The following is a 57671-nucleotide window of genomic DNA, read 5'->3' as shown; positions in this document are numbered from 1 at the left end:
CAAGCGGGCCTCGCGCCGTGAGCGCTCGTGATCGAAGCCGAGCAGATGCAGGAAGCCATGCACGAGCAGCATTCGTAGCCGCTCCGCCAGTGGAAGGTCCATCCGGCGTGCTTGGCGGGCGGCCGTCTCCAGCGAGATAACGATATCGCCCAAGGGCAACGGTGTACTGCCTTGCTTTGCGCGGCCGATGGTCAAGGGGTCATCGAACTGGGGAAAAGAAAGCACGTCGGTGGCACGATCGTGCTGGCGGAAGCGCTGATTGAGCGCGCGGATAGCCAAGTCGCCGGTCAGCACTAAAGACAATTCCGCCGCGCGCAGCCGATATTCGCGCAGCAGGCGGCGCGCATCGGCGCCCACCGCGCCAGCCAGGCCGCGCCCGGCGGCCAGTTCGCAGGTAACCTGGACCTTCACCTCAGGGATTGAAGCGGTTGCCGTTGAGAGGTACGGCCGACTCGCCGCTGGCCGACTCGTAAGCGGTGATAATCGCCTGCACCAAGCGATGGCGAACCACGTCGCGCTCGTCGAAGTAGACGAAACTGATGCCGTGGGTATCGCTCAGCACAGTGCGCGCTTCCTTAAGTCCCGATAATTTGCCGCTGGGCAAATCGATTTGGGTGATATCGCCGGTGATGACCGCTTTGGAATTGTAGCCCAAGCGGGTCAAGAACATTTTCATTTGCTCGGAGGTGGTGTTTTGGGCCTCGTCCAGGATGATGAAGGAATCGTTCAGGGTGCGCCCCCGCATGAAAGCCAGCGGCGCTACCTCGATCGTGCCGCGCTCCAGCATCCGGCGCGCACGATCGTAATCAACCATGTCATGCAGCGCATCGTAGAGCGGGCGCAGATAGGGGTTGACCTTCTCCGCCAGATCGCCGGGTAAAAAGCCCAGCCGCTCGCCTGCTTCCACCGCCGGCCGGCATAGAACCATCCGGGTGACTTGGTTTTTCATCAGCGCCGCCAGTGCCATCGCCATCGCTAGGTAAGTCTTGCCGGTGCCGGCGGGGCCGATGCCGAAGACCACATCGTGGGTCCGCATCGCGTCGATGTAGAGCTTCTGATGGATGCTCTTGGGGGTGATGATGCGCTTGTGGGCGGAGATGTAAACGGTGTCCAGGAAGATATCGCGCAAGGAGGCATTGCGGTCGCTGCGCAGGATGCGCAGCGAATAGTCAACGTCGCTGGGGTAAATCGGGTAGCCGCCCTTGAGCAATTCGTAAAGCTCGCTTAAGAGCTTGCTCGCCAAGGCTTGCTGAGCCGGCTGGCCGCCGACTTTCAGCGCGTTGCCGCCAACCCCGATGCTAACTTCCAGCCCCTGTTCGATGGTGCGAACGTGGGCGTCATTTTGCCCCAACAGATCGCTGAACAGGCGCTGATCGTCGAAGTGAAGCTCTAGGAAATCCTCGTTAACTGTTTGTGAAATGGCGGTAGTCGTCCTCCTTTAATATTGCCGGCAGTCGCGTCTGCGCGGCCGCCCCTTACTCCAACTTACTAACGCACCAGAACACAACTTGACTTTAACCCCTTCATAGGCAAAGCGATACTGGCTCAGCGCCGGCCCAGCCATGCGCCGGCCTCGTCTAGGGCCTGGTCGAGCTTGGCGGGCAGATGGCCACCGGCCTGGGCGAAATCCGCCCGGCCGCCACCCGAGCCGCCCACCATGGGGGCTAGATGCTTGATCAGATCGCCTGCCTTGACCCGACTGGTGAGGTCGGGCGTGACCGCCGCTAGCAGTGCCACCTTGTCCTCCATCACCGATCCCAGCACTACCACCGCCGAGCCCAATTGCTGGCGGAGTTGATCGGCGAGCGGACGCAAAGCAGCCGCTTCCACGCCGATCAGCTTGCGGGTTACCAGCTTGATGCCGTTAAGCTCGCGCACTTGCTCCTGAGCGGGCGCGGTGGCGGTGCCGGCGGCCAGCTTGGCTTCTAGCGAGCGCAGCTTGCGTTCCAGCTCCTTTTCGTGCGCGAGCAGCCGCTGCAAGCGTTCCAGAGCGGCCTCGTCGGGCGCGCGCAACTGCTCTCCAATCTCTCGTAGCAGTGCTTCGCGCCGGCGCACGGTTTCCAAGGCGCCGGCGCCGGTCTGGGCTTCGATGCGGCGCACGCCGGCGGCCACGCCGCTTTCCCCCGTCAGCTTGAATAGACCAATTTCACCGGTACGTGCGACGTGCGTGCCGCCGCACAGCTCCACCGAAAAGTCGCCCATCCGCACCACGCGAACTCGATCGCCGTACTTGTCGCCGAAAAAGGCCAGGGCGCCCGACGCCAGGGCGTCGGGGTACGCCATTTCTTCCACCGTCACGGGCGCATCGGCGCGAATGCGCTGGTTGACCTCCGCTTCTATTTCCTGCAAATCGACGGACGAGACCGCGCCAGTATGGCTAAAGTCAAAACGCATCCGCTCCGGTCCCACGTAGGAGCCGGCCTGATGGACCGAGGTTCCCAGCCGTTCGCGCAGCGCGGAATGCAGGATGTGAGTGGCCGAATGATTGAGCATCGCGGCCGTGCGCCAAGCCTTGTCAACCGCGAGCCTGATCGCTACACCAGGCGCGAACTCGCGTCCGTTGCCGGCGCGCAGCACGCCCACGTGGACGATCGCGCCGTCGGCCTTGCGAGTCTGCAGCACTTCGATTTGCGCGCCGCCGGGACCGCTGATCACGCCGCGATCGCCGACCTGACCGCCGCCCTCGGGATAAAAGGGGGTTTCTGCCGTCACCAGCTCAATCCGGCCCTGCTCGCCCTCGTGAACGGCCAGCACCTCGGATTCGCCGCTCAGATCGTGATAACCCACGAAGCGCGACCTGATCTCGCCCGTAAGACGCAACTCGGGGGCGTCGGTGTTTTCCTTGCGCGCGCCGCGGGCGCGGGCCCGCTGCTGTTCCATTAGCTGCTCGAAGCCCGCTAGGTCGACTGTCCCGCTATAGTCCCGGCACACCGCTTGGGTAAGGTCGATCGGAAAACCGTAGGTGTCGTGCAGTTCGAACGCGAGATTGCCAGGGAGTGTGCGGCCGCCGATGGAAAAAGCCGAGCCTGGAGGGGGCGGCGTGAAGAAATCACGGATCCTTTTAAGGCCGGCCTCGACAACAGTGCTGAACTGCTCTTCTTCTGCCGATACCACCTCACGGATAGTCGCCTGGTGGCTAACGAGCTCGGGATAAGCGCGCCCCATCGCATCAACCACGGTCTCACAGACCTCGCTTAAGAACGCCGTGTGTAGCCCCAAGCGGCGTCCATGCCATGATGCGCGACGAATCAGCCGCCGAAGAACGTATTCTTGCCCGTTCTTGCCGGGACGAAGACCCTCTGCTGCCAGAAACGCCACCGCGCGAGAGTGATCGGCGATCGCACGATACGAGATGTCCAGATCTGGCCCCTGTCCGTATGTCGCGCCGGAGCCCTGAGCGTCAACGAGTTGGGCAATGCGCCCGATGACGATTTGGAAGAGGTCGATATCGTAGTTGCCCAGCGTGTGGCCGACTTCCTCGCTTTGCAGTACTGCCGCGACCCGCTCCAGCCCGGTCCCCGTATCGACGTGGGTCATCGGCAGCGGGGTGAGCACGCCCTGGGCGTCGCGGTTGTACTGGATGAAGACCAGGTTGGCTAGTTCGATGAAGCGCGCGCAGCCCTCGACGTTGACCGCGCAGGGCTGGCCCTGATGGCCGCGGCCATCGCACGCGGCGCCGCCGCGGTCGATATGAATCTCCGAGCATGGGCCGCAGGGCCCGGTCTCGCCCATCTCCCAGAAGTTGTCGGCCTCGCCAAAGCGCAAGATGCGCTCGGCGGGCAACACCCGCAGCGCGCGCCAAGCCTCATAGGCCTCTTCATCGCTCGTGTAGACCGTAGCCCACAAGCGCTCCGGCTTAAGCCCCCAGACCTTGGTGACCAACTCCCAATGGAAGGCGATTGCCTCGGCCTTGTAGTAATCACCAAAGGACCAGTTGCCCAGCATCTCGAAGAAGGTGTGGTGGTAGGTATCGCGGCCTACCGCCTCGAGATCGTTGTGTTTACCGGAAATGCGTAGGCATTTCTGACAATCCGCCACTCGGCGCACCGGCGGCGTGCGCAGCCCCAGGAAATAGTCTTTGAAGGGCACCATCCCGGCGTTGGTGAACAGCAGGGTAGGATCGCCTTTGGGGATCAGCGGAGCCGAGGGCTCGATCCGATGGCCGTGGCGGGCGAAAAAATCCAGGAAGGACTGGCGGATAGCGTCTGTGGTCCAATGCATGGCAGCAATATTGTAGCCGATCGGCGCGGCGGAAGTTGATAGTAGGGGCCGGCGGCGCCGGGCTTAGTCGCCGGGCTTACGCTTGGGCGCGGCGACGCCGTCGGGCGGGTTGGATGAGTCTGTGTTGGCTTCGGCCTTGGGGGTCAATTTTTCGCGGACCTGGGCCTCGACTTGGGCCGCCAGCGCGGGATTGGCCTTAAGGAACTCGCGCGCGTTCTCGCGCCCCTGACCTATCCGCTCGCCGCCGTAGGAATACCAGGCGCCCAGCTTCTCGATAATGTTGTGTTCGGCCGCGATATCGACCAACTCGCCTTCCTTGGAGATGCCCGAGCCGTAGAGGATATCGAATTCGGCCTCGCGAAAAGGGGGCGCGACTTTGTTTTTGACCACCTTGACCTTGGTGCGCGACCCGATCACGTCATTACCATTTTTGATCGTGCCGATGCGCCGGATATCGATTCGCAGCGAGGCATAGAACTTAAGCGCGTTGCCGCCGGTGGTAGTCTCCGGATTGCCGAACATGACGCCGATCTTCATCCGGATCTGGTTGATGAAGACCACGATGGTGCGCGAGCGGGCGATAATCGAGGTCAGCTTGCGCAACGCTTGAGACATCAGACGAGCCTGCAGACCCATCTGCGGCTCGCCCATCTCGCCTTCGATTTCAGCCCGTGGCACCAGCGCCGCCACCGAATCAATCACCAGCACGTCAATCGCGCCCGACTGGACCAGGGTTTCGGCAATCTCCAGCGCCTGCTCGCCGTTGTCGGGCTGTGAGATCAGCAGGTCCTCGACCTTGACCCCAAGCTTGCGCGCATAGCTTACGTCCAAGGCGTGCTCGGCATCGATAAAGGCGCCAATCCCGCCTAGCTTCTGCGCCTCCGCGATACATTCCAAGGCCAGGGTGGTCTTGCCCGAGGACTCCGGGCCATAAATTTCCACCACTCGCCCGCGCGGCAGACCACCGACCCCCAGGGCCAAGTCAAGGCTGAGCGAGCCGGTAGAAATAACCGCAATATCGCGTTCGATTGCGTCTTCGCCCAGCTTCATGATCGAGCCCTTGCCGTACTGCTTTTCGATCTGACTCAGCGCCAGTTCCAGGGCCTTGCTTCGTATATCTTGAGCCACGGGGGCACTCCGCGCGTATCGGCCAGCACTGAAATTGCGGCCGGCCAGTTTAAGTTGCCACATCTTTGCACAAAATGGTGGCCAGGGCGCTAGTTGGCCGCGCAAAAAGTCTCCACCGCCTGCGTTCCCTCCCTTTATTTCTCGTGGTCCGGGGGGGTGAGCAATCAAACTCTTTCCGCGTCGCGTGCAAATGTCGCCCAGGCCCGGTCCTTTGGCACTCTGACATCGCGTGCATCAGGGTTTGTCCCCAGGTCCACCCTCCAGCGCAAATTCATGCAGTGGGAGGTAGGTCGCTCCCCCGGCCCCCAGCCGGCTCTGATATAGGACGAGCCGGTCGATAGCCGAAGTGCTCAAGCATCGATCCGCTGCCCGGCGCAGCGCCGGCCCCAGCTCGCCTCCCAGGCGAGAGCCGCCCCGCATCCGCCCCAGGGTTAGATGGGGCACCAAGGGAGCGGCCGGCGGAAATCCTGCGGCGCGGACCGAAGCCTCGACTTCGGCCGCCAAGGCCTTTAGGGGATCGCTGCGTATACCGACCCATAGGACACGCGGGCGGGTTGAGGGGAAGCTGCCGGTGCCGCGGATCTCGATCGTGAAGGGCGGGGTGCGAGCGGCAATCGCGGCCAAGCCCGGAGTGAGCGCGGCCAGCAGCGCGGGTGCAACCTGGTTGCCTAGAAAACGCACGGTGACATGGAAATTGGTCGCTCGGGTCCAAGCCACCTCAGCCGACAGCAGACGCAATTCGGTTTGGAAGGCTGCCACCGCGCTCGCCGCTGCCGGCTCCAGACGCAAGGCCACGAAGGCGCGGATTAGGGGGTGCGATTGGATCATTGCGCCGCCTAGGTTCCGTCCGGGCCGATCCCGGCCAGGTCGACGTAGAGCCGGCCCACGAAAGTGTCGGCCATGATACGCACCGGAATGTGGCGCGAATCGGCGGTCAGCCAAACCACCACCTGCTCGACCCGATAATGGTCGCGGCCCGCCGAGATGTATCGCAGGTTAGGTAAGACTTTCAAAGTGGCCAAGTTATCGCCTTGGTCGGTGGCCAAGGTTTCGCGCCCGCGCACGGCGAAATCGAACACGTAGCGATTGGTGCCGACAAAGACGTCGAAGGTAAGGTTGTCGCCTGCCGCCAAGGGCTGGGAGAGCGCCAGCAAGGCGCCGGCAATAGGTCCGACCGGATGGCGGGCCACAAAGCGCTTGGTTTCCGTGCCGTGCGAGGTATGGCGGCTGGCTTCCACCACTCCCTCCCGTGGCTCGAAATGCACCACGTACTCGCTGGTGCGGCGGTTCTCGCGTTGTTTAATCGTTAGCAGATGGGTGGTCAGCTCCTCTGCCTCCAGCACTTCGTGCAAATGGGCGCGAAACTGGTAAAACACTGCAATTACCGGATTGGTAGTGACCCAGACATCTCCCGCCCAGCTCCCCGCGCGCGCGGGTTCGTTGCTTAACGTCACTCGGGCCAACGCCACTGGCAAGCCCATCCAGCTAACCCGATAACGCAGCTCATCGCCGGGATGAAACTGCACCTTGCCCGGGTGGTAGGCGGGAATTATCAGGCCGGCAGGAAGATTGGGCGAGCTGGCCGCCCACAGTAGCGGTCCTGCCAGTAGTCCCAAAGCGAGCGCGCCCAGCCACGGTGAGCCGCGCCGTCTGCGGGCGTTAGCCCGAGGTTGCATTTCCTAAGCCTATCATCGATGATCTGTGCCACCTGCGATGAGTTTTTTGGGCCGGAGGTAGTGACGATGTTTAAACCGCGGCTGTTCGCAGCAGCAATCGGCGCATTCGGATTGATCGCCCTGCCCGTGATAGCCGCGGCGCAAGCCAATATGGCGGGGCAGGCGGCGGCCTTGCCCCAGATAGCCCCGATGGGCGGGGTGTTCGGCGGTGCCAATGGGGGCAGCACAGGCAGTCACGCCGATATCGAACAGCAGATGAGAGCCGCCCAGCGCGGCCTCAACGATGTCGATCCCAAAGTCCGAGTGGAAGCGCTGCGCAAGCTGCGCGACATTAAGGATCCGCAAGCCAACGTACTGCTGCTGCAAGCGCTCTCCGATCCAGACGCGCGGGTGAAGATAAAAGCTATTGATATGTTGGGGGCGCGGCAAGTCCACGACGCGGTGCCCTTGCTCAGCCAACTGCTGTTTTTGCGTTCAGTGGAGCCGGCGGTCAAACTGCACGTCGCCGCCGCCCTAGGTCGAATCGGTGACTCGCGCGGGGCCAAGCCAATTATCGAATACGTCAACGAGACCAACGACGAGCGGAGCCGAGGGACCGCGATTTATGCCCTGGGCGAAATCGGCGATCCCAGCGCGATCGACGTGCTCTCGACTGCCGCCACCGAGGATCCCTCGCCGATGGTGCGTCATCTGGCCCAGGAAGCGATCGAGAAGATCAACGGCGAGTTGCCCAGCAGCAATCCGATCAAGGCTGCCAAGGTATTGGTGCCAACCGATCAGAAGCTGGCCAAGCTGCGAGAAATGGACGCCAAGCTTAACGATTTCCGCTAAATCCCGGCGCAAATACAGATTAGTCGGCTCAGGCAGCCAACAATTGAGGGCCTCGGCCACGGTAAGCGGGGAAAATTTGCCCCAGCGCGTGGTCGGAAAGTTTCAGATGCGTGCTCAGGATCGACGATAGCGGTGCGCGAAAGTCGGTGGTGACTGCCAGATCGCGCCCCTGGTAGAGCTGTTCAGGGGCCAGCCCGGGCCAAGTGCCGTAAACTTTGCCGCCCCGCACCGGCCCGCCCATCACCCACATTACGTTAGCATGGCCGTGGTCTGTGCCGCCGTTGCCATTTTCATGCACGGTGCGGCCGAACTCCGAAATCACCACAATCACGGTTTCGTGGTAAGTTGAACCCATCGCGCCAATCAGTGAGAGCAGCCCTTCGCTCAGGGGACGCAGATGGTTGGCGAGCTGACCGCCGGCGGCGCCTTGGTTGACATGGGTGTCCCAGCCAGCCAAAGCGACAAAAGCCAGCCGGATACTCGGATCGCGCCGCATGAGCCGCCCCAACCGGGTGGCGTCCTGGGCAAAGCCCTGATTGGGCAAGGGCGCTCCGCCGGCCGCCACCGTCATGTCCTGCTGAAGTTCTGCCAGCAGGCGGCGGCGCGCCGCAACCCCTTCCTGAAAGGCCGCACTGAGGGGATCGCGTCCTGCGTACATGCGGGCGAAGGAGCTGTTGACCAGTGGTCGGTCCAGCGCGATTGGCTGCGCGGCAGCGCGGCCGGTAGCGAGGTTAGCGACCGGCTGCGGACCCGCCAGGATGCGTGGCGGAGTGGGCCCCAGATTGAGCGCCTGAGTAGGTGAGTGCGGCGCGGGCAATTCGGTTAGGACCCGGTTCATCCAGCCGGTGGAGGTAGTCTTGACTCCAGGTGTGCCGGTTTCCATGTAATCCTGGGCGTCGAAATGTGAGCGCGTGGGATCGGGTGACCCGCAGGCTTCGACAAAGGCCAGGCTGCGCTCGCGCCACAGCGGCATCAGCCCTGCCAGCGCCGGGGGAAGCCCGAAGTGGCCGTCGAGATCGAGCACTTGGCTGGCGGGGACCGCGATAGTGGGCCGCAGCTCGTAATAGATGCTCTCCCCGTGCGGCACCACCACGTTCAGGCCATCGACCGCGCCGCGCAGGAAGATTACCACCAGCCGCGGCGACTGGCCCGCCCCCGAGGTTGCCGCGCGCGCCGCCCAGGCCCCGGGTCCGAGCAAGAGCACGCCGCCTGCCCCTAGCATCAAGGCGTTACGTAGAAATTCCCGTCTTTCCATCGCCGAGGCCTCCAATGATTAGCGGCGCATAAACTCCGGACTGCCCAGGATAAGCGCGCTCTGTAATTGCGCTGGGGCGGCGAATACCGCCTGTGCGGTCGAATGGCTGAAGCGATTGCCCAGGGTGCGCGCCAAGTTATCGCGGTCCGGCGCCGGCATCGTCGGCGCTCGCGCAGGCCCCGAATCGGCCATCGCCAACTTGAGCGGCTGCGGACGCGTAAAGCCAGGTGCTTGGTCCAAGGGCAGATGGCCGGTGCCCAAGGCGGTGGCGAAGCTGAGCCGACGCATCAGGCCGTCGGGAGTGAGCCACGCCTCCTGCGTGTTCTTGTAGCCGTCAGGGGTTGGGCAGCCATAAAGCGGCATACCCAACAGGAACAGCGTACCGGCCAGCGGCTGCACATTGCGCGGGTCGATCCCCAGCGCGCGTACCGCCGAGACCACGTATTGGTAGGGAGTCTTGAATTTGGCGCCGTAGCAAGCCGGGTCCCGAAACTCACGACTGGCGAAGAGCGTTGCCAGGACGGTGCCAATGTGACCGTCGCTCTCCTGGTAACTCTCGGCTAGACGCGCGACCAGTGCTGGTGGCGGCTGGTCGGCGACGAAAAGCTGCGCGAGCTGAAAGCTCAGATGGCGGGCGGTGGCCGGATGGCGGGCTAGGATATCCAGGGCCTCCTCGCCTTCGCTGATTCCGCGGCCGCCAATGGTGTGTCCCAAGAACTGCTTGTCGCCGAAGTCGTGACGGCTGGCATCGAAGAAAAAGCCAGTGGGCGAGATCTCGTCGGTTACGGGCGGGGGCGGGGTGAAGGGTGCTCTGAAGAAGGGAAAGAAGGGACCATTCGCCCGCCGTGTCCGCCGGCGCTGGAAGCCCGCAGCGCCGCGCTTGACCAATCCCCAGCCAGTGAAGATCCGCGCGAGCTCGGTTACGTCGCGCTGGCTGTAGCCGCCATTGACCCCCAGCGTGTGCAGCTCCATTACTTCGCGGGCGTAGTTCTCGTTGAGCCCGTCGAAACGGCCGCGTGCCCCAGGTGTGCCGGGACCGGTGTTGAGCCAGTTATCCAGGAAAAAAAGCATCGCGGGATGCTTGGCGGTGGCGCCCAGAAGGTCGCGAAAGCGCCCCAGGGTGTGCGGCCGAATCGCTTCCTGCTCGTACGAAACGGTCCACAGGTAATCCAGCCCCTTGCCCGCAAAGACATTGAAGTGATTGAACCAGAAATCAGTCATCACTTCCTGGAGTTGGCGTGGTCCCCGGATGGCGCGATAAAGGCGTGCCTGCACGCCTTCTTGCATAATTACCCGAGCGCGCTGGCGCGCCGCTTTCATCGCGAGCGGATCCTTCGGCGCGCCCGGCGCTTTTCGCGGCGGGCCATACTGCGCGAACAACTCCACCGGGGTCAGATAGAGTGTGGGCCAGGAGCGCACGCGCTCGGAGAAAGCTTGGGGGACCGGGATGGTCTGGGGGCGGAGCTGCTGGCGAATATAGCCGTCGATCGACAGCTGCTGCACCCTGCTCAAGTCACCAGGCGCCGGACCGAAGGCCAGCCGATTGAGAACGTGAATCGCCTCTGCGCTCATAGGTAATGCGCGGTGGCCGCGACGATTGCGGGGCCACCTATCGCCCTCATAGACGTAGCGCGCAAGCCAAGCGCTTACATCGTAGCGAGCGGCGATCTGTCGGGGCGGGCGAGGCGCAATAAGGACGGCGTCGGTTGCCTGACCGCCCGCGTCTGAGGTGCCACGCTGTGAGATTTGTGTGGCCGCGTTCAGCGCCACGCGCGGGCGAAGTCAGCTTATCTATGCGACGCAGTGCTAGTTATTTTACCCAGGCGGCAGGTTTCAGCGCGGCTTGGCGATAAAGCGATGGTTGCGTAGCTGCGCGACTGTCCATGGGCAACCCTCACAATCGCGCGATTTGTCCGCTTAGCGGGGGGAGCGGCCCCAGGCTTCGATCAGGCTGTCGAAGGCCGCTCTCAGTTGCGGATCCTTGAGCTCGGGCAGCGCCACCGAGCGGCGCACCAGGCGAGGCGGACTTGGTTTGGGCGCGTGGCGGCGGCTGAGCGCGCCCTTGACGAAGCGTAGATCGCGCACCGAGTCATCGCCCAGCCGCGCTATTAGCTGGCGCAGGATTTGGCGGCTCATCATGCTGAGCTCCTGAATCCACATCGCGTTGCTGACCTTGACCACCACGGTGTGAAACTTGAGTCCGCTTATTTCGGTGTGGCGCGCGATGTCGTCGCCCACTACTTCGGGCCAGATTTTGACCAGTCGAAACAGGGCGAAATGGCCGTCGCGATCCAATTCGTCGAGCACGCTGGTGAGCGCGACCCCGATGCGCTGGGGTTGTTTTTTTCGCTGGGCAGCCATTTTCATCCGCAGCCACTCGACGCTAAAGCATTTTGCTCTTTGGCGGAAGGGGAAAAACCGCGCCGACCGCATGTGATAGACTAACAAGGGCTGGACCCACGCTCAGCAACCCGCTGCCAAGCCAGGCTACGCCGCAGAAATTGTCTAGAAAAATTTAAAAGATCCTAAAGAGAAGTTGACATCTCGTCGCCTTTTTGAAATACCAGTCACACCAAGGGCAAACCACAACATGTTGGGTCATTCACATACCTGTGGACACATTATGGACGGGCTGTTGACAACACTTCGCTTTAGTTTCGTGACGACGAATAGGTTCGGCAACGAAGCGCTTTTGGGTGCCGGGCGGGCGGCGAGGCTATCGGCGATGCTGTGGACGGGGCTGTGGAGAAGATAGGAGGAGGGGCGGGGATGGCTCAGATAACGGACAAGCGGCTGAGCGAGCGGAGCGAACCAGCCAATCGCCGCGGCGCCCGCCTGGGGCGGCTGTTCACCAAACCTGGGGTGGACCCGATGAGCGAAGTGGAGTGGGATCTGCGCTCGGCGGTGATCGTGGGCGAAGACGGACGGGTGGTCTTTGAGCAGCGCGAGGTCGAGGTGCCCAAGAACTGGTCGCAGACCGCGACCAACGTGGTGGTCTCCAAGTACTTCCGCGGTCCGCTGGGCAGCCCCAAGCGCGAGACCAGTGTCCGCCAACTGATCGGCCGAGTGGTTGATACGATCACCGGGTGGGGCGAGCAGCAGAACTATTTCGCCGACGCTGCCGAGCGCGACACTTTCGCCGCCGAGTTGACCCATCTGCTGGTGCGCCAGAAGGCCTCCTTCAACAGTCCGGTGTACTTCAACGTGGGGATCGAACCCAAGCCGCAATGCTCGGCCTGCTTCATTCTGCGGGTCGAGGACAACATGGAATCGATTCTGGCCTGGTATCGCAACGAGGGCATGATTTTCAAAGGCGGTTCGGGCGCAGGTGTCAACCTGTCGGCGCTGCGCTCGGCGCGCGAGAAATTGTCCTCGGGCGGCACGGCCTCGGGGCCGCTGTCGTTTATGAAGGCGGCCGACGCCTCGGCTGGAGTAATCAAATCCGGGGGCAAGACCCGGCGGGCGGCCAAGATGGTCATTTTGGACGCCAACCACCCCGACATCGAGGACTTCATCAAGTGCAAGATGGAGGAAGAGAAGAAGGCTTGGGCGCTGATTGAGGCCGGCTACGACAGTTCATTGGATGGGCCGGCGTACGGCTCGGTATTCTTCCAAAACGCCAACAACTCGGTGCGCGCCGACGACGATTTCATGCAGGCGGTGGTCAACGACGGGCAATGGCAGACCCGCTATGTAAAAGACGGAACGCCGGCTCAGACCTATCGCGCGCGCGATTTGATGCGGATGATCGCTGAAGCCGCCCATGTTTGCGGCGATCCGGGGATGCAATTCGACACCACCATCAATTCCTGGCACACCTGTCCAGCCAGCGGCAGGATCAGCGCCTCCAACCCGTGCAGCGAGTACATGCATCTAGATAACTCGGCCTGCAACTTGGCCTCGATCAATCTGCTGAAATTTTTGGACGAGCGTGGCGAATTCGACGTTAGGGGCTATCGCCACGCGGTCGATATATTGATTACCGCCCAGGATATCGTGGTTGACAACTCCTCCTATCCCACCGAGGAGATCGCGCAAAATGCCCGCGCCTATCGAGAGTTGGGCTTGGGCTACGCCAATCTGGGCGCGCTGCTGATGGCCTTGGGGATGCCCTACGACTCGGATCAGGGGCGTAGCTACGCGGCTGCGCTCACTGCGCTGCTGACCGGCGAGGCTTATCTCCAATCGGCACGGCTGGCCGAGAGCATGGGGCCGTTTTCGGGCTTCATGCCCAACCGAGAGCCGATGCTCAAGGTGATCGAGCGCCATCGCAGTCATGCCTATAAGCTGGACAGCGCGCATGTGCCGCTGGAGTTGCAGCGCGCCGCTCGCGAGGTCTGGGACGAGGCCAGCAAGTTGGGCCAGGTGGTGGGCTATCGCAACTCGCAAGCCACTCTGATTGCGCCCACCGGAACGATCGCTTTCATGATGGACTGCGATACCACCGGGATTGAGCCCGATATTGCGCTGGTCAAGTACAAGAAGCTGGTTGGCGGCGGAATGCTCAAGATCGTCAACAACACGGTGCCGCGCGCGCTCAAGCGCTTGGGTTACGATTCCAAGGAAATTCAGGAAATCGTCGAGTATATCGACGAGCACGAGACTATCGAGGGGGCGCCGGCGCTGGCCGCGCGCGACCTGCCGGTGTTCGACTGCGCCTTTACTCCGCGCGCGGGCGCGCGTTCGATCCATTATCTGGGCCACATCCGGATGATGGGCGCGGTACAGCCCTTTTTGTCGGGAGCGATTTCCAAGACCGTCAATATGCCGGCCGACGCCACCGTCGAAGAGGTTGCCGAAGCTTATTTGACGGCCTGGCGCTTAGGGGTCAAGGCGGTGGCAATCTATCGCGACGGCTCCAAGCGCACCCAGCCGCTCAACACTGGCAAGAAGGAAACGGCGGCTACGGCGGCTGCAGCTTCAGCCGAAACCAACGCAGCTCGACCGGCGCGCCGCAAGCTGCCCGACGAGCGCCGTTCGCTCACTCACAAATTCGATATCGCCGGCCACGAAGGCTACATCACAGTGGGGCTGTATGAAGACGGTACGCCCGGCGAGATCTTCGTGAACATGTCCAAACAGGGCTCGACTATCTCGGGTCTGATGGACTCGTTTGCAACCGCGATTTCCTATGCCCTGCAGTATGGCGTGCCGTTGCAATTCCTGGTCGATAAGTTTGCCCATATGCGTTTCGAGCCCTCGGGCTTCACCAAGAACGGGCAGATTCCTTTCGCCAAGTCGATCATCGATTACCTGTTTCGCTGGATGGCCTCCAAGTTTCTCGACGTCCAGGCTCAGCACGAGGTTGGCTTGGTGCTCGATGAAGGACTGAGTAGTGCGCCGCCTGCGGCGACCGCTGCCGGCGCGCGCGCCAGTTCTTCACGGCAGGCATTTTTGAATCAGCAGGATGCGCCGCCATGTCCGGATTGCGGCTGCATCATGGTGCGCAACGGCGCCTGTTATAAATGCAATAACTGCGGCACGACCAGCGGTTGCTCTTGAGGCTGGTGGGCGCGGTTCAAGGTTGATCCCGGGGAAGGCGGCGCGAGGCGGCACTCCGGCGGGGTGGACGGGTGGAGCGGCGGTGGTGGTTGGGTGAGGGCAGAGAGGAGAGAAGTTTCCAACTCTTCCCCGGGATCGCGATAAGCCGGGCGGGCCAAGCTGCCCGGCACGATGGCGGTGGCGGTGGTGGCGGGTGACACGTGAGGGGGCCGACTTGGTCGGCCCCCAAGCTTATTCAGCCAAAGAGTTGTCGTTGCTGCTACCCCTGCCGGCTTAAGCTCCAGATTTGTCCTGAGCGAAAACCGGCGAGCCGCCGTGCGATTACTCCCTGGCTCCCAGCACGTTTGTCCAACTTGGCTGCCCGCTGGTGGCTATTGACCGCTGAAAGCGGCTCTGCCCAGCAGCCTGGCACCGTCATTTCGAGGTTTCGAATGCTCTCTCCAGTCGGGCTGGCAAACGCCTAACTGTGTCAAACTGGGTCGTTAGCGTATAGGAAATTCAGCAAAATCGTGTCATAAAAACCCAGCCTGCGCCTCCAGACTCCACCGGACCCTAAATTGTCCTTGGCAGCGGACTTTTGAGAAACTTTGCATGAAGAAGAGAATTTTTGTCGCGATCTTTGTGTTGGCTGCCGGGACGCCGGCTTGGGCTGGTGATTACCAGATCTATTCTTGGCAGCCTCGAACCCAGGTTGCGGTCAAATCGTTGACCTGCGATAGCTTCCTGCAGGCACGCCATGCCGCAGCCGTGCTCGATGTTCTACACATTCTGGCGCCGCTGCCAGGGTTTGACAGCCATTTTGCCATGATCAATGACAGCGCGGATCCGCTGCGGACTTGGGTGATGCGAGCCAATGAGCCTTACGAACCGCACGAATATTTATGGACCGGCGAACGCAAAAGCGAGAAAAATAGCGATTCTCACGGGCAAGCGGGAGAGTGAGCTCGGAACTTTGTCTCTCTTTATTTTACCTCTTCCTGCATGCATTATGATTGGCAAGCGCGGACTCAGCCGCGAAACTCACCGATAATCTCTAAGAGGCAAAGTCAATGGCGAGCGAGGAGTCCGAGTCGCGGATCGGTAAGGGCGCCAAAATCAACGGGAAGCTTCAGTTTAGCTCCAGTGTTCGGCTGGAGGGCGAAATCGAAGGCGAGATCAGTGGCAAGGAGATCGTGGTGGCGGAGAGTGCGGTGGTCAACGCCAAGCTGATCGCTGATCGGCTGGTGGTGGCAGGCACGCTCAATGGCGAGGTGGTCGCCCATCAGATGGTCGAATTATTGGCGAGCGCGCGAGCCCAAGGAACGCTACGCACGCCCAAGCTAATTTTGCACGAGGGCGCGGTGTTCGAGGGCGATTGCAAGATGCCGCGTGATCGGATTGCCGCTTGATCCGCATGATTGCCCTCGCGTAGGCTAATCTAGTCGCTGTCGGCGGGCAGCACGCGGGTTGTGAATCGCTGCAGAGTTGAATTACTGGTTGCGCTGGCACTCCTGGGACTAGTGGCTTGCAACAAGCCGCCGCCGGCAGGGGCCTATGACGCGGTCAGCAACGCCAACTGCCTGCCATCGATCGCCTTAACCGATCAAAGCGGTGCCAAAGTCGTGCTCAGTTCGCTCAAAGGCGAGCCGGCGTTGGTCGATTTCATCTACACTTCGTGCCCGGGACCGTGTGAAGTTCTGACCGCGAAGATGGCGCGGGTGGCCGACCGCCTGGGGAGCGCGCTAGGAACCAAGGTCCGCATCATCTCTTTTTCCTTGGATCCGGCACGCGACAATCCGGCCGCGCTGAAATCTTTCGCGGAAAAGTTCAACGCCAATCGCCGGGGATGGCTGTTTCTGACCGGTTCACCAGCCACCATCGATGCGGCCCTCAAGGGCTTCGGAGTGCGACGCACCGAAGCTCCCGATGGTACTATCGCTCATACCTTGACAGTGTTTCTAATCGGGCCCAGTGGCCGCCAGCGCCGGATCTACGACAGTGTGCAAGTTAAACCACAAGTAATGGCAGCCGAAGCCAAGGCCTTGGCCGGCTAATGACCCCAGTTGAGCCGATAGCAATTTTTCCAACACCATTGATTTTTCAAGCCTTCGCGGCGCGGATCGCGACGGCGCGGTCGTTCGTCGGCCCATCGCCCTTTACCGCCTGCCTCGAATTTCGCTAGAGGTAGTGGCGAGAACAGCAAATTTAATAAGTACAGGATCGCTCAAGGAGCTGAAACCATGGCAATTTGTTTGTCGCACTCCGGGGAGGCGATTTACAGTTCCAGCGTTGCCTCCAACGAGTTGTTCGTGGGAACCGCCGACGGTGTGTTTTTGCTCGCCCGGGACGGTGTCGACGGCTCATGGCGGGTGGCACGTGATTCGCTTAAGGGCTACCACGTGTGCTCGCTGATGATTGAGCCCTCGAGCGGCGCGCTGTTCGCCGGTACTCACAACGGTGGCGTCGCGGTCAGCCGTGATTCGGCAAGAAGCTGGAGTTTTTGCAACCAGGGACTCAGCTCGCTAAATGTTTACTCCTTGGCGTACGCGAAATCGGGCGCAGGAGTAAAAATCTACACCGGGACCGAGCCTGCTCATCTTTTCGTGAGCACTGATTTGGGCGCCAGTTGGCGTGAACTCTCCTCGATGAGATCGGTGCCCAATCTTAAGGAATGGAACTTCCCCGCCCCGCCCCACGTGGCGCACGTCAAAGTCATCAACATTGACCCTTACGATCCCGACTGTATCTATGCGTGCGTGGAACAGGGAGAATTGCTGAGAAGCACGGACGGCGGCGCGACCTGGCAGGACTTGCTTGGTCCAGCCGGTATCCTCAAGGCTTCCGAGGGTGATGCGCATCGGCTGATCATCCGGCCCTCCAACCCGCGCGAGATGTTCATGCCGACCGGCTTCGGGTTTTTTCACAGCCTGGACGCCGGAGCAACTTGGAGCAATGACGCCGACCGGATCTCCCGGATCGGCTATCCTGACCCGCTGGTATACCATCCTGGGCGCGACAGCCTTATGTTCCTCGCTGGCGCCCGCCACAACCCCGGTACCTGGATGAAGAGTAAGAACGCGGATCCCGCGGTGGCCCGCAGCCGCGACGGCGGCCAGAGCTGGGAGCTGATAATGCATGGCCTGCCGCAGCCGTTGAAGGCCAATTTCGAGGCGATGACGCTGGAGGCCTGCGCCGATAGATCCGCGCTGTTTCTGGGCGATACTGACGGCAGCGTCTATTACAGCCGCGACGAGGGCGAAAACTGGGAGCGGATCGCAGCGCGTCTGCCCGCTATTTCAAAGGGCGCCCATTACATGGTCTTGAAGGAAGGTTTCGGCCGCGCCGCCTAGCCTGTTTGGTTCACTGCGGGATGGCACCAGCGGCAGCCAGCCCGCAGTGGACTCTACCGCATCAGCCTCACTCGGTTACGCTTGAAGGCAGGCCCTCGGCCAAGCATCAGCGGCTAGATATAACACCTAGGCTCAGAGGTGCGACACACCCACCACAGGTCGGGGCGAGAGGAGAATAGCGATGGCGGAAAAGATCAGGCTTTCCAGTATCGAGGGCGGTGGCAATTGGTGGCTCGCGCTCAACTGGGCGGGACAAGCCTTTCGCAACGCCGGTTTCGAAGTCGAGATGGCGCGCCACGGCAAGGATGCCAGCGATACGGTTCGGCGTGTCGTGCGCGGTGACGCCGATATCTCCATGACCTTGGCGATCGCGGCGGCGCAGGCGGCGAAGGGGCTGGGACTGTACAAAAACGGCGACGGTCTGGCCGTGCGCGGGCTGGGGCTCATGCTCCGTCCCGGCCATCATTTCTTCAACATGGTCCGAGCCGATCTCGGTATCCGTTCCTTCGCCGACATCGCGCAAAAAAAACCGAAGCTCGACATCCAGGTCGGCGAGGCCGACTACGTGGCCGGCCAGATTACCGAAGTCTATCTGCGGCACTACGGAGTTGAACTCTACCGTGACATCGTGGCCTGGGGTGGTAGTCTCCAGACCTCGTTTCCCGATTCGGTGCCGCTTTTGGTCCAGGGGCGTTCCAACGCCATCATGCGCGAGAATACCGCGCGCGGCCCCGCGGCGTTTGCCGCACAGATGGCCGACTGGGCTATGCTTACGCTCGACCGCGATATCGCCGAGCGTATCGAACGCGAGTACTGCGCGCCCGCGGTGACGCTGCCGCCGGGCACCTTGCGCGGCCAGAAGGAGCCGTGCCTGACGGTGACCGATCCCGGTTACGTGATGATCATCAACCAGGACCTGCCCAACGACCTGGTCTACCGGCTCGCCAAGGCTCTGAACGAAAGCAGCGCCCATCATTGGGCGGCCGAGGACATCTTCTACAGCATCCGCCACGCACCCGAGACCCACGCACCGCTTCATCCCGGCGCCGCCCGCTACTACCGGGAACAAGGCGTGCTCAAATAGGGGAGGAATCCAATAGCGAACGCAGAAACGTTCGATACGCGGCGGCGGCCACGGAGGAGCTGGCGCGGGCAAGCGGTTCCTCGCCCGCGGGCATCGCGATGAACCTTTATAGCGCCGCGGTGTGCAGCCCCTGCTGGGTGGCGTGGCTGAGCAGCCATCCGCGCGAATCGATGCGCAGCACCTCGCGCTCGCCCAAAGCCGGTTCCAGAACCCATTCCAGGCCCGCGGCGTCGGTCTGATAGAGGGTTTGCTTGATCGACTTGGCCAGTAACGTGGCCGGGTCGATAATCGCGACCCGCCCGGTCCATCGCCGCTGCCCGCGCGCGCGTGCGTGGGCAATCAGCAGGGCCTTGAAAATCAACAGCCCACCGTCCACCTCGCGAAAGCGTCCCAGCTTAACCTCGACCGCTTGATGGCCAGCCAGCACCTTGAGCACCCCTCGCATCAGTTCGGGTCCCAGCTCATAGCGGGCGCTGCGCTCGAAAGGGCCGCGCACGTAACGCAGGGCGAGGGCTTGGACCTGCGCGCTCTCGTCCAGGTCAGCCTCGGCCTCGTAGCGATTATCCGCGCTCGCGGCGGCGTGCCGGGCCCCGGAGAGGTGGGTGGTGGAAATAGTTCCGGTCTCGAGAGCGACCAGTCGGTCGTGCTCGCGGGTTTCCAGGCGGTAGGTTCCTGTGGGCAAAATCATGAGAGTTGCGCCTGGACCAAAGCGCTCAGCCGTTGTGCCAGGGCCGGCGCCTGCACTTCATGTTTGAGGTAGACGTAGACGTCGCCGGATTGGTCAAGGGCCGCGAGTTGCTGCGCCCAGCGCCGCAATTCCTCATCACTGTAGCTCTCGCGGCGCAGGCGCAGATAGGCGAAATCGGCGGTTTTGACGACCGGAGTTTCGAAGCTGTCGCTCTGCGCGATGCAGAGCGCGCAGCCTGCCTCCTTGAGGGTGGCGAAGACAACATCCTGCAACCAGGAGGGATGGCGAAATTCGAAGGCTGCGGGCAGCGTGGAGCTCAGTTGCGTGACAAATTGTGCCAACAACGGCACGTCCGCCTTCATCGTGGGCGGCAGTTGAAACAGGCTGGGGCCCAGGCGTGATTCGAGACTCTGAGCGACCGCGGCGAAGTGTTCTAACTCAGCCCCAACGCCACGCAGGCGCGCGATATGGGTGATGCGCTGCGGCGCCTTGAGCGCGAAGCGGAAATTCGCGGGCGTCTGTTGGGCCCACCCGGCCAGCATCTGCGGCCGCGGCATTGCCCTAAAGGTATAGTTAATTTCCACCGTTGCCAGTCGCTGGCCGTAGAAGGAAAGCATCCGCGAGCCCGGCGTACGCGGCGGGTAGAAGCTGCCGCACCACTCCTTGTAGCTGAAGCCCGAAGTGCCGATTCTAACCATTATGCCGCTCCTGCCCGCAGCATAATCAGGTGGCGCACGAGCCTCCAGCCTTGGGGTTCAAGCCCGACAGCATCCTCTCCTGACCGGACTGCCCATCGCCGGCAGAGGTCTCGTTCAAGGCGGCGGATTTCGGCGTCTCGTGCCCGGCTCTGGCGGCCAACAAATGGGAAATGAGGGGAGGGTTGGGGCCCACATGAAAGGCCAGCACGCGCGCTTCCACTGCTAAATCACCGGCGATGCCGCGCTCATGCTGACGCACGTGCTCGATCCAAGAGTCAACCAGGAAATGTTCGATAAAGCGTGTCGGGTCGGAGGTGTCGAAGAACAGCCCCCAAGCGGTGGCGCCATCACGCGAGCGCACCACCCGCATCGCCTCCATCGCCCGTTCAAACTCGGCCGCCTGCGCGGGATCGATCCGGTATTCAACCGTTACCAGGACCGGCCCGCTATCGGGAGCGATCTCCAGCGCGGTCTGGGGCATGGCGCGACGGGGTGCGGGCTCCATCGTCGGATCGACGTCGGGAGGTAGGCGATAGCGTAAGGCCAGCAGCAGGCTCGCCACCATCGAGGCGCCCGCCAACATCATTGCCAAGGGTACACCGGTGCGTTCGGCCAGCCCGCCCCACAGCAGGCTGCCAGCGGCCAGCCCACCCTGGACCACGAGGTTATAGATGGATAGCGCTCGTCCCATGACCCAGTTGGGCACCGCCAATTGGGCGCATACGTTAAGCACTGAAAAAGAGACGGTCCAGGTGCCGCCGATCATCGCCATTAGTAGGCACGCCAACGGGACATTGCGCACGGCGGCTAGGATCGCCATCAGCACGCCCATTCCGGCTACCGTGCCCATCGCAATCGCGTTGCGCGAGAAGCTTTGATTGAGCCGAGGCAGAAACATGCCGGTGACGATCGCACCGCTACCGAAGCAGCCCACCAGGATGCCGAAGCCCGCCGCGCCCATTCCCAGGCGAAAGCGTGCCACCAATGGAATCACCGCCCAGATCGCGCTGCCGCCGATCACAAACCCAGCGGTGCGCCACATCACGGCGCGCAGGGCAAAGCTGAAACGGGTATAGCGCACCCCCGCGCGAATGGCGCCCATTACCCGCTCGTTGGGCAAGCGGCTGGGCAGGTTGGGCCGCTTCCAGCCGTAGAGGACCCCGATTACAGCCAGGAACGAGAGCGCGTTGAGGATAAAAGTCAGGCCGGCGCCGGCCCACGCAACCACCAGTCCGCCCAAGGCCGGACCGATCGCGCGGGCAGCGTTGAAATTCATCGAGTTGAGCGTAATTGCAGGCGGCAGATCTTGACGTGGCACCAATTCGGGCACGATTGCCTGCCACACCGGCAGATTCATCGCTACGCCGATTCCCATCAGCAGGCTGAACAAGAGCAGCAGCCAAGCGGTCATGTGGCCCGTGATCGTGAGCCAACCCAGCACGCCGGCAGCGATAGCCATCCAGCTTTGGCAAGCGATCAGCAGCCAGCGCCGATTGAGTATATCGGCGTAAGCTCCAGCCGGGAGCGCAAGCAGAAGAATGGGTAGGTTGGACGCGGTCTGAATCAACGCCACCATCAGCGGCGAGGGCGCTAGCGAGGTCATAAGCCAAGCGGCGCCGATGTTTTGCATCCAGGTGCCGACGTTGGAAACCAGCGAGGCAATCGACAAAGCCAGGAACAGGCGATGGCGCAAAGCCACCCACACCGAGGCTTTGGCTAATACCGGTGCCGGCTCCCGCGGCCGTGTTGCGTCGGTTTGCTGGGAGCCGTCACTCATGGAGATCCCTATTGTGGTCGGTGGCGCGGGCTGGGCCAAGTAGGCGTTGGGGCGGTTTGATATATGGTCTAGTGCTACCGAGTTTGATACAGACAGATCATAGTTGAAGCGGGTGGAGACCAATCCGCTCAAGCCGCCAGCTCTCAGGAGAATGGGGAGATTTTTTGATGACGCGCGAAGATAGCGATCTGTTGCTTGGGACCACCACAGGAACGGCGATGGGTGCAATGTTGCGCCAGTACTGGGTTCCGGCCGTGCGAGGTGCCAAACTGGAAGCGGACGGTGCTCCCGCGCGCGTTCGCCTGTTTGGTGAAAATTACGTGGCCTTCCGCGCCACCGACGGACGCGTGGGCTTTTTCGACGAGGGTTGTCCTCATCGCTGCACTTCGCTGGCTTTGGCGCGCAACGAGGATAACGCCCTTACCTGCATCTTTCATGGCTGGAAAATCGATGTCTCGGGCAAAGTAGTCGAAGTCCCATCCGAGCCGCCGCAACGGCGGGTTGAATTTGCTGCCAAGGTGCGGGTCAACCATTACCCGGTGCGGGAAGCTGCCGGAGTGGTTTGGGTGTGGTTGGGCAAAGGTGAGCAACCCGCGCCGTTTCCCAACTTTTCGTTCGTCAACCTGCCGGCCACGCAAGTTACCGCCATCTCCGGCCGCCTGGGTTGCCATTGGTTGCAGGCTTTGGAACTGCTGCTCGACCCCGCTCGCACCGAAGTGGCCACCGCCCTGGCTTCCGGCGCCAGCTCCGCGCTGAGCGACAATCCGCCGCTTATCGACGTTGAGGCGCGACCCTACGGCTATCGCGCGGTGGCGGTACGCTCGCAGAGTGACGGCTCGCGCCGGGCCCGGATTAGCGAATGGGCCTTTCCCTGGTACACTTTTTTGCCCGAGGAGGAAGTTAGCGTGGTGGCCGGGGTCGTCCCGGTCGATGACGAGCAATGTGTCCTATGGCTGATTGTGGCCAACCCGACCGGTCCGTTGGCTCAGGCCCAGTTGCGGGCGCTGGGAATCTTGGATCGTGACCCCGATAACTTCGCCGCCGCGACAGGTGCGGCAGAGCTGTGGCATGCCGCCGGACAGGCGACCGTCCCCAGAACCCCTTCGCTTCTGGATGATATCGTCCTACCCCAGTCTCAGGGTCGGATTCAAAATCTGCTGAAGCAGAGTTTGTGCTCCAGCGATGAAATGGTGGTGAAGGCACGTGAAGCGTTGCTCCAAGCGGCACGCGAATACGGGGCGGGTAAACCTACCTTGGGTCTGGCCGGCGCAATTTCCTATGAGCAGATTCGGGCGGCTGCTGGTAATCTAGTGGGCAACGCCGACTGGCATTCGCTGGTGAGTTAAGGGCAGAGCCGGGACCGACCCGCCGGGCGGGTCGGTCCCGGCTCTGCCGCGGCGGAAAACGCGCTTCACCTGCCTCCTGCCGGGTTTCGAATCACCCCAGCTCCGCAACCGCGCGCCGCCGTGGCGCCGGTATGAATCGCTGGTAGAAGGGTTTCGGAGTGACGCCCGTGGGGGCCGTCAAATAGTTGCCTTGCTTGGTTGAACTGGTTAGGGTCGATCGATCCGACTCGGGAGCAGGGAGCTGGCTACATGGGTTATACGCGCGAACCGGTCCACATCGAGCCCAAAGGCTGGGGGCGAGAGCTGTGGATCGCCAACGGCAAGGAGTATTGCGGTAAAATCCTCGAAATTGCGCAAGGCAAGCGTTGCTCATTCCATTTCCATAAGCTCAAGGCAGAATCCTTCTACCTGCTCTCGGGCCGGCTGAAGGTCAGGGTGAAGCGTTCGCCCGAAGAGACTGTGATCGAGGAGTTCGAGATGCTGCCTGGTCAATGCATGGATGTGCCGCGCGGGCTGGTCCATCAAATGGAAGCTTTGGAAGAGGCTCGCTTAATCGAATTTTCCACCCAGCACTTCGACAGCGACTCCTATCGCCTGATTAAAGGCGATTGATTCTGCGCCCGTCGCGGGGCCGCGGCAAGTAAAGCTTTAAGCGCCGCGGCCCTCTCGCGGCCAATGGAGCGGTCTGGCCGCGTCGCGGATTGGCGCGCCAATCCTTATATCAGGCAGCGGCGCACGAAGACTTCGCCGAGCAGCAAGAGGATAATCACTGGAATCAGCAAGGGGGTCAGCGGCCGTGTCACCGGCACCTCGCGCCCAGTTACTTTCAACAAGGTTTGGGCTGAGGCGGCATAAGCTCCGCTAGTTCCCCGCGCCAGTCGGCGCAACAAGGTCAGGTTGGGGGGACGCAGGCGTAGCTCATCCAGATCGGGGGCTTGATGGGTAGTTACCCCAAAGCCGATCGAGGTCAGCATCTGCTCCTTATCACCACTTTTGCGCCAAAGCGTGGCGTTGTACTTGCCCGGGGGCAAGGTGATCGCGTCGGCACGATACTGATTGTCGGAGCGCGGAGTCATCGGCACTTCCAGATTGCTGCCGTTGGGTCCCGTGATTCGGCAGACCAGATTGCTAGTGCTGTTGGCGGTTGCGCCCTGGGCTTGGATGCGGACCGAACCGTCATCGTTGTGGATGACCTTTAGGTCCATCGTGCCCGACTCACCCTCGCGCATCGTCCAAGAAACAATCTGCGACCACAATTGCGCGTAATGATCCCACTGGGTCCACGGCACGGTGGTCAGCGAATCCGGATCGGCGGCGACGATCGCACTGCGGCCCAACCCATATTGCCAAGCCACCAGCAGAGGCGTGGTCTGATCGCCGCGCTGAATCGACAGCGGCACGCTGGCGTCCTCTTTAGGCTGAGTGGCGCTGTAAAAATCTAGCGAGGGGACCTGCTGGGCGGGGATGCCTTTGAGGATTGGGCTGGTGGAATCTTCCTTGATCTTGGTTTGATGCTGCGAGGCAATCGCCTGTCGGCTTAGTCGAATGAAAAGCTGGGGCAGCTTTTCAATATCGTCCACACGGTAGAAGGTACCTCCGGTCATCTCAGCGAAGTCCTGCAACAGCCGCAGATTCTCCAGGTCGGGGCCGATCCTGACCGTGGAGACCGGCAGGTGTTGCTGCGCCAAGTCATACATGAGCTGGTCGTGGTCGTGGTATTGGCGATTGGTATCGCCGTCGGTAAGCAGGATTATTTGGCGCACTGGCAGTCCGCTTTGAATCAGATCGCCCGCCGCAATTTGCATTGCTTCCAGAAAATCGGTGCCGCCGCCGGGCTCCAGCCGCATAATTTTCTGAATCAGCCCGATGCGATCGTTACCCACCCGATGCAGGCGCGAGAGCACGTAGGGTTGCGAATCGAAGGCGATTACACCCACGTAGTCGCTATCGTCCAACTGATTGAGCAGCGCGATTGCCGCTTCCTTGGCATAACGGATGCGCTCGCCGTCGCGAATGGAAGGATAGCGCGAGTTGTAGCTCATCGAATTCGAGCGATCGATGCACAAGTAGACGCCCATCGGCGCGCGGCTGGGCGGCGGAGGCTGGGGCACGAACTTGATCGGCAAAATCTTTTCCAACGGGCTGTTCTTGAAACCCTGATCGCGCAGCGCGCTGCCGGTCACAATCAGACCGCCACCGAAGTCGGCAACATAGTGACTGAGCGCGCTCTGTGCCGCCGTCGGTAACGATTTGGCACTGGCGTCATCGACGATCACGGCCTGATAGGCCAGATAATCTTCGGCGCTGGTAGGCAATCGCTCGGGGGTGGTTTCATCCACCGTGTAATCGCGCAGCTTGAGCGCGGTGGTTAGGCTGACAGGGACATCGGCCGAGGCAATCAGGACACGCGGCGGCGGGACTACCGAGGCTACCATCTCGGCGCTCGGGTTGATTACTTCCAATCCGGCCGGCGCGCTTAGGCGCACGGCCAGCAGGTGGGCCCCGGGCTGGTCCAGATGCATGGGAATTTCGTACCGATTCAGGCCTGGAGTGAGCCGGATGGGATAGCTCCCAACCACGGTTTTCTCGTGGGAGAGCGTGATCTGGGCCTCGAGCGCAGTGGGCACGTCGCTATCGATCGCCAGTTGCAGAGCAAAATTGAGATGGGCGCGAACTGGGTTGGGCGCGTCTAACGAGTCGATTGCGATGCGCTGGCGCTGCGAGGGAGGCGGTGCCGCGGTATAAACCTGAACCCCCTGATCGACTAGTTCAGGCAACTCGTCGCTGGCGCTGCCCTGGGTCTGGTTGCCGTCACTGAGCAGTAGCAGCTTTTTTTGGTTGTCTGGAGGAAAGACGCTGGCGGCGGCACCCAGGGCGGCGGCGATATCGGTGCCGCCACGGTCGATCGGGGCGTTAGGAGCGCCGGTGGTGCGGTTAACGAGCTGCGCGTTGCGCCCAAAGCCCATCACTTCCAATTGGTCATGCGGGCCCAGCGCGGCGCGCAGGTCCGCCACCCGCTCTTCCATCCAGCGGCTCTGATCGGGAGCGATCGAGCGCGACCTATCCAGCAGCGCAATTACCGTCAAGTGATGGGCGCGGGTCAGCGTTTGCGTGGTCGGGCCGGCCAGCGCCACCACCAGGACCACAAAGCAAGCCAGCCGCAGAACCGTGGCGGTAAGCTGAGCCCAAGGCCGCCCGCTGCTGCGGTTTAACCAGCCTGGCAGCACCACCAACGGGCTTAGAAGCAGGAGCCAGAGCAACAATGGCCGTTCAAACAATTTGGGCTCCTCCCTGCATCGCGCGCCGGGCCAGCAGCGCGCTTTCTAACAGTATGGCGAGCAGGGCGCAGGCCAATAACCACACGCCAATGGGGCGCATCGGCAGGGCCGGTGCCACCGGGGCGAAAGCGGTCGCGGGTTGCGTTCCCAATCCGCCGCTGGCCAAGCCCTGGGCGCCGACGCTGAGGTCCGACTCGCGGGCGTCAAAGTAGTTGGCTAATATCAGTTCCTTGCGTGCACCCAGCGTCACCTCGTACGGACCGGCGTGCAGTGGCAGCAGGCGGACGCGATCGCCATAGCCGGGCTGCAAGGTAAAAGTGCTGCCGTCGGGCGCGCGCACGTGGGCCGCGACGGTGGCCGGAATCGTCACATAAGTCCCGGTCGCCACCACTCGCACATCCCTGGGCGCGGTCAAGGCCTTTATCAGATCCACGGTCAGGACCAGGGTGTCGAGCATGTCGGGATTCATCAGCCGATGGCCGCGGATATCGAAAGCGATTACGCCCAACCGACCTTTGGGACCGCTACCGCGCGCCGCCAAGGTTAGAACCACGCTGCTTTGCGGGCCGGTGCCGCGCGCCAATGTGTCCATCCAGTCTGGCAGGCTGAGTTCACGCGTGGGCCCGAGATCCAGCGGCCGAGTCAGCGGTCCGAGGTCGAGTCGATCGTCAAGTTGGCTTGCGGCCAAAGTCCCGCGTACCCGCACATTGGTGCCGGAGTGTGGAAAGATCAGAAGCTTGGCGGCGCTCTCAATCGCGACCTCGTCGCTGTCATGCAGGATAAGCAAATCGGGTCGGCTGCTGGTGAAACCGCTGAGGTCCTGAGGTGTCAACTTAGCGGCGTCGCCGGCCATAACCTGCGCGGCCGGAGCCACCGCGCGCAGCACCCGTGCCAGATCGTCGCGCACCGAAGGATCGGGCGAGAGTACGACTACTTTGAGCGCGCGTTGGGGAATCGCGTAAGCGTAGCGTACGTTGTCGGCGGCCAAGCCGTCGGGACTGAGGATGCGAGCTTGTACCACTCCCGGGACCTTGAGGGGGCCGAAGGGCACGATGGCGGTGACCTTGGGCGGCACGATCATGGTCGATCGTGCTACCGGATCGCCGCCGGCCGAGATGCCGACCGCCACCAGCATCGGATGACTGGACAGATTGCGCACATCGCAGTAGCCCGGGCTCTTGTTGGGCGTGCCGGGCTCCAAGGCAGTGATCGCTGCATTGTCCAGCGGTGCTCCCATCGGATGAAAAACCAGGCGCGCGCCCTGGTCGAGTAAGGAGCGAGTTCCAGCGGGCAAGCGCGCCGCGAACAGATCGATATGGTCGGCCTCGCGTACCCGCATCAGCGCGCCGGCCAGAGCCGCGGGCGTGGCAGCGACATCCTCGGTGCGCAGCGCGTCGAGCGCGCGCGCGATCGCCATTCGATCGTTGGTGAAGGGACTTTCCATCACCGCCTGGCTGGCATAGCCGACCACGCTGAATTGGTCCGCCGGTCCGGCGCTATCGACCAGCCGCAGAGCCTGAGCACGAGCCTCGTCCAGGCGGGTCTGCGAGCCCTCGCCCGCGCTCATCGCGGCCGCCAGATCGAAGATCAGCGCGTGGCGATGGCCTTGGCCGGCAGAGGGGCGCAAACGCAGGAAGAGTCCGGCCAAAGCTAAGCTCAAGACGGTCAACGACAGGGCTTCCAACCAAAAGAAGATGTCCAGGTGCAAGAAGCGAAAGCTGGAGGCGGGAGCTTGGACTTCGTCGAACAGGAGCAAGCTTGAGACTTCGACCGTGGAGCGGGTCCGGGCGCGCAGATAGATCAGGACCAAGCCGACCAGGCTTAGGAGAAAGAGCAGGTTGAGCGGTGCTAGAACACCCATCGCTACTGAATCAGACCCAACCGGGGCAGCTCCTTGGTCAGGAAATCATCGTAACAGTCGGCGCCGATGGCGGCGGCGTAATAAATTTCGTGCTGCTTGCAGAACTCCTGGAGTTCCGCGCGCAGGCGCGCCAGCCGCTGGCGACAGGCTTCCACCGCGGCCGGAGTAAGAGTCAGCTCGCGAATCTGGCCAGTTTCGCAGTCACGCAGGCGATAAGCGCCCGGCGAGAGTTGGATGGCAGCCTCGCGCGCGCCCAGCACCTGAATCGCCTTGACTTCGTACCGTGCGGTCATCAAACGGGAGAGCGCGGTGGCGTAGAGTTCGCGATCATAGAGAAAGTCGGAGATAACGATCGCCACTCCTGCGGGCCGGCGTTGGTTGAGCAGGTGCATGACGGCTTCGGAAAGGGTGGTCTGACCGCTCGCCTGAATTTCCGTCAGCATCGGCCGCAGGCCGTGATACGATTCGGTGCGGCGCACGAAGTCGGTCAGGCGATAGATTGGTCGCCCGCGATGGGCGGCAAAGCTCATCAGGCGCACTGGGTCGTTTTCGCCCAGGCCGATATAGGCCAGGGCGGCGGCCAGAATCCGAGCTAAGTCGAACTTGTTGTCCGAGGGCGGCATCCCCATCGAGGCGCTGGCATCGATCATGATCGTGACTTCGGTCTCGCGTTCGACTTTGTAGGAGCGAATCAGGAGTGAATCTAGTCGCGCCATCGCGTTCCAGTCCAGGTAGCGCAGGTCGTCGCCTTCAGCGTAATCCTTGAAGCTCTCGACTTCCAACCCGGCACCGCGAATTCGGCCCAAGGCGCGCCGTCCCAGACGCACGGTGCGCGCCCGACGAATTCCCAGGGCGAGGTTGTCCAGGCGCTTGAGAAACGACGGCTCGAAGGCGTGCTCCAGCATGCCTACCTTATCCGCGCCGCGAGTCACGCACTGAGTGGACTACTTTCTGGACCAAATGTGCGGAATCCACACCGTCGGCTTCGGCGGCATAATTCAAGGTGAGGCGGTGGCCCAGGGCGGCGTAGGCAACTCGCTCGATATCTTCGTAAGCCACGTTGGCGCGCCCGTCCAGCAGGGCGGTGACTTTGGCTCCCAGCATCAAGGCCTGCCCGCCCCGCGGACTGGAGCCGAAGTTGACATAGCGGTTGACCGCAGGGTCGCGCGCCAGCCCATCTTTTTTGGACACGAACTTGGAGGTTTCAGGCACGGTGGCCCGGATCACCCGGGCTGCATACTGCTCGACCTCCGGTCCGACTATCACCTCGCGCACCAATTGCTTGAGCGCTTCTATCCGAGCGGCCGCCTCGCTTGCTTCAAACAGCGGCTCGACCGTATGCAACTCGGCGCCGGTGGTGGTGGAAATGATGCGCACCAGCTCGCCCTCATCGGGATAATTAAGGTGGACCTTAAAGAAAAAGCGGTCGAGCTGAGCTTCGGGCAAGGGGTAAGTGCCTTCCATCTCGACCGGATTGAGGGTGGCCATCACAAAGAAGGGGGGCGGCAGCGGATAGGTGGTGCCAGAGACCGTGACCTGCAATTCCGCCATCGCTTCGAGCAGGGCGGACTGGGTTTTGGGAGTGGCGCGGTTGATTTCGTCGGCCAGCAGGATATGGCAAAAGACCGGCCCAGGATTGAAGCTGAATTCGCGCCGTCCGTCCTCGCTGCTCAAAATTACCCGCGTGCCGGTGATATCGGCCGGCATCAGGTCGACCGTGAACTGAATTCGGTTGAAGCTCAGGTTAAGCGCTTGGCCCAAGGCTTTGACCAGCATCGTTTTGCCGGTTCCCGGCACCCCTTCAATCAGGACATGACCGCCGGCGAAGAGCGCGGTGAGCAGCTCTTCGACCGCTTGCTCGTGGCCGACGATTACCTTGTGGACCTCGGCCTGGATGCGGCGGAAGGTGCGGGCGAAATCGGCTACGGTGGGGATTTCCGTCAGAGTTTGATTCATCGTTCGAAGACACGCCTTATGGTCTCGCGGTCGTTGGCCGGCACCGTGGTGCGTACCAGGGGCTGGTCGGCATACTGATGGGAACTCAAGCCAACCTTGACCTTGGGGGGGTTATAGGGCTGACCGTCATGAATGGGCGAATGCGCTTGCAGGCGCGCATCCACCGGGATCTCGAAATTGTCTGTGCCATGGCGCACCAGCGCATCCGGTGGCCCCATCAAGCTGTCCGGATCGGTCCCCCCACCATGGGAGGCTCCGCCCCCGCCGTTGCCGGTACGCTGGCGCGACTGTTGGTCGCTATCGCCCGACTGGGTGGAGTTTTGTCCGGGGGCGTTGACTTGGCTCATCGGGGTGTTGGGATTGGCCGGAGCCTGCATCTTGGTGGGCGCGCCCGACATCGAATTGCTATCGTTGGGGACGTTAGTTTCGGGGCCCGAGGTCTGATTGGCGTTGCCGGAGCCTAGCGGTCCGGGCTGCTTATTGCTATCGGCCAACTGCTGATCGCTGGTGGGATTGCTGTAGCCGGGCTGTTGCAGGGGCGGTGCCTCGGGATTGGAGTCGTCCAAGGTCTGTGCGAGCCGCATTTTGACCCGGTCCTCGGGATTTTCATCCGCCCCGGTGAGGCGATTTTGCAAGCTTGAGGCCAAGTCGCGGGCGCGGCTGGCTAAGCTATTGCTATGATCCTGCGGCATCGTACGCGCCTCCCCCTGCAACCGCTGCGCCAAATCGCGCAATTGCTGGGCGCTGCCTACGATTTCGGCCTGCACGCCATGGCTGCCGTTGCTGGGTCGTACCTGCGAGGGATCGATCTCCATCGCCGCCGCAATTTGCGCCTGTGTAGCAAGCTGGCGCTGGCGGGCGATGTGAGCTGACATCGCCGCCAACAGCGCTATCAGGCAAGCGCTCATAAAGGCATAGAACGCGGGCGAAAGGCGCCGGCGTTCTATCCGCGCCGGCTCGAACTCGGGAACTTTGAGCAGGGTGTCTTCTACCAGGTACGGCCATAGGCGAAGATGGTGGGCCTGATCGCGCAGGGTCACCAGAGTGACCAAGCGCCCGCGCAGCTCCGCCCGCTCATCAGTCAGATGGGCGGTGGCGGGGACACTGGCGAAGTGGCCTACGGCTTTGACGATAACCCAGGGGAAAGCGATCAGGGTGGCGAGTGCAACCGCAACCGCGGTGACCAGAAAAAGCGTGGGACTGGCAAAAAAAGCCGCAAACACTACCACCGCTCCCGCCCCAAGCAGCACCGCCAGGACTGAAAAGATCAGTTGCTGGGCAGCAAGCGAATTGATTCGTTTGCCCACCCGAGACAATTGCCGCAGGATCAGGTCGAGGCCCTCCCCGGCGGGAAGCATGGGCGGCTCTTGCTTGGTTGCCATGGGTGGATTTACGCGCGAACTGTTAGGATACACCGGCATAACTCGACTCGTCCAGCCCAATTTAAATTCCCGATGGAACAGCCGGGACCACCGATTTACCGTGCTTTACCCCTTGACTCTTTTTCGCGGCTGGCTCAAGGCACTCTCACGGCACAAGACTCGGCACCTAGCCCTATTCATAATAACCCTTGGATCGCTCAAGCCAAGGCACTGTTCTTCCCGGTCATCTCCCTAACCCGCCTGGACTCAGCGCCGACGACCTACACCCAGGGCGGGACAATACTGCGACAGTGGGCATTGCGAGCAGCGCGGCGAGATCGGGTGGCAAATTGTCTGGCCGAAAGCGACCAACAGTTCGTTGAATTCTCGCCAATAGCGCCGAGGGAGCGTGCGGCGCAGGGCGGCTTCGGTCTGTGCGGGAGTCTTTGTGCGGACCAGGCCCCAACGGTTGGAAATGCGATGCACATGGGTATCGACGCAAATTCCAGGTTTACCGAAGGCTTGGGTCACGACCAGGTTGGCGGTCTTGCGCCCAACCCCCTTGAGCGTCAGCAGGGCCTCGATGCGGTCGGGAACTTGGCCGCCGAAGCGCGCCAGCAGATCGGCGCTCAAGTCGCGGATGACGCGGGCCTTAGTGCGATAGAAGCCAACTGGATAGATGGCCTTTTCGATCAAGCCCAGTTCGCAAACTGCCAGTTCAGCCGGCGTGCTGGCCAGGGCAAACAGCCGCGCGCTGGCCTGAGCAGTAGTCTGGTCCTTGGTTCGCAGGCTTAAGATGCAGCCCACCAAAATCTTGAAGGGGTCGCGCTGCTCGGCCGCGATCAGCGCCATGACCGGTGCGTCCCAAGCCGGGGCTAAACGTCGCAGCAGGCTGACGGTCCGCCCCAGCCTGCGGGCAAAGAGCGACGCCGCTGGCGGAGCAGAGCTCGCCCCCGAGGTGCCGGTGTCAAGTTTTGCCCTGCCTTTGTACTCCACCTGTTCCTGGGTTCCTGGCCCACCCCGGACTTGAGGCCCAGCAGCTTGCGCCGCAAGCGCAATGATTGCAAACGGCGGCCCGCGCGCCAACAATCGGCGCTAAAATGTGCCGGGACCGCCACCGGCTAGTCTCAAGCAAGAAAGAGCGTCTACATTCGATGAACTCCAGACCATATTTTGGCTTGTCCACGATCAAGCCCAAGATCGCCTGTGCGGGCGTGCCGTTAGCTGACTACCTGGGTTGCCCTCGAGCAGGTCGAATTGTGTTGCTGCTTATCCTGCTGACCCTGGTGGCTAGTCCCGGATGGGCGCAGAGCGCCAAGCCGATCAATTGGGATGCCATTGCCGCGGAAGCCACCACGTTACTTTCCAAATACATTCAGATCGACACCACCAATCCGCCAGGTAATGAGTTGGCGGCGGCGCGATTTTTGCGCGAGCAATTTTTGGCGGCCGGCATTCCCGCCGTGGTCTTCCAGCCCGCCCCGGGCCGCGGCATCGTGGCCGCACGGTTGCGCGGCGTCGGGCGCCATCGCAAAGCGGTCATTTTGCTCAGCCACATGGACGTTGTGGCGGCGGTCGCCAAGGACTGGTCTGAGCCGCCCTTTGCCGGGGTGGTTAGAAGCGGTCAGATCTGGGGGCGCGGGGCGCTGGACGACAAGGGACCAGGAGTGGTCGAGCTAATGGCGCTGCTAACGATTAAACGCTCGCGTATCCTGCTGGACCGCGACATCATTTTCATCGCCACCGGCGACGAAGAAGCCGGTGGCAAGATGGGCGTGGGATGGTTGGTTAATCACGAGCCCGAGCTCTATGGCGACGCGGGCTACGTGCTTAACGAAGGGGGTGGGATCCGCGACTACAAAGACGGCCACAAGCTGTATGCGGTAGGGGTGGTTGAAAAAAGCCCACTGTGGCTCCATCTGACGGTCAGTGACAGTCCGAGCCATGGCGCGGTGCCGCCCCGCCATTCGGCGGTGACTCGAATCGTCATGGCGCTCGCTAAGCTGATTGCTTACAACGACAACGCGCCGATTAAGGTTCTGCCGGTGGTCCAGCGCTATTTCGCCAAGTTGGCTGCCATTGACCAGCTACCTCCTGGCGCGGCCAAGCTGCGCCAGGCCTTGCAGAAGGATCCTGATTTCGCCCGCCAATTTCTCTCGGTGCCGTTCCAAAGCGCGCTGGTACGAAACACGATTACACCTACAGTGATCAACGCAGGCTATAAGACCAATGTGGTCCCAGCCACGGCGACCGCCGATCTAGATTGTCGCCTGTTGCCAGGTAGCAGTCCCAAAGACTTTATCAGGATTGTTCATGAGGTTATCGCCGACAACGGAGTGAAGGTCGAAAGCACGTTGAATTATCCCAGTGTAAGCTCGCCTGAGCACTCGCCGTTGATGGAAGCCATTAGGCTTTTGGCGCATAGAATGGATAAGGGCGCAGTGCTGGCACCGATGATGACCAACGGCTTCAACGATTGTCACTATTTTCGCGAGCATGGCTTGGTGGCCTACGGCTTCGTTCCCATTCCGCTGCGTGCTGACGAAGCCCACGGCGTGCATGGTGCCAACGAGCATCTGGCGATCGCGGACCTGCGCGCGGGTGTTCAGCGGATGTTCGTACTGCTGCAAATCCTGGGCGGCAAGGGAGGCTGAGCTGAGATGCTGCGTGCAGGAGCCGGATTTTCCACCGCCCGCCAGCCGCGCGACGCCGCCCGCGAAGCGACCGCGATGGCCCTAAGCCAAGCTGGAGTGGCGCAGGCCCAGGCCGCGATTTGCTTTGTTAGCAGCGCTTACGCCGCCGCCTACGGCGAGATCGTGCGCCTGCTGTCACAACATTTGGGCACCGACACGGTGGTGGGGTGTAGCGCACGCGGCGTGCTGGCGGCAGGGCGTGAAATAGAGCGGGGTCCGGCACTGGCGCTGCTGGCGATAAGCGGCGATCGTCTGGGCGCCCAGCGCCTGTTCGTACCCAGCCTCAAGGGGCGTTCCGTGGCGGCGGCTCGCGAGCTGGCGGCGCAGGCGGGTGCGGCTATGGGCAAAAATAATTTGCTTTGCGTCTTTCCAGATACCTATAACGTTGAACCCCAGTCCTTTATTGCAACTTTGGAGCAGGAGCTCCCTGGGGTTGTGATTATGGGTGGTGGGGCCAGCGAGGACGGCTCGCTGGGCGAGACGGCGGTATTTTGCGGCAATGCGGTCAGCAACAACGCGGTCAGCGGATTGTTATTAACGGGCGAGTTGAAAATAAATACCGGTTCGGCCCTGGGCTGCCGGCTGATCGGTCGCCCACTTCGCGTCACCGCGGCGCGCGATAATATCCTCATCGAGCTGGACCACCAGCCCGCGCTGACCGTGTTCAAGCAGATGTTCGGTCCCTTGGGCGAGGATCTCGAGCGTGCCGCCGCCGTGGTCTATCTGGCCACCGCGCTGGATCTCGACGCCACTGGACTTGAGCACGGCCGCTACCTGGTCCGCAATTTATCGGGCTTTGATGAGCGCCATGGCGTCGTCGCCGCCGGCTATCGGCCGCGTTTGGGTGAGCTGGTGGGCTTTGCTCTACGTGACGCCGAAGGTGCACGCGAGGACTTGAAGCTGACTCTGGCGAGCTTGCAGGATGCTCAGGTGCAACCGCCGGCCTTCGGTATTTATGTCGATTGCATGGCTCGCGGCAGCGCCTTGTATTCTATTCCCGACCATGACAGCGCTTACATCTCGCGCCAGTTTCCGGAGCTTCCGATCGCCGGGTTTTTCAGCGGGTTCGAAATAGGCCCGGTCGCCGGCGCCACTCGCCTTTTGCTCTATTCAGGAGTACTGGCCCTGGTTGCGGAGAAATCGGGCGTTAGCTGATGTCAGCTCTCTGCATTAGAGTAAACGCGGGTTTGTTAAGCACGGCACGGCAGGTAGGAGCTTCAAGATGTAATCGCGCCCCAGCTACAGAAGTTGCAATGATTTACCGTATCGAGCTCAAGCCGGCGGTTGCCGGCTTAGCGCCTGCTTGAGCATTAGCCAGCGGCCGTACCAGTAGCCCAAATAGTTGAAACACTCCATTTGATGGCTAAGGGCGGCCGATGGCCGGCCGCGCAAGCTTGCTGCGACCATCCGAGTTAGGTTGCGTGCGAGCTTGTCCAGCCGGTTGTGAGTCGGGCCTCCCTGGATCGCGCTGCCCAAGCCATAGCTGAAGCTCTTTTTGCGCAGGTATGAGGGCGCCAGCCGCTCGGGCCCAATCATGTGATAGGCCACGGCTTGCGTTACTAGGTCCACTTTGCCTCCGGCCCGGATAATGCGGGCGAAAAGCTCGCTGTCCTCGCAGCCGACCGGATGACCGCCGAACACCCCCAAGTCTTCGCGGAAATAACCAAAGCGCGTGAAGCAATCCCGCCGCATCGCCAGATTGGCGCTGTAGAGCAGGGGCAGCGGAGCAGGCCGCGGTCTATTTGGGTCGCTCAGTGCAGGCTCATGGATGGCTAGCTTGCCATATAGTTCAGGGCCCAGCCAGGAGGGCGGGGGGACTTCCCAGCGGGGTAGCACCAAGCCACAGGCCACATCCAGTTCGCACTCGTTCAGCGCCGTCACCATGGCCCGCAGCCATCCGCGCTCGACCAGCACATCGTCGTCAATATAGAGGACAACCGCGCCTTGGGCTTCGCGTGCGGCGCGGTTGCGGGCAAAGCTGGAGCCCTGGCGGGGCTCGTAGATCCGCCGGGTTGCAAAGGGCGCGCGACGCGCGAAGTCCTCGACCACGGCCGCGGTTGCGTCGGTGGAGTGGTTGTCGATCACCAGACATTCGATGGTATCCGCGGCCGCACGGTCCAACTCGCCAAGGCTGGCCAATGCGCGAGCCAGCGACGATGCCCGGTTATGGGTCGGAATCGCCAGCGTAATGGTCATCGCAGGTGATGGCGCGCGCGGCGGTGGTGACGATGATGATGGAGGCGATGTGTTAGCTGGGGGCTAGGATGATCGACCGCCAGCGGGTTAGCGGAAGGGGGTGGGACGTTTGGAGCCCGCTCCTGATACGCAGCCAGTTTGGGCGGCGGGCCGTCATCGGCGGAGAAAATCAAATCCACTGGCGTTACCACCACGCGCGCTCCCGCTTGGATATCCGCGGGTGCGTGCAAGGCCAAGCCGAAAGCAAGCCGACCTGCCGGACGCAAGGGTGACGATACAGGATTGAAGTCCACAAATCCCAACGGCACCGCCAACGGCGTGTGGTCTTCATAATAAATTGCCGTGGGTGCTCCTGCCACGGCGTTATAAAAGGTGACCCGCAGCTTGAGCTGGTCGATCGAGCGCTGACCCTGGTTGATGATCACGCCGAAGATGCCGGCCTGACCAGCGCTCGTGGGTTGGCGTGTGACTTGGGTGACTTTCAGCCTTCCCAGATAACGTTGCGCCTGCCCCCGCTGAGTGCGGGCCTTTTCCACTAAACTCGATTCCCGTTGATAGCGCAGGGCCAAACCCTGGCTGCCGCTGAAGGGTGCTTCGGTCAGCAGGGCCAGGATCTGATGGTATAACGCGGCGGCGCGCGCGAAGTCGTAGTTGTGATAGGCCAAAACCGCTTGCTGGCGCAATTGCGCCGCGCGCGCCTGGATCGGGAAGCCTCCCACCAGATGCCATCGATGATGTTCTTTTACCATCACCATGAAATCGGTGTAGGACAGCAACGGATAGCGCTGGTTGTTCAGTTGCTCTTCAATCAAACCCGTCGTCGGGGGTCCGTCATTGGCTAGCATGCGCTGCCAGAGAACGAGATTAGGGGTGGTAATCGCTACTGGAACGACCACCATCCCGCGCACCATTCGACTGGGCTCGCTGCGATACTGGGTGACCCGTTCAAGCGGCCCGAACCAACGCGCGGGAACGTCAGGGGCCAGAGGTGGCGCGGAGGAAAATGCGTGCTCAGTGAGCTTGTCTCGCTCTGGCTCGCTAACCATCGCGTAGCAGCGTGCGGTGGCGCCGGTTTTCAGCGCCAGCAAATACTGCTGAGCGGCTTGGCGCGGCCCGCTTCGGGCGCAGCTTGCAAGGGTTAGAATCCCGACCATTGCGCTAGCTTTGCCTCTAAGCCACCTGCCGCCCGCCGTCATCTTGAACGCAACCCTTCCTCTGCTGTTCCGCCCCTGGCATCGCTGTTTGGCCTCGTAACTGTTCCAACTGGGGCCTGTGACGCTTATCCTGGGTGACTTCGAGCTGGGGAATCAAGTCGATCGCGATGAGCACTACCGGCGCCTTGCCCTTGACAATTTTCGTCCTGACCTACCTGGCCTTGGCGCTGGGCAGGTTACCCTATGTGCGCCTGGATCGCACGGGCGCCGCGATGGTGGGGGCGATCGCGATGGTTTTGACTGGAACTCTGTCGGAGGGTGCGGCCCGCCAGGCCGTCGATTTTCATACCTTGGGGCTGCTGTTGGGGATGATGATCCTGGTGGCCGATTTACGCCAGTCGGGCGTTTTTGCCTATATCGCCGACACGGTATTTCGGCGTGCGCGCACCGGTTACGGCTTGCTAGCCATGATTATCGCCGTTTCGGGTGTGCTAGCGGCGTTTTTCGTCAACGACGTGGTCTGCTTGATTTTGGCGCCGGTGCTCAATGGTATCGCCGCCGATACCGGGATTGACGCCGTGCCCCTGTTGGTGGGGCTGGCGACCGCCACCAACATTGGATCGGCGGCCACCATCACCGGGAACCCGCAAAACATGATCGTAGCCGGGTTTGCCAAGCTCAGGTATGTCAGCTTTCTCAGCCATGTCGGTCCCACGGCGGTGGTTGGTCTGATCCTCGATTTCTTCGTGATGGCCGTAGTTTACCGCTCCCGCTTGAGGCAGAAGTGCAAGCCGCGCGCGAATGATCGGCCGCGGGTGGCAAGCCGATTACTGGCGCTCAAATCCAGTTTGATAGCGCTGGGCGCGCTGGTGGGGTTTGCCCTCGGCTATCGCACCGACCTGGTCGCTTTGAGCGCAGCCTCGATCGTGTTGCTGATTGGCCACAGCCCACTGGGGCGGATTTACGATCAGGTCGATTATACGCTGCTCTTGATGTTCGCCGGGCTGTTCATCGTCGTCGGAGGGGCTGAGACCACCAATTTTCACCAGCACCTGTTGCATTTGGTCGGTGCCCGACGGTTAAATGACCCCGCCGTGTTGACCGCAACCACAGCGGTGCTGAGCAATTTAGTCAGCAATGTGCCAGCGGTGATGCTCTTTCGACCGCTCTATTCCTTGCCAGGGGCCTCGCCTCGGACCGGGATGTTGTTGGCGGCAGCCAGCACCTATGCCGGCAACCTGACCCTGTTGGGCTCGGTCGCCAACCTGATCGTGGTGGAGAATGCCCGCGCCCACAACGTTCATCTGAGCTTTAGCGAACACCTCAAAGTGGGCCTGCCGATTACGCTGCTAACCCTGGTCTTGGCCACCGTGATGGTCCGCTGAAGACGACGGTACCAGGGCCGCCGGTGACTGCGAACTAGCGCGACGCGGGTAAGCCTCCAGCTTCACCGGATCGCAGGAAGCGACTACCTCGGCTACCATCCGTGCCACATCTAGGGCGCTTTCGGCCGCCTCGACTTCGGCCAAGCGGGCGTGGGTCTCGGGATGGCGGGGAATGAAGAGGGTGCAGCAATCCTGGTCGGGTAAAATTGAGGTTTCGAAAGTTCCCAGGTGGCGGGCCTGCTCGACGATTTCGTTTTTGTCCATCCCCACCAATGGGCGCATTACGGGAAGCGTGGCCGCGGCCTCGATCGTCTGTAGATTGGGAAGGGTTTGAGAAGCGACTTGGCCCAGGCTCTCGCCGGTGACCAGGGTTTGTGCTCCCTGGCGCGCAGCCAAGGCGCAGGCGACCCGCAGCATAAAGCGCCGGTAGAGGATTACGCGCAGGGGGCGGTGGGTCCGGGCGATAATCTCGCGCTGCAGCAGTCCAAAAGGGGCCAGATAAAGCGTGGTCTCGCCCTGAAAGCCGGCCAGATGCTGGGCCAACTCTCGTGCCTTGTCCTGGCTTGCCCGGGACAACATCGGGTAGCTATGGAAATGCACGTAGTCCAACGCCAAGCCGCGGCGCATCATGCGCCAGGCGGCGACCGGAGAATCGATCCCGCCGGAAAGCAGGGCCAAACCCCGTCCGCTGATTCCCACCGGCAGGCCTCCCGCCCCCGCCTGTTTGCCTGCTGCTATTAAGGCGCGGTCGGCAAAAATCTCCACCGTCACGGTGGTCTCGGGGGCGCTCAAATCGACCTTCCATCCCGTGGCTGCGGCAATCGCACCGCCGACCTCGCGATCGACCTGCATCGAGTTCAGTGGGAAGCGCTTGTCTTCGCGCCGGGTGCGCACCGCGAAGCTGCGGCCCGGATGGGCGAGGGCACAGGCCAGAGCTTGGCGCTTGATTGCCTCCAACTCCGGCAAGACGCGGTAGCTGAGCGAATAATTTTGCAGCCCGAACAGCCGGCGCGCGCGTTCGTGGAGCAGATGGTCGGGCAATTGTTCGGGCAGTTCCACCATCAGGCGGGGGCCGGTGCTATGAATCGGTCCCAGCGCCCAATCGCTCATCAGCACGCGCAGGTTGCGTTTGAGCTGCTCGACAAAACGCCAGCGGTTGCGCCCTTTGAGCGCAATTTCGTGATATCGCCCGATCAAGTACCGCATTCTAGCCTCGAACAATAGCTGGTCAGAGATCTTCTCGCGACCGCTCGCGTCTGTACAAGCGGTACCGCGCGCGATAGGACAACGGGCTAGGAGCCGCGCTCTCCCAGACTCAGCCTTTGTGGCAGCCTGCGAAACACTGGCCAAGCTGGCGAAGGGTCGAAGCTGGGGTGGGAACGCGGTTAAGCCGTGGTTACCGGATACGAAAGTCAACTCGAAGGCCTGCGCCGGCGTTTGCTGGACGCCGAATCGATCGACGCACTAGAGCCGCAAGCGTGTGTGCGGGCGGCCGTGATGGTGCCGCTTTTAGTGGCCGCGGGCGAGCTCGAACTGCTCTTCATCCGACGTTCCGAGCAGCTTTCCAGCCATCGAGGCCAGGTCGCGTTTCCCGGCGGCCGGCTCGAGGCCTGCGACAAAAACCTGCTGGCGACGGCGCTGCGCGAAGCGGAAGAAGAAGTTGCCCTCAGCCCGCGCGCGGTGACCGTGCTGGGTCGTCTTAGCACCGTGCGTACGAATACCACCGGTTTTCTGGTCACCCCGTTTGTCGGTTTGATCCAATCCGCGACCCAGTTGCGGGCCGATGAGCGCGAAGTGGCCGAGATTTTCACCGTTCCGCTATCCAGCCTAGCCGATCCTGCCCTGCGCGGGGAGCATAATTGGGAAAGCCAGGGGGCGCGGCGGGCATTTCCAGCCATCCTCTACCAAAGCAAAGTCATTTGGGGCTTGACCCTGCGGATTACCGAGGAATTGCTCGACTTGCTGTCGCACGCGCCGTAATCGGGCCGACGGCTAGCAAAGCGGTCGTGAAATGCCCCCGATCACCGCCAAGTAAGCTCTCTGGGGTGCGATTGCGCACAGTCGGCAGAAATTGACAGGACAGATAGCACTGGTCTAGGCTGTATTTTTCCTAACGAGGGTATCAGGCCGGTCAGCCGACTTTTATTTATAGATAATGTTTGAGACCTTAAGCGATCGGCTCGAAGGCGTCTTCAAAAAGCTGCGCGGGCAGGGGCGAATCACCGAGCGCAACATCGAAGAGGCGGTACGCGAGGTGCGCTTGGCTTTACTCGAAGCCGACGTCAACCTCAAGGTCGTCCGCCAGTTTATCGAACACGTCACCCGCAAGGCCTTGGGGCAGGAGGTGCTGCGCTCGCTCAGCCCTGAGCAGCACCTGATCAGATTCGTTGCCAACGAATTGCGCGAGGTAATGGGCGGCAGCGCGCGCGAGCTCGACCTGAAGGTCAAGCCTCCGGTCAAAATAATGCTGGTGGGGCTGCAGGGTTCGGGCAAGACCACTTCGCTAGCCAAACTGGCGCGGTGGTTGAAGGTCGAGCGCAAGCGTCGTCCGCTGTTGGCCTCGGTGGACGTTTATCGGCCGGCCGCGATGGAGCAGTTGCGGGTGCTGGGACGGCAAATCGAGGTTCCCGTCGTCGAGAGTCACGAGGGGCAGGAGCCAATCGAAATCGCCACCAACGCTCTCAATCGTGCGGACGTTGGCGGGTTTGATGTGCTCCTGCTGGATACCGCCGGCCGACTTCAAATTGATAACGAAATGATGGACGAAGTGGCGCGGTTGCAAACCGTGCTGCGCCCCCATCATACCTTGTTGGTCGCCGACGCGATGACCGGGCAGGAAGCCGCCAGTGTGGCCCAGGGTTTCCACGAGCGGCTTAAATTGTCTGGGGTGATCCTGACCAAGCTTGACTCTGACGCGCGCGGGGGCGCCGCGCTGTCGGTGCGGGCGGTTACCGGGGCACCGATCCTGTTTGCGGCGATGGGAGAGCGGCTGGAAGCCTTCGAAATATTCCATCCAGATCGCCTCGCCTCGCGTATTCTTGGAATGGGCGACGTCCTGACTCTGATCGAAAAGGCGCAACAGACCTATGATCAGAAGCAGGCCAAGGAGCTGGAACGCAAGTTCAAGAAGAATGAATTCACCCTGGAAGACTTTGCCCAGCAGATGCTGGCGATCCAAAAGATGGGTTCATTGGGGGATCTGCTTGGGATGATTCCTGGTTTCAAGAAGATTGCCGGTCAGGTAGATTCCGAGCAGGCGCAGCAGGAAATGGCCCGGATCAAAGCGATTATCGATTCCATGACCAAGCAGGAGCGTCGCAACCATCTGCTGCTCAACGGCTCCCGCCGGGCCCGTATCGCGGCTGGCAGCGGGACCTCGGTGGCCGAGATCAATCGCTTCATGAAGCAGTTTGAACAGACCCGCAAAATGATGAAAAAAGTTGCTCGGGGCGGGGTCGGGCACAGCGTCCCACGCGGCTTTGGGCTAGGAGGTTAGCTATGCATAGGAGTATTAATAAGCGATGGCGTTAGTGATCCGCTTGCGCCGCCAGGGCGCGCGCAAACAGGCGTTTTTCCGTATTGTCGTGGCCGAGTCCAACGCGCCGCGTGACGGCCGCTGCGTGGACCAGATTGGCACCTACGATCCCGGCGTCAACCCGCCCAAGGTCAACGTCAAGGCCGACCGCCTGGAACGTTGGCTCAAGGCCGGGGCGCTGCCGAGCGCGACCGTGGCCAACCTGCTACACGCCCCCAAAGCAGCCCCCACGGCCTAAGTCAGTCTTTGGTCTGGAGCCGACCTCATGAAGGATCTAGTCCTATTCTTGGCAAAGCACTTGGTTAACAACCCCGACGCGGTCGAGGTCAAAGAGACGCAGGGGGATACGGCCTCGGTCTTGGAATTGCGAGTTGCCAAGGAAGACCTCGGACGGATTATCGGCAAGCAAGGCCGCACCGCCAAATCTATTCGGACTATTCTGAACGCGGTAGCCTCGCGCACCAACCGCAAGGTTGTGCTCGAAATCATTGAAGAAAAATAGCCCGGGCCAGCCTCGCGCCAAGTCCTGGGGGAGGGGGAGCCAAGTTCGCGCGTCTTCTTCGTCGCCCAGTACCGGGGCTCCTACGGAGCTCGTGGGATGGGGGCGGGTGGTTGGTAGTCATGGGCTGCGCGGAGCGCTGCGAGTCCGGCTTGACAATCCCGACAGCGACCTCAGTCATCTGCAACGCTGTTTTGTCCGCGAGCAAGGCGCGATGCCGCGTGCGATGCGCGTGCTTGAGGTTTCGCCGGCCGGGGCCGGAGCTTTGCGGATGGTGCTGGAAGGAGTCGAGACTATAGAAGCGGCCCAGGCGATGCGCGGCCAAGTGCTGTATATCGCCAAAGATGACTTGCCACCTCTCAGTGAAGGCGAATTCTACTACTTCGCGATAATGGGCTTTGAGGTGCTGACCGTCGCCGGCGAACCGCTCGGTCGGATAGCCGAGGTCTTTTCCAACGGTGCCCATGAAGTTTGGGTGGTGCGGGGCGAGCGTGGCGAAATCCTGATTCCGGTGGTCGACGAAGTAGTCGTTGCGCTGCAGCCCGACCACCAGCGCGCCATCATCCAGCCGCTCGCCGGTCTCCTGGACTGATTATCGCCTGTTTGCAGGAGATTTGTCCGATTGAGCCGCAGGCCGCCAAGTCTTAAGCTTGCAGCCAGAGTCGCTCCATGGAATTCCATATCGTCACCTTGTTTCCCGCGATGCTCCAGGGCTGGCTGGAAGCGGGCGTGGTCGGGCGCGCGCTGCGCGGGCAACCGGCTGGGGTCGTGCTGCATAACCTGCGCGACTACGGCCTGGGCAACTATCGCCAAGTCGACGATCAGCCTTATGGCGGGGGAAGCGGGATGGTGCTGCGACCCGAGCCGGTAGCGGCCGCTATTGACCATGCGCTTTCGGCCCGTCCCGGCCTGCACCGGATTCTTCTAACTCCTCAAGGCGCCCGCTTCGATCAGGAGCGGGCGCGCCGATACGCCGGTAGGGAACCCGGGTTGTTGCTGATCGCTGGACGTTATGAGGGAATCGACGAGCGCGTACGCGAGTTGGTTGATGAAGAGTTGTCCATCGGTGACTACATTCTAAACGGTGGTGAGCTGGCGGCGATGGTGGTGGTCGAGGCGGTGTGCCGCCTGCTGCCTGGAGTCCTGGGCAATGCCCACTCGCTGGCCGAAGAATCTTTCGGCCAGGGGCTGTTGGAGTATCCCCAATATACTCGCCCCGAGGTCTTTCGCGGCCTGAGCGTGCCCGAGGTACTGCTCAGTGGCGACCACGCTCGGATACGCCGCTGGCGTCAGGAACAGGCCGAACGGCGCACGCGTGACCGCCGGCCCGATCTGCTTAACAAAATCGCGCGTGGCTGATCTCTTTCTCACCCTGCTTCACTACCCGGTGCTCGATCGCAACGGCCGGATAGTGACGTCCGCGATTACCAGTTTGGATTTGCACGATCTGGCGCGTTCTGCCCGCACTTACGATGTACGCGCGCTATACGTTGTCCATCCGGTGGCGGAATTGCGCGAATTTGCCCTACGCCTGCGCGACCATTGGCTTACCGGCCCAGGCCGCCGCCATGACGACCTGCGCGCTCAAGCGCTGGCCCTGATGCGGGTGGTGGCCTCGCTGGAGGAGGCGCTCGCCGACAGCGCCGCGATGGCGGGTATCGTCCCTCTGCTGGTGCATACCTCGGCTCGCACCGCCGGCGGAGTTAGTTACGGCGCGTTGCGCGCGGAACTAGAGCAAGGTTCCACTCCTATGATGCTTTTGCTTGGCACCGGTTTTGGAATGGCGCCGCTAGTCGCGGCCCGCGCCGATCGCCTTCTGGCGCCCATCCTGGGACCGGGCGACTACAACCATCTCTCGGTGCGCGCTGCCGGTTCCATCATCCTGGATCGTTTGCGCGGCCGCTGAGCTGCCCTATCAAAAAATTCGTGCTTGAGTCTTATCCACCGTCACGCCGCGCCGGATAGCGCGGCAGCCGCCTGCAACTGCCGATTCCTGACAGCAGTGGCAGGTGGCTCGGCCTAAGCTTACGAGCAGCTCAAGGTATGCGGAGGCTAGCGGGCGCGATGGCAGCTTGCCAAAAGTGGCTTGCGAGGGTCGTCACGGCCATCGCCGGTGTTGTACTGGTCTTTGCGCTGACGCCTACTAAAGGTGAAATCGCAAGCCCATCGGCATATTCTATCGCCCCCACCTATTACCTGGATCCGGCGGGCAACGACGCCAATCCAGGCACCAGCCCGAAGTTGCCCTGGCGCAGCCTGGCGCGTCTTAACGCTGTTCGTTTGGAGCCGGGGAGTAGGATTTTGTTCAAGCGCGGTGGCCTGTGGCGCGAGCGGTTAACCGTGCAAAATGGCGCCGACGGAGCCCCGCTTCTATACGCCGCGTATGGAAGTGGACCCAAACCGATTATTTCCGGGGCCGACCTGATTTCAGGATGGCGGCGAACCACGGGCGCGCTGTACGAGGCTGTGATCGGCCGCGCCCCCGGCGTGATTTACAACGTTTATGTAGATGGCGGCGCGGGCCCGGCGGCGGCCAACAGCTTTGGTTCCGATCCGCGCTGGGGCCTGATGAGCGCAGCCTGTCTGCCGCAGGAACGCTGCACAGCGCGTGTCGGCGCCGGAATCAATTCCACCTATCTGGGACCGATGCGCCGGGGCTCATGGCTGTATCGGGCACCGCGACTGTATGTCTGGCTGGGTGATAATGGTAATCCCATCCACCATCGGATCGAGGCTGCAACACGCTACAGCGCGGTCGGCGGCACCGACCAGGCCGGCGACGGTCCAATCGACGTAACCATCGAGGATCTTACCCTGGAGCGCGCCGGTAGTGGGCTTTACTTCTACAGCATGCCGCCGCGGATGCATGACGTGGTGCTGCGCCGGTTGACCGTCACCCAGACCGGCACGGGCCAGGTGGACGGCGGTGGTTACCTGAACGGAATCGACGTGCGGGGCGCGCTCGGCGCCATTCGTTATGAACATAACGTCATCAGCTATACCGGCAATCACGGCAACGGAATTAACAATCAAATCGCGGATGACTCGGTGGCGCTTGCCAACGACGTCTCTCACTTCAATCACAGCGGCATCGATTGCAAAAGCTCCAGCAACTGGCATGTGATCGGCAACCGGGTCCACGATGCTGTGCTGGCGCCGCACCGTTCCGGTCTGGGCGCCAGCGTGACCAACCGCCGCGGCTTCAACGCGATTTATGTCGAGGCCCAGCCCGACAACGGACGTCGGGGTGACGGTATCGCCGGCAGCTATCCGGCGGGCGGACTGGAAATTCGCGATAACCTGATCTGGAACGTCGGCCTAGGTGGAATCGCCGGCACTGGCGTGGGGATTCAACTCGATCGCTATGTGGCCCGCGGTAACCGCGTTGAAAATAATTCGATCTATCAGGTTCAGATTGGAATAGGTCTATATAGCGGCGGGGGTCAGGTCTTCAACAACGCGATCGACCGCGTCGCCGATTGCGCAATCGAGATCACGCCTGGCACCGCTTATAGCGAGGACTATAACGTGCTCGGGTTGACCTTGGATGGAAGCGCAGCCGCGATTCGCAACTCCCAAGGCCAAATCGTGGCGGCGGCTGCGCATGATCGCAGGGGCGCGCCAGGATGGGTCAGACCTCCGTTTAACTTTGCGCTACGCTCGAACTCGATTTGCCTGGCGGCTGGAGCACCCTCGGCCGGCGGGCGCCCGAATATCGGCGCACCGGAACGTTGAGGTCGTGGATTCAATGTTGGGGCAAGGCCAGCACTTCGGAGCGAAGCGTTTGGCGGTTGATGCGGCCTAGATAGACCGGCAAGCCGGTATCGGCGGAAGCCACGAAAGTATCGCCATAGCATCGGCACCAGGCCGAAAAGGCGTCGTTGACCCGAGCGAAGGTCTGCGGCCCGAAGCGCGCTTGGCCCAAATCGACGGCCGGTAGGGTCAACCGCAAGGTCTTGCCCTTGATTGCCGCTTCAGAGCTGCCCAGGCTGTACTCGCCTGGGCCCTTGGTTTCCAGCCAATGCAAGAAGGCCTGCCGGCTCATCTGGTGCAGGGTGGGATGCTCGGCTACCAGCAGGTTGAGGCCGGAGCTGCGCGTTTGACGGCGTGCGCCTGTCCCTTCAGTGAGTGCAACCATTCTCCAAATTTGCCGATTCCACTTAATTGCGGTCGGGTCTCTGGGGCCCTCTAGCTGCTGATAGTGCAGCAGCGCGACTACCGCCCCCTCTAGGTCGTGCCGGCCCAGCGCGCGGTGGATTTGGACGCTGCTCTTAGCCCGGATTGCAGCGTCGATTCGAGCCAAGCGCACCTGACTGTCACTTCCAGGTTGATTGGCGGCTATGGCGCAATCGCGATGCTGGCGAGACAAGGAATAAGTGGGTTCACCGAGGGCAAACTCCGCTTGGCAGAGGCCATCCTGGGCGATGCGACGCTCGCGATCGTTCAAGCGTCCGGGCTGACTGAGTACTGCGCTGAGGTCGTGCTGCGCATCCTGGTACTGGCCGGCAGCCAGTTTGCGTTGAGCCGAAGCCAACATCGCATTGGTGCAGGCGGTTAGACTGCACAACACAAGACTCGCCATCAGGCGACCTGACCATGCCCGGAGCGTGTTGCTCATTTTGATTCTCACGGTTCGCCTTGGCCGGCGTGCTGCTAGCAATAAGCGAGCCTGTGAGAAACGCCGGGCCGACTAGCTATTGGCAGATGGGCGCGCCGGGTAGTAGGTAGAATTTATATGGCACGAGTTACCCGCTGGGAGCCGCCCAGGCGGTGAGCAGCCCTTCCAAATCGGCCTTAAAATCGAAATGTGCGACGCGCTGCGCGCCGCGCTGACCCATGATGCGTCTGAGCATGCAATCGCCGCATAACTGATGTAGCCGCGCGCTCAAAATATCGATATCGCCTAGGGGCACGACGAAGCCATTGTAGGAATCTTCTACCAAGTCGGGAGCACACCCTACCTGATCGCTGACGATCACCGGTTTGGCGGCGTTGAGGACCTCGTTGATTACCAAGCCCCAAGGTTCCGCCGCGGCGGGCAGGACGAAAACATCGCACAGGTCATAAAAATCCGGGAGTTCGCTTTGATTGCGAAAGCCCATAAAGCGAATCGAATCCCAACGCATGGCGGCGACGCGGGCGCGCAGGCGCTCGCCCTCCTCTCCCTCGCCTATCAGCAGCAAATAGGGATGGGGTTCGGACTTGCCGTCGGGTGACAGGCGGCAAAAGGCCTCGATCAGGTCTGCGGCGCGCTTGCGAGTTTGGAACTTGGCGGCAAATAGTACCACCGGCCGGCCGGGTGTCAATTTCAACTGCGCGCGCAACCGTTCGCGACCCAAGCGAGCTTGAGCGCAGCGCCGGATGAAGAAGTCGTTATCGACCGCATAGGGAGTCGAGAACAGCCGTTCTTGGGGTACCCCGAAGGAACGATAGTAATTGCGATTGAGCGTGCCGACCGTGAGGAAGCCGTCGAACAGGCGCAAAAAGGCAGGAGCGAGAAACTGCTTGAGGCGTGCGCGGGGGTTGCGTATGGAACCGCTGGCGGGGATCGAATCGCCCCGCAGCCACAGCCTGATGCCCAGGCTGCGGGCGGCCACGATCGCGGCGAGCAGGCCTTGATGCGCATAACCGTGGATCCAAACGGCGTCGAACCGGCCTGCGCGCAGGCGGCGGCGAAGACCATGAACCAACGGGCGGCAGAAGGACAGCCGGTTCGTCTTTCCCAACCCGGGTAAGAACTGATGGTGATAGCCCCCCAACAGGGGCACGTCCCATTTGACCTCGCGTTGAAACCCACTGTCATGATAGCTGCGCAAGGAGACGTCGCTCAGAAAAAACACGCTTAGAGCGATTTGGCCCGAGGCCGTCAGATAACGAAACAGCGGTACTTGGTACTGAATCGGATGAGTCACGACGCAGGCTACGCGTGGGATGGAGGGTGTGCCTGCACGCGGAGCCACGGGTCGAGCGGGTGCAAAGCGGGGCGAAACATAACTCATCGCTTCAGCCCCAATGCAGCGAGGTGAGAGGGTCACTAAAGGAAAAGGTTACCGACAGCATCGTGCGCACCCCGGTCATGCTGGTAAAGTCCAGATTTTGGACGCACTCGAAGCTGGCTTGGATCTGGATTCCACCCAGGAAGGCGGCACTGCCCAAAAACGGCTTGGGGAGCCGCCACAGCGCTACGGCCAAACCGCCGCTTTGCTCGCGATGCCATCCCACCAGGGTATTGCCGGCCCGGTTGGTATAGAAGATGTCGCCTTGGAGCCGATTGCGATTATCCACCCAGCGCTGAAAGGCGAGATCGACTCGCGAGGCGTCGGGTCCTAGTGGATAGCCCATCAAGCGGTTGTCGTAAGCCCAATAAAGCGAATCGCTGTGGTTGGAATAGTTGGATTCGGTAATCGTATATTCCAAGCGCAGCGTGGTACGGCCGTCGGCGCTCAGGCGCGGCAGATAGAGCCCACCTTGGTAGGAGACCGAAAGAAAGGGCAGGAAGCGGCCGATGCCAGGAACTTCCTTGGTCAGGTTGTCTTCGCCCAAGGTCTCCTGGTAAATTTGCAGCCCGCGCCAATGGGGGAAATAGGCCCTGACGAACAGGCCGCCGCGCGAGTTGGTATTGCCCACGCTGGCGCTGCCGGTATCAAGGGCGGTGGCACGCCCCAAAAAACCCGCCCAATTGTAGCCGTCGTTGTGGCGACCGCCGAACATGATGGCGTGGTCGACACCAAATTCCAACGTCGGTAACGGTTTGAAAACCAAGGCCTGGCCGTCCAGCCAGGGATGGGCGAAATAGCGGTCGCCGTCGAGTTGCCCAAAGAATGCGTCAAGCCGCATCGGGCCCAAGTAGCGCAAAAAGCCGGGGAGATAGCTGGGATGGATGTTGCGCAAACGTAGGGCCGGAAAGGGGGCCGCGTTGGCCCCCTGCGAGAGCGCACCAAAATAGCCGGTGCCCCAGACCATTTCTTCCTTGCCAAAGCTCAGCGCCAGATTACCCCAGCTCACGACTGCCGCGCCGGTTATCAGGTCAAGGCGCGAATTCTGGCCGGCGCGGGTGAACGGGCCGGCGACCGCGCCTTCGCCATATACCGTAAAAAAACTGCCCAGCCCCTCCCACATCGCCAGCCGTCCGACTTCGTTACTGCCCGGCTCGGTGGATAAATCGTCGTCATTGGGTAGCAGGGGGGTGGCTTCCACCGCATGCAGCGGCCCCACTCCGTTGTTGTTAAAGGTGCGCCGCTGGCCGCTGGAAAAGACGTAGCTCGCTTCAACCCGTTCCAAGGGATAAAAGACGTTGCGCAAATTGTCCTCGCGGTCGTCTTTTATCCATTCCACCTCACGGGGCAATTGCGAGACTAGATCGTTGACCAGCGAATGAGCTAGCCCCGCGGGGTCGGCTATGCGTTGCAGGTTGTCCTGAGCTTCAACTACGAGGCGCGCCGCTTCAATTCGGCTGATCGGGCGGATTTCGTTGATGTAAGTATCCAGAACACCCAAATTATTCAGCGTATCCAACTCGACATAAATCGCATCGTCAAGTGGAATCTCAGTGACATAGGTAGAGGCCAAGCCACGGCCGTGAAATATCGCCACGCCCAGCCCGATCATCGCGGCCAAGCCTAATCGAATGGTAGCCGATTTGCCTGACGCTTCTTCGCGCCAGCCTGTTCGATGCACCCCGAGCCTCCCTATGTGTGCCAGGCCGAGCCCAGCTTGACCAACCCGCTAACTAATGGCTACTGGCCTGTAACCTGAATTGGGCATCCTGTGCCGTGACGAATTCACCGTGGTGGCAATGACGGCTTTATGGCACTCCTGCCATTCTGCCTGCTTTCCGGCCGGATCTTTCGCCGGAAAATGCGAAAATGGTGTCAAACAGTTAAAGGCACCTGCTATGCGCCTTAACCACGCCCGGCCGAATAGCGTAAGCGAAAATTATGGCGGCTCTTGTTCAAATCAAATTTGTCAAATCTGACAAAGTTGTGAATTGACAACATTTGATGAGGCGCTAAAGAACGGGTGCTCAAAAATCAGTCGTAAGGTGGCGGAAGCGGCGGCAAGCGGCAATATCCTGAAGGGCTATCAGCAGGTGCTGATGGAATGGCGGACGCGTGTCAGAAGCCGTATCTGAGTTTGTCGGCGGGCGATGCCAGCTCGCGAGCATGGCCGCGCAAATTGCCGACGGAGCTTTGGTTTTGGTCGGTGGGCAGGCGCGTTCGGGTAAAAGTACATTCGTTCGAGCTTTGCGACAAGCTTTGGAAAGACAGGGCCGGGCAGCGGTGATCGTGGCCTTGGATGGCTGGATTATACCGGTGAGCTTGCGCGCGGCGCGGGCGGGTTTTTGGGGTCGCCACGATCGCGCGGCCATCGCGCGCGCGCTGGCCACAATGCGCCGAAATCCGGGGATCTACGACCTTCCAGTTTACGCCCGTCAAACGCGCGCTACCAGCCCGATTCGCATGCGGATCGAAGTTGACGCAGCCAGCGTGATTATTGCCGAAGGCGTCAGCGCGCTGGCCGATCCGACGTGGACAACCGATGCAGATATGCGGATTTTCGTGCGTTGCCCTGAGGTGATTCGCCGGCAACGGTTGATCGGCGACTATCGGGCGCGCGGTTTTTCCGCGGCCGCGGTGGCGGCATTGCTGAAGAGCCGGATGAGCGATGAATTCGGGCTGGTCGAGAGCGGAGTGGCGATCGCCGATTGGATTGTGACTATTTCCTAATTTCTGGCGGTTTTGGGTAGCGATGGTCATCAGCAAGACGCCTTGTCGGATCAGCTTGGCCGGCGGTGGCAGCGATATGGCTGCCTTCTATGAGCAGGAGCAAGGTGCAGTCGTTACCGCGACAATCGATAAATATATATACGTACTGGTCAACGCCAAGTTCGATCGACGCATTCGCATCGGCTATTCGCGCACGGAAGAGGTCGAGAGGATCGATCAGATCGAGCATCCGATTGCACGCGAATCGCTGAGACTGTTTGGTCAACCACACGGAATCGAAATCGTGTCGGTAGCCGACATTCCGTCGCGCGGCAGCGGGCTGGGCTCCTCCAGCGCCTACACCGTGGGGCTGCTCAACAGCCTGTTCGCCTTCAGCGCCCAACGGGCTGGCCCGGCGCAACTGGCCGGCTTGGCGGCCAAAGTTGAGATTGAACTGTGTGCTCAGCCGATCGGGCTGCAGGACCAGTATGCAGTGGCCTACGGCGGCCTGAACTTCATGGCTTTTGAGCGCCAAGGCAAGGTGACCGTCAGCCCGATCGTGTGCGCCGCGCGCGTCTTGGATCGACTGGAGGAACGGTTGGGGCTGTATTACACGGGCATTACCCGCACGGCTGGCAGCATCCTGGGGAGCCAGGGAAGAGCGATGCGTCAAGGTCGGCGCGCTTTCGCAATCATGGGCCGAATGGTGGAGCTCAGCCACCGGATGCGGCTGGAGCTGGAGGCGGGCAATGTGGAAAGCGTGGGCGAGATGTTGCACGAAGGCTGGATGCTCAAGCGCAGCCTGACGGCGGGGATCACCAACCCGGAGATCGACGAGTACTACGCGCGAGCTCGCGCTGCCGGTGCCGTGGGAGGGAAATTACTGGGGGCCGGGGGCGGTGGGTTTCTGCTCTTCTTCGCCTCTGCGGCGGCGCATGCGAGGATTGGCGCGGCCCTGAAGCTGCGCCGGGTGCCCTTTGCCTTCGAGGGTGAAGGCAGCAAGATTGTCTTTTATCAACCGCAAGCGGTGGAGATAGAGGGGGCTGCTCGCCGTGCGGCCTTTTGAGCGATGGCGGTGCTGGTGACCGGAGCCGCGGGTTTTATCGGCAGCCACCTGGTGGATGCGCTGCTGACCCGCGAGGATATGGTGATTGGAGCCGACAACCTAAGCCGGGGTAAAATCGGCCATCTGGCGGGGGCGCTGGCAAGCGGGCGGTTCGTGCTGATTCGGCTTGATCTAGCCGACGAGGCTCAGGTGCGCGAGCGCTTGGAGCCGGTGGTGGCTCGCCACCAGGTCGGCGCGATCTGGCATTTGGCGGCCAACTCGGATATCGCAGCAGGGCAGGCCGAGGCTTCAATCGATCTACGCGATACTTTTCTCAGCACCTGCCGGATGGTCGCCCTGGCGCGGCGACGAGGGATTGCGCAATTTGGCTTTACCTCGACCTCGGCGGTTTACGGCGAATGGTTCGGCGCCCTGCGCGAGGAGGGTCCAGCGTCTAAACCAATCTCCAATTATGGCGCCATGAAGTTGGCCAGCGAAGCGGCGCTTAACGCGGCTCTTACCGAAGGTCTGTCACGCGCGGTTGTCTTTCGCCTGCCCAACGTGGTCGGAGCGCGCGCCACCCATGGTGTGATCGTGGACCTGCTGACTCGCCTGAAGACCAATCGGCGCCGGCTTCCGGTGCTGGGCGATGGTCGCCAGCGCAAGCCCTATCTGCACGTGCGCGAATTGATCGATGCGATGTTGTATATTTGGGAGCGCGCCGCGGGCCGATCGGTATGCTTCAATATCGGACCAGCCGACGAGGGAGCGACGGTGGCGGAGATAGCGGCGCAGGTCATGCGCGCGGCTGGCGTACAGGCGACGATTGAGTACACCGGTGGGACGCGTGGCTGGAGCGGCGAAGTGGCGCGCTTTCATTACTGTATCGACAAGCTTACGGCATTGGGTTGGCGCCCTCGGCAAAGCTCCAGCGCCGCCATCGCGCAAGCCTGCGCAGAGGTGGCCGAGGAGGTAGGTCCGTGGTGACCGCGGTAATTATGGCAGGTGGACGCGGCGCACGACTGGCCGCGCGCAGCCAGGGCTTGCCCAAGGTTTTGGTCCCCATTTTGGGTAAGCCGCTGCTGGAATATCAGATGGAGTTGCTCGCCGCTGCTGGAATCAAGAATGTGGCGGTTTTGACCGGCTTCAAGGCCGAGGCGGTGGCGCGCTTTTGCGCCGGCGGCGCGCGCTGGGGGCTGCGCGTGTGTTGTCTGCCCGATCGCGAGGCTGCCGGCCCTGCCGCCGCTTTGTTGGCCGCGCTGCCAAGCCTGGGGCCGCGCCTGCTGGTGCTTAATGGCGACACCATGGTGAACCTCGACTTGGAACGCTTTCAGGCCGCCCATCAAGCCAGCGGCGCGGCCGTAAGCCTGTTTCTTCATCCCAACGATCACCCCTTCGATTCCGACTTGGTCGAGCTTGATCGCCACGGTCGAGTCCTCGCGTTCCATCCCAAGCCGCATCAGTCGGCGCCGCCGTGCAACCTGGTCAATGCTGGGGTGTATCTGATCGAGAGCGAAGCGCTGCGCCGGGTTTTCCCCGCGCCGCCCCGCGATTTTATCCCCGATTTGTTCGCCGAGCTGCTGCGCGCCGGAGTTCCGCTGTATGGCTACCGCAGCCCCGAATACGTCAAGGACGCGGGTACCCCGGAGCGCCTGGATCAGGTGGCCACTGACCTGGCCACCGGATTGATCGCGCGAGCCTCGCTCAACCAGCGCGCGCCGGCGATTTTTTTGGATCGCGACGGTACGTTGGTGGAAAACGTTCCCTATCTGAGCAGTCCCGACAATTTGCGCCTGCTGCACGGCGTGCCGCAGGCGCTTAGGCTCTTGAGAGCCGCCGGCTACCGACTGGTTCTGGTCACCAATCAATCGGTGATCGCGCGCGGCGGCTGCACGGAAGACGAACTGGTCCGCATCCATAACGCGATGGAGATCATGCTGGGCGCCGCCGGTGCGTTTTTGGACGCCATCTACTACTGCCCGCACCATCCCGATTTTGGCTTCGCGGGCGAAGTGCGCGAGCTCAAGCGAAGCTGTGAGTGCCGCAAACCTGAGATTGGTTTAGTTCGCCGCGCGGTGGCCGATCTGAATATCGATTTGAGTACCAGTTGGTTTGTTGGCGATTCCCCGGTTGACATGCTATGCGCCGCACGGGCGGGGGTTCGCGCGATTCAGGTCGGCTCGGACAAGACGCGGGTGGAGCGTTACAGCGCCCAGCCCGACGGTTATTTGCCCGACCTGCTGAGCGCAGCCCACTTCATCGTGGCCCAAGCCGCCGCTGCTTCCGCCCTACCCTTCTGAACCGGCGCAAGTGGCCGGCTATCTACTATCTCGGCTCTAACCTCGTAACTCGGCAACTGAAAGAAAGAGTCAAAACCAAGCTACAGGCGGCGCCGCCGCCCAGACGCTCACGCTCGCTTGCGGCCGAAAGCGGACGCGGGATCAAGCGTCAGGCGACCGTCCCGATGGTCGTGCAATACCGGGGCAAGCGCGGCCTGGATGTCGTGGGGGCGCTGATTCTACTGCTCCTGAGTGCGCCGCTATTCGTGCTGGCGGCGATAGTGTTGAAGCTGCTCCATTGGGAGGTACCGCTGGTGGTCGGGGTGGAGGTTCTGGGCCAGGATCGGCGTGTTTTTCGGATGTTCAAGTTTTCCACCATGGTGCGCGATGCCCACCAGCAACTGGCCCACGTGCTGGGCGCCGACCCGGCCGCGCGCCAGGAATGGGAGCGCGATCGCAAGCTGCGCCACGATCCGCGCATCCTGCCGTTGATCGGCAATTTCCTGCGCCGCACCAGCATCAACGAACTGCCTCAATTGATCAACGTGCTGAAAGGCGAGATGTCGCTGGTCGGGCCCCGCCCCATCACCGTGCAGGAAGAAGAACTATATGTGCGCTACTCGGGTCCGCTCCGGCTGGCTCGCCGCCACGCCGTGCGGCCGGGAATCACCGGCCTGTGGCAGGTCGCCGGGCGTGCCAACCTTGGCTACGCGGCCCGGATTGGATTGGATGCCAGTTATCTGGCCAAGCCCGGCTTGGGGCGCGATCTGGCAATATTGCTGCGCACCGCGCCGGCGGTAATCAAATGCAACGGCGCCTACTGAGCTGGCGATGACGACCAATAGCGGCGGCTTGAGGGTGGTGGTCACCGGCGGCGCCGGCTTTATCGGCAGCCATCTGGTGGAGCGGTTGCTGCGTGAGGGCCATCGAGTGCGAGTACTGGATAATCCGGCCACGGGGCGCGAGGCAAATCTGGCCCATTTGCGCCACCACGCCGGCTTAGAGTGGGAGAGGGTGGATATCAACGAGGAGGCGCGTTTGAGTGGGCTGCTGGCGGACGCGCAGTGGGTTTTTCACCTCGCCGGTTTGGCCGACATCGTGCCCTCGATTGCCGATCCCAGGGCGTATCATTGGGTCAATGTGAACGGCACGGTGGCGATGCTGGAGGCGGCGCGCGCCGCCGGTGCAAGCCGCTTCATCTATGCCGCGTCATCGTCCTGTTACGGCCTGCCGTGTCAACTCCCCACGCCCGAGACCGCCCCGGCCCAGCGACACCATTCGCTGACGTCAAGGGCACGGACTCGCCCGGGGCGGCGCGTGCGGCCCAAACCTCCGCAGATCGCGTTTTCCCGAGGCGCGTATGTTCAGCGTCAAGCCCGTCGCCGCGGATTCAGCGAGTAAATGCAGAGTTGTGATTATCGACGACCACGAGATGGTCGTGGCCGGCCTGTCGGCCCTCCTAGCCATGTCCGGTATCAAAGTCATCGGCTGTGCGGACAGCGCCGAAGACGGGCTGAAGGTCGTAACGGCCCTACTGCCGGACGTGGCTATAATTGACGTTCAGCTCCCGGGCGCCAGTGGCATCAATGCCGCCCATAGCATTACGCGCAGCTGCCCGAACGTGAAGACGGTGATGCTCAGCGGGTACGATGACAGGGAGTACGTTCTAGAGAGCCTCCTGGGCGCACGGGCGTCCGCTTATGTGCTAAAAAGCGACGGACCGGCGACCCTGGTAGAGGCTGTAAAAGCCGCGATCGCCGAAAAGCGGTACATTAGCCCGTCCGTGGCGGGCTGCGTCCTCGAACGTCTGCGCCCGGCGTACAGCAAGGTTAGCAAGGGCGCGCGACTATCCAGACGCGAGCGCGAGGTAATAATGATGATCGCAAAGGGCGCGACAGCGAAACAAATCGCCGCGGGCCTCGCTATCAGCGCCAAGACGGCGCAAGCGCACAGATCGAATGTGGCCGCCAAGCTGGGGCTTCGCTCCACGGCCTCTATCGTTCACTACGCGATAAGGGCCGGGCTTGTCCCGCTGTGACCGCGCCAACCGGCGGCTACTTTTATATTGACGTCGCTAGGAGGGCCATCATACCAAGCCCGGTGGCGGTATTGGCAATAATCTGCGTGACGCTGGTCCAGTATTTAACTTTATCAAAATAGATCAGCTGCTCCGGTACGTAGACCGTATC

Annotated in this window: 51 protein-coding genes (1 of these 51 running past the window's edge); 27 read left to right on the top strand and 24 right to left on the bottom strand. The window is 61.9% G+C overall.

Annotated elements, in window-relative coordinates; genetic code table 11:
• The 6 genes from ybeY to VKV28_15600 form a co-directional block, all read right to left on the bottom strand.
• Nucleotides 1-411, bottom strand: partial view of an rRNA maturation RNase YbeY gene (gene ybeY, locus VKV28_15625; protein HLH78234.1) — the 5' portion only. 75 nt of this gene lie to the left of the window's left edge; only the first 411 of its 486 coding nucleotides appear in the window; the start codon lies at nt 409-411; its stop codon lies off the left edge, out of view.
• Nucleotide 412: 1 nt separating this feature from the next.
• Entirely contained in the window at nt 413-1351 is a 939-nt protein-coding gene (locus tag VKV28_15620) for a PhoH family protein (GenBank protein ID HLH78233.1), read from the bottom strand.
• 194 nt (nt 1352-1545) lie between these two features.
• On the bottom strand, nt 1546-4221 hold the full coding sequence (alaS, locus tag VKV28_15615; GenBank protein HLH78232.1) for an alanine--tRNA ligase: 2676 nt from the start codon (nt 4219-4221) through the stop codon (nt 1546-1548).
• Between the two features lie 63 nt (nt 4222-4284).
• Nucleotides 4285-5349, bottom strand: coding sequence for a recombinase RecA (gene recA, locus VKV28_15610; GenBank protein HLH78231.1), 1065 nt, complete (start codon nt 5347-5349; stop codon nt 4285-4287).
• 234 nt (nt 5350-5583) lie between these two features.
• Nucleotides 5584-6177, bottom strand: coding sequence for an RNA 2',3'-cyclic phosphodiesterase (gene thpR, locus VKV28_15605; GenBank protein HLH78230.1), 594 nt, complete (start codon nt 6175-6177; stop codon nt 5584-5586).
• 8 nt (nt 6178-6185) lie between these two features.
• Nucleotides 6186-7025, bottom strand: coding sequence for a DUF3108 domain-containing protein (locus VKV28_15600; protein ID HLH78229.1), 840 nt, complete (start codon nt 7023-7025; stop codon nt 6186-6188).
• 66 nt (nt 7026-7091) lie between these two features.
• On the opposite strand from VKV28_15600, the gene VKV28_15595 reads away from it, so the two are divergent.
• Entirely contained in the window at nt 7092-7856 is a 765-nt protein-coding gene (locus tag VKV28_15595) for a HEAT repeat domain-containing protein (protein ID HLH78228.1), read from the top strand.
• A 28-nt stretch (nt 7857-7884) separates the two neighbouring features.
• On the opposite strand, the gene VKV28_15590 is transcribed toward VKV28_15595, so the two are convergent.
• From VKV28_15590 to VKV28_15580, 3 genes are all read right to left on the bottom strand, one after another.
• Nucleotides 7885-9111, bottom strand: a complete 1227-nt coding sequence (locus VKV28_15590; protein ID HLH78227.1) for a DUF1501 domain-containing protein — start codon at nt 9109-9111, stop codon at nt 7885-7887.
• 18 nt (nt 9112-9129) lie between these two features.
• The gene (locus tag VKV28_15585; protein ID HLH78226.1) at nt 9130-10683 is read right to left on the bottom strand and encodes a DUF1800 domain-containing protein; all 1554 of its coding nucleotides are present in this window, start codon (nt 10681-10683) and stop codon (nt 9130-9132) included.
• A 345-nt stretch (nt 10684-11028) separates the two neighbouring features.
• A complete protein-coding gene (locus VKV28_15580) occupies nt 11029-11472 on the bottom strand; it encodes a DUF721 domain-containing protein (GenBank protein ID HLH78225.1) in 444 nt (147 codons plus the stop codon).
• A gap of 408 nt (nt 11473-11880) precedes the next feature.
• Here VKV28_15580 and VKV28_15575 point away from each other — a divergent pair, with 408 nt between their 5' ends.
• The 6 genes from VKV28_15575 to VKV28_15550 all read left to right on the top strand — a co-directional run bounded on the left by VKV28_15575 (nt 11881) and on the right by VKV28_15550 (nt 19026).
• Nucleotides 11881-14613 (top strand): vitamin B12-dependent ribonucleotide reductase, encoded by a 2733-nt coding sequence (locus VKV28_15575; GenBank protein HLH78224.1) that lies wholly within the window; start codon nt 11881-11883, stop codon nt 14611-14613.
• Nucleotides 14614-15204: 591 nt separating this feature from the next.
• A complete protein-coding gene (locus VKV28_15570) occupies nt 15205-15555 on the top strand; it encodes a hypothetical protein (protein ID HLH78223.1) in 351 nt (116 codons plus the stop codon).
• Nucleotides 15556-15662: 107 nt separating this feature from the next.
• Entirely contained in the window at nt 15663-16001 is a 339-nt protein-coding gene (locus VKV28_15565; GenBank protein ID HLH78222.1) for a polymer-forming cytoskeletal protein, read from the top strand.
• Between the two features lie 60 nt (nt 16002-16061).
• Nucleotides 16062-16646 carry an SCO family protein gene (locus VKV28_15560; protein HLH78221.1) on the top strand — a complete coding sequence of 195 codons (585 nt, stop codon included), beginning with the start codon at nt 16062-16064 and terminating at the stop codon, nt 16644-16646.
• Nucleotides 16647-16832: 186 nt separating this feature from the next.
• Entirely contained in the window at nt 16833-17942 is a 1110-nt protein-coding gene (locus tag VKV28_15555; protein HLH78220.1) for a hypothetical protein, read from the top strand.
• A 181-nt stretch (nt 17943-18123) separates the two neighbouring features.
• A complete protein-coding gene (locus VKV28_15550; protein ID HLH78219.1) occupies nt 18124-19026 on the top strand; it encodes a TAXI family TRAP transporter solute-binding subunit in 903 nt (300 codons plus the stop codon).
• Nucleotides 19027-19132: 106 nt separating this feature from the next.
• Here VKV28_15550 and VKV28_15545 read toward each other — a convergent pair whose 3' ends face one another.
• Genes VKV28_15545 through VKV28_15535 form a run of 3 tightly spaced genes read right to left on the bottom strand, consistent with a single transcriptional unit; the run spans nt 19133 to nt 22189 of the window.
• Nucleotides 19133-19714: a hypothetical protein gene (locus VKV28_15545; GenBank protein HLH78218.1), complete on the bottom strand. Its 582-nt coding sequence runs from the start codon at nt 19712-19714 to the stop codon at nt 19133-19135.
• The gene (locus tag VKV28_15540) at nt 19711-20412 is read right to left on the bottom strand and encodes a DUF72 domain-containing protein (protein HLH78217.1); all 702 of its coding nucleotides are present in this window, start codon (nt 20410-20412) and stop codon (nt 19711-19713) included. Before VKV28_15540 ends, VKV28_15545 begins: the two co-directional genes overlap by 4 nt.
• Nucleotides 20413-20437: 25 nt before the next feature.
• Nucleotides 20438-22189, bottom strand: coding sequence for an MFS transporter (locus VKV28_15535; protein ID HLH78216.1), 1752 nt, complete (start codon nt 22187-22189; stop codon nt 20438-20440).
• Nucleotides 22190-22356: 167 nt separating this feature from the next.
• On the opposite strand from VKV28_15535, the gene VKV28_15530 reads away from it, so the two are divergent.
• Together VKV28_15530 and VKV28_15525 are read left to right on the top strand one after the other, a co-directional pair.
• Nucleotides 22357-23535, top strand: coding sequence for a Rieske 2Fe-2S domain-containing protein (locus tag VKV28_15530; GenBank protein HLH78215.1), 1179 nt, complete (start codon nt 22357-22359; stop codon nt 23533-23535).
• A gap of 249 nt (nt 23536-23784) precedes the next feature.
• On the top strand, nt 23785-24147 hold the full coding sequence (locus VKV28_15525) for a hypothetical protein (GenBank protein ID HLH78214.1): 363 nt from the start codon (nt 23785-23787) through the stop codon (nt 24145-24147).
• A gap of 104 nt (nt 24148-24251) precedes the next feature.
• On the opposite strand, the gene VKV28_15520 is transcribed toward VKV28_15525, so the two are convergent.
• The 6 genes from VKV28_15520 to nth form a co-directional block, all read right to left on the bottom strand.
• Nucleotides 24252-26813, bottom strand: coding sequence for a VWA domain-containing protein (locus tag VKV28_15520; GenBank protein ID HLH78213.1), 2562 nt, complete (start codon nt 26811-26813; stop codon nt 24252-24254).
• Nucleotides 26806-28674, bottom strand: a complete 1869-nt coding sequence (locus VKV28_15515; protein ID HLH78212.1) for a VWA domain-containing protein — start codon at nt 28672-28674, stop codon at nt 26806-26808. The genes VKV28_15520 and VKV28_15515 overlap by 8 nt, the downstream gene beginning before the upstream one ends.
• Before the next feature lie 2 nt (nt 28675-28676).
• On the bottom strand, nt 28677-29579 hold the full coding sequence (locus VKV28_15510) for a DUF58 domain-containing protein (protein ID HLH78211.1): 903 nt from the start codon (nt 29577-29579) through the stop codon (nt 28677-28679).
• Between the two features lie 7 nt (nt 29580-29586).
• Entirely contained in the window at nt 29587-30630 is a 1044-nt protein-coding gene (locus tag VKV28_15505; GenBank protein HLH78210.1) for a MoxR family ATPase, read from the bottom strand.
• Nucleotides 30627-32012: a hypothetical protein gene (locus VKV28_15500; GenBank protein HLH78209.1), complete on the bottom strand. Its 1386-nt coding sequence runs from the start codon at nt 32010-32012 to the stop codon at nt 30627-30629. Before VKV28_15500 ends, VKV28_15505 begins: the two co-directional genes overlap by 4 nt.
• A gap of 246 nt (nt 32013-32258) precedes the next feature.
• The gene (nth, locus tag VKV28_15495; GenBank protein HLH78208.1) at nt 32259-32843 is read right to left on the bottom strand and encodes an endonuclease III; all 585 of its coding nucleotides are present in this window, start codon (nt 32841-32843) and stop codon (nt 32259-32261) included.
• A gap of 302 nt (nt 32844-33145) precedes the next feature.
• On the opposite strand from nth, the gene VKV28_15490 reads away from it, so the two are divergent.
• Both VKV28_15490 and VKV28_15485 read left to right on the top strand, forming a co-directional pair.
• Nucleotides 33146-34645, top strand: coding sequence for a M20/M25/M40 family metallo-hydrolase (locus tag VKV28_15490; GenBank protein HLH78207.1), 1500 nt, complete (start codon nt 33146-33148; stop codon nt 34643-34645).
• Nucleotides 34646-34651: 6 nt separating this feature from the next.
• On the top strand, nt 34652-35839 hold the full coding sequence (locus tag VKV28_15485; GenBank protein ID HLH78206.1) for an FIST N-terminal domain-containing protein: 1188 nt from the start codon (nt 34652-34654) through the stop codon (nt 35837-35839).
• Between the two features lie 117 nt (nt 35840-35956).
• Here the strand turns inward: VKV28_15485 and VKV28_15480 are convergent, their stop codons facing one another.
• Both VKV28_15480 and VKV28_15475 read right to left on the bottom strand, forming a co-directional pair.
• Nucleotides 35957-36880, bottom strand: coding sequence for a glycosyltransferase (locus VKV28_15480; GenBank protein ID HLH78205.1), 924 nt, complete (start codon nt 36878-36880; stop codon nt 35957-35959).
• A complete protein-coding gene (locus tag VKV28_15475) occupies nt 36877-38034 on the bottom strand; it encodes a hypothetical protein (protein HLH78204.1) in 1158 nt (385 codons plus the stop codon). The genes VKV28_15480 and VKV28_15475 overlap by 4 nt, the downstream gene beginning before the upstream one ends.
• Nucleotides 38035-38168: 134 nt before the next feature.
• Between VKV28_15475 and VKV28_15470 the strand changes: the two genes are divergently transcribed.
• On the top strand, nt 38169-39419 hold the full coding sequence (locus tag VKV28_15470; protein HLH78203.1) for an anion transporter: 1251 nt from the start codon (nt 38169-38171) through the stop codon (nt 39417-39419).
• Here VKV28_15470 and thiI read toward each other — a convergent pair.
• The gene (gene thiI / locus VKV28_15465) at nt 39384-40625 is read right to left on the bottom strand and encodes a tRNA uracil 4-sulfurtransferase ThiI (GenBank protein HLH78202.1); all 1242 of its coding nucleotides are present in this window, start codon (nt 40623-40625) and stop codon (nt 39384-39386) included. The genes VKV28_15470 and thiI overlap by 36 nt on opposite strands.
• A 186-nt stretch (nt 40626-40811) precedes the next feature.
• On the opposite strand from thiI, the gene VKV28_15460 reads away from it, so the two are divergent.
• From VKV28_15460 to VKV28_15425, 8 genes are all read left to right on the top strand, one after another.
• A complete protein-coding gene (locus VKV28_15460; GenBank protein ID HLH78201.1) occupies nt 40812-41399 on the top strand; it encodes a CoA pyrophosphatase in 588 nt (195 codons plus the stop codon).
• Between the two features lie 175 nt (nt 41400-41574).
• Nucleotides 41575-42915: a signal recognition particle protein gene (gene ffh / locus VKV28_15455; protein ID HLH78200.1), complete on the top strand. Its 1341-nt coding sequence runs from the start codon at nt 41575-41577 to the stop codon at nt 42913-42915.
• Between the two features lie 25 nt (nt 42916-42940).
• Complete coding sequence (gene rpsP / locus VKV28_15450) at nt 42941-43192, top strand: 30S ribosomal protein S16 (protein ID HLH78199.1); 252 nt, start codon at nt 42941-42943, stop codon at nt 43190-43192.
• A gap of 27 nt (nt 43193-43219) precedes the next feature.
• Nucleotides 43220-43456, top strand: a complete 237-nt coding sequence (locus VKV28_15445; protein ID HLH78198.1) for a KH domain-containing protein — start codon at nt 43220-43222, stop codon at nt 43454-43456.
• 106 nt (nt 43457-43562) lie between these two features.
• Complete coding sequence (gene rimM, locus VKV28_15440) at nt 43563-44045, top strand: ribosome maturation factor RimM (GenBank protein HLH78197.1); 483 nt, start codon at nt 43563-43565, stop codon at nt 44043-44045.
• Nucleotides 44046-44122: 77 nt separating this feature from the next.
• The gene (gene trmD / locus VKV28_15435) at nt 44123-44812 is read left to right on the top strand and encodes a tRNA (guanosine(37)-N1)-methyltransferase TrmD (GenBank protein ID HLH78196.1); all 690 of its coding nucleotides are present in this window, start codon (nt 44123-44125) and stop codon (nt 44810-44812) included.
• Entirely contained in the window at nt 44805-45359 is a 555-nt protein-coding gene (locus VKV28_15430; protein HLH78195.1) for an RNA methyltransferase, read from the top strand. Before trmD ends, VKV28_15430 begins: the two co-directional genes overlap by 8 nt.
• A 395-nt stretch (nt 45360-45754) precedes the next feature.
• Nucleotides 45755-47188: a hypothetical protein gene (locus VKV28_15425; protein ID HLH78194.1), complete on the top strand. Its 1434-nt coding sequence runs from the start codon at nt 45755-45757 to the stop codon at nt 47186-47188.
• A gap of 10 nt (nt 47189-47198) precedes the next feature.
• On the opposite strand, the gene VKV28_15420 is transcribed toward VKV28_15425, so the two are convergent.
• The 3 genes from VKV28_15420 to VKV28_15410 all read right to left on the bottom strand — a co-directional run bounded on the left by VKV28_15420 (nt 47199) and on the right by VKV28_15410 (nt 51130).
• Nucleotides 47199-48071, bottom strand: a complete 873-nt coding sequence (locus VKV28_15420; GenBank protein ID HLH78193.1) for a hypothetical protein — start codon at nt 48069-48071, stop codon at nt 47199-47201.
• 127 nt (nt 48072-48198) lie between these two features.
• Nucleotides 48199-49365, bottom strand: a complete 1167-nt coding sequence (locus VKV28_15415; protein ID HLH78192.1) for a glycosyltransferase family 4 protein — start codon at nt 49363-49365, stop codon at nt 48199-48201.
• A gap of 91 nt (nt 49366-49456) precedes the next feature.
• Nucleotides 49457-51130 carry a capsule assembly Wzi family protein gene (locus VKV28_15410; protein HLH78191.1) on the bottom strand — a complete coding sequence of 558 codons (1674 nt, stop codon included), beginning with the start codon at nt 51128-51130 and terminating at the stop codon, nt 49457-49459.
• 578 nt (nt 51131-51708) lie between these two features.
• Between VKV28_15410 and VKV28_15405 the strand changes: the two genes are divergently transcribed.
• The 7 genes from VKV28_15405 (at nt 51709) to VKV28_15375 (ending at nt 57520) form a co-directional block, all read left to right on the top strand.
• Nucleotides 51709-52179, top strand: coding sequence for a hypothetical protein (locus tag VKV28_15405; protein ID HLH78190.1), 471 nt, complete (start codon nt 51709-51711; stop codon nt 52177-52179).
• A 22-nt stretch (nt 52180-52201) separates the two neighbouring features.
• Nucleotides 52202-53224: a hypothetical protein gene (locus tag VKV28_15400; GenBank protein ID HLH78189.1), complete on the top strand. Its 1023-nt coding sequence runs from the start codon at nt 52202-52204 to the stop codon at nt 53222-53224.
• A 3-nt stretch (nt 53225-53227) separates the two neighbouring features.
• Complete coding sequence (locus VKV28_15395) at nt 53228-54190, top strand: NAD-dependent epimerase/dehydratase family protein (protein ID HLH78188.1); 963 nt, start codon at nt 53228-53230, stop codon at nt 54188-54190.
• A complete protein-coding gene (locus VKV28_15390) occupies nt 54187-55503 on the top strand; it encodes an HAD-IIIA family hydrolase (GenBank protein HLH78187.1) in 1317 nt (438 codons plus the stop codon). The genes VKV28_15395 and VKV28_15390 overlap by 4 nt, the downstream gene beginning before the upstream one ends.
• Before the next feature lie 164 nt (nt 55504-55667).
• On the top strand, nt 55668-56306 hold the full coding sequence (locus tag VKV28_15385; GenBank protein HLH78186.1) for a sugar transferase: 639 nt from the start codon (nt 55668-55670) through the stop codon (nt 56304-56306).
• Nucleotides 56307-56313: 7 nt separating this feature from the next.
• On the top strand, nt 56314-56883 hold the full coding sequence (locus VKV28_15380) for an NAD-dependent epimerase/dehydratase family protein (GenBank protein ID HLH78185.1): 570 nt from the start codon (nt 56314-56316) through the stop codon (nt 56881-56883).
• Nucleotides 56843-57520 (top strand): response regulator transcription factor, encoded by a 678-nt coding sequence (locus tag VKV28_15375; protein ID HLH78184.1) that lies wholly within the window; start codon nt 56843-56845, stop codon nt 57518-57520. The genes VKV28_15380 and VKV28_15375 overlap by 41 nt, the downstream gene beginning before the upstream one ends.
• Nucleotides 57521-57671 lie beyond the last annotated feature (151 nt).

The sequence above is a fragment of the Candidatus Binataceae bacterium genome, from assembly GCA_035294265.1.
Taxonomy (GTDB): Bacteria; Desulfobacterota; Binatia; order Binatales; family Binataceae; genus DATGLK01.
The sequence above is the reverse complement of the archived record's forward strand: the minus strand, read 5'-3'. Positions and strand labels throughout refer to the sequence as shown.

Coding starts and splice junctions, on each gene's coding strand:
- VKV28_15545 (HLH78218.1), bottom strand. CDS start 19,714: ATGATTTTGCCCACAGGAACCTACCGCCTGGAAACCCGCGAGCACGAC.
- VKV28_15490 (HLH78207.1), top strand. CDS start 33,146: ATGAACTCCAGACCATATTTTGGCTTGTCCACGATCAAGCCCAAGATC.
- VKV28_15580 (HLH78225.1), bottom strand. CDS start 11,472: ATGGCTGCCCAGCGAAAAAAACAACCCCAGCGCATCGGGGTCGCGCTC.
- VKV28_15570 (HLH78223.1), top strand. CDS start 15,205: ATGAAGAAGAGAATTTTTGTCGCGATCTTTGTGTTGGCTGCCGGGACG.
- VKV28_15555 (HLH78220.1), top strand. CDS start 16,833: ATGGCAATTTGTTTGTCGCACTCCGGGGAGGCGATTTACAGTTCCAGC.
- thiI (HLH78202.1), bottom strand. CDS start 40,625: ATGCGGTACTTGATCGGGCGATATCACGAAATTGCGCTCAAAGGGCGC.
- VKV28_15600 (HLH78229.1), bottom strand. CDS start 7,025: ATGCAACCTCGGGCTAACGCCCGCAGACGGCGCGGCTCACCGTGGCTG.
- VKV28_15480 (HLH78205.1), bottom strand. CDS start 36,880: ATGACCATTACGCTGGCGATTCCGACCCATAACCGGGCATCGTCGCTG.
- VKV28_15400 (HLH78189.1), top strand. CDS start 52,202: ATGGTCATCAGCAAGACGCCTTGTCGGATCAGCTTGGCCGGCGGTGGC.
- nth (HLH78208.1), bottom strand. CDS start 32,843: ATGGCGCTGATCGCGGCCGAGCAGCGCGACCCCTTCAAGATTTTGGTG.
- VKV28_15420 (HLH78193.1), bottom strand. CDS start 48,071: ATGAGCAACACGCTCCGGGCATGGTCAGGTCGCCTGATGGCGAGTCTT.
- VKV28_15595 (HLH78228.1), top strand. CDS start 7,092: ATGTTTAAACCGCGGCTGTTCGCAGCAGCAATCGGCGCATTCGGATTG.
- VKV28_15510 (HLH78211.1), bottom strand. CDS start 29,579: ATGCTGGAGCACGCCTTCGAGCCGTCGTTTCTCAAGCGCCTGGACAAC.
- VKV28_15535 (HLH78216.1), bottom strand. CDS start 22,189: ATGAGTGACGGCTCCCAGCAAACCGACGCAACACGGCCGCGGGAGCCG.
- VKV28_15485 (HLH78206.1), top strand. CDS start 34,652: ATGCTGCGTGCAGGAGCCGGATTTTCCACCGCCCGCCAGCCGCGCGAC.
- VKV28_15590 (HLH78227.1), bottom strand. CDS start 9,111: ATGGAAAGACGGGAATTTCTACGTAACGCCTTGATGCTAGGGGCAGGC.
- VKV28_15530 (HLH78215.1), top strand. CDS start 22,357: ATGACGCGCGAAGATAGCGATCTGTTGCTTGGGACCACCACAGGAACG.
- VKV28_15515 (HLH78212.1), bottom strand. CDS start 28,674: ATGGGTGTTCTAGCACCGCTCAACCTGCTCTTTCTCCTAAGCCTGGTC.
- VKV28_15565 (HLH78222.1), top strand. CDS start 15,663: ATGGCGAGCGAGGAGTCCGAGTCGCGGATCGGTAAGGGCGCCAAAATC.
- VKV28_15445 (HLH78198.1), top strand. CDS start 43,220: ATGAAGGATCTAGTCCTATTCTTGGCAAAGCACTTGGTTAACAACCCC.
- VKV28_15385 (HLH78186.1), top strand. CDS start 55,668: ATGGTCGTGCAATACCGGGGCAAGCGCGGCCTGGATGTCGTGGGGGCG.
- VKV28_15380 (HLH78185.1), top strand. CDS start 56,314: ATGACGACCAATAGCGGCGGCTTGAGGGTGGTGGTCACCGGCGGCGCC.
- alaS (HLH78232.1), bottom strand. CDS start 4,221: ATGCATTGGACCACAGACGCTATCCGCCAGTCCTTCCTGGATTTTTTC.
- VKV28_15525 (HLH78214.1), top strand. CDS start 23,785: ATGGGTTATACGCGCGAACCGGTCCACATCGAGCCCAAAGGCTGGGGG.
- thpR (HLH78230.1), bottom strand. CDS start 6,177: ATGATCCAATCGCACCCCCTAATCCGCGCCTTCGTGGCCTTGCGTCTG.
- VKV28_15505 (HLH78210.1), bottom strand. CDS start 30,630: ATGAATCAAACTCTGACGGAAATCCCCACCGTAGCCGATTTCGCCCGC.
- VKV28_15475 (HLH78204.1), bottom strand. CDS start 38,034: ATGGTCGGGATTCTAACCCTTGCAAGCTGCGCCCGAAGCGGGCCGCGC.
- trmD (HLH78196.1), top strand. CDS start 44,123: ATGGAATTCCATATCGTCACCTTGTTTCCCGCGATGCTCCAGGGCTGG.
- rpsP (HLH78199.1), top strand. CDS start 42,941: ATGGCGTTAGTGATCCGCTTGCGCCGCCAGGGCGCGCGCAAACAGGCG.
- ffh (HLH78200.1), top strand. CDS start 41,575: ATGTTTGAGACCTTAAGCGATCGGCTCGAAGGCGTCTTCAAAAAGCTG.
- VKV28_15575 (HLH78224.1), top strand. CDS start 11,881: ATGGCTCAGATAACGGACAAGCGGCTGAGCGAGCGGAGCGAACCAGCC.
- VKV28_15500 (HLH78209.1), bottom strand. CDS start 32,012: ATGGCAACCAAGCAAGAGCCGCCCATGCTTCCCGCCGGGGAGGGCCTC.
- VKV28_15375 (HLH78184.1), top strand. CDS start 56,843: ATGTTCAGCGTCAAGCCCGTCGCCGCGGATTCAGCGAGTAAATGCAGA.
- VKV28_15585 (HLH78226.1), bottom strand. CDS start 10,683: ATGAGCGCAGAGGCGATTCACGTTCTCAATCGGCTGGCCTTCGGTCCG.
- VKV28_15395 (HLH78188.1), top strand. CDS start 53,228: ATGGCGGTGCTGGTGACCGGAGCCGCGGGTTTTATCGGCAGCCACCTG.
- VKV28_15540 (HLH78217.1), bottom strand. CDS start 20,412: ATGGTTAGAATCGGCACTTCGGGCTTCAGCTACAAGGAGTGGTGCGGC.
- VKV28_15550 (HLH78219.1), top strand. CDS start 18,124: ATGGCGGAAAAGATCAGGCTTTCCAGTATCGAGGGCGGTGGCAATTGG.